The sequence below is a fragment of the Curtobacterium uvaldense genome (assembly GCF_028307415.1).
Lineage (GTDB): Bacteria > Actinomycetota > Actinomycetes > Actinomycetales > Microbacteriaceae > Curtobacterium.
On sequence record NZ_JAQMHU010000024.1, the window covers coordinates 1 to 49,365 of the forward strand.

General features: G+C 67.2%; 46 protein-coding genes. 29 read left to right on the forward strand and 17 right to left on the reverse strand.

Translation table 11 applies throughout. From position 1 onward, the window contains the following. Positions 1-165: 165 nt before the first annotated feature. On the reverse strand, positions 166-519 hold the full coding sequence (locus tag PIJ49_RS13005; RefSeq protein ID WP_251160591.1) for a hypothetical protein: 354 nt from the start codon (positions 517-519) through the stop codon (positions 166-168). 85 nt (positions 520-604) lie between these two features. On the opposite strand from PIJ49_RS13005, the gene PIJ49_RS13010 reads away from it, so the two are divergent. The 5 genes from PIJ49_RS13010 to PIJ49_RS13030 all read left to right on the forward strand — a co-directional run bounded on the left by PIJ49_RS13010 (position 605) and on the right by PIJ49_RS13030 (position 5,070). Then, positions 605-1,564: an AraC family transcriptional regulator gene (locus PIJ49_RS13010; protein WP_271826780.1), complete on the forward strand. Its 960-nt coding sequence runs from the start codon at positions 605-607 to the stop codon at positions 1,562-1,564. 594 nt (positions 1,565-2,158) lie between these two features. Then, a complete protein-coding gene (locus PIJ49_RS13015; protein WP_251160589.1) occupies positions 2,159-3,010 on the forward strand; it encodes an alpha/beta fold hydrolase in 852 nt (283 codons plus the stop codon). Between the two features lie 257 nt (positions 3,011-3,267). After that, positions 3,268-4,050 (forward strand): helix-turn-helix transcriptional regulator, encoded by a 783-nt coding sequence (locus PIJ49_RS13020; RefSeq protein WP_251160588.1) that lies wholly within the window; start codon positions 3,268-3,270, stop codon positions 4,048-4,050. A gap of 97 nt (positions 4,051-4,147) precedes the next feature. Next, entirely contained in the window at positions 4,148-4,486 is a 339-nt protein-coding gene (locus PIJ49_RS13025) for an ASCH domain-containing protein (RefSeq protein ID WP_251160587.1), read from the forward strand. 176 nt (positions 4,487-4,662) lie between these two features. Further along, entirely contained in the window at positions 4,663-5,070 is a 408-nt protein-coding gene (locus tag PIJ49_RS13030; protein ID WP_251160586.1) for a hypothetical protein, read from the forward strand. 81 nt (positions 5,071-5,151) lie between these two features. On the opposite strand, the gene PIJ49_RS13035 is transcribed toward PIJ49_RS13030, so the two are convergent. The 3 genes from PIJ49_RS13035 to PIJ49_RS13045 form a co-directional block, all read right to left on the reverse strand. Beyond that, entirely contained in the window at positions 5,152-6,114 is a 963-nt protein-coding gene (locus PIJ49_RS13035; protein WP_251160585.1) for a helix-turn-helix transcriptional regulator, read from the reverse strand. A gap of 530 nt (positions 6,115-6,644) precedes the next feature. Next, positions 6,645-6,806, reverse strand: a complete 162-nt coding sequence (locus PIJ49_RS13040) for a hypothetical protein (RefSeq protein ID WP_251160584.1) — start codon at positions 6,804-6,806, stop codon at positions 6,645-6,647. Next, the gene (locus PIJ49_RS13045; RefSeq protein WP_251160583.1) at positions 6,803-6,952 is read right to left on the reverse strand and encodes a hypothetical protein; all 150 of its coding nucleotides are present in this window, start codon (positions 6,950-6,952) and stop codon (positions 6,803-6,805) included. Before PIJ49_RS13045 ends, PIJ49_RS13040 begins: the two co-directional genes overlap by 4 nt. Positions 6,953-7,119: 167 nt before the next feature. On the opposite strand from PIJ49_RS13045, the gene PIJ49_RS13050 reads away from it, so the two are divergent. Further along, positions 7,120-7,899, forward strand: coding sequence for an alpha/beta fold hydrolase (locus PIJ49_RS13050; protein ID WP_271826781.1), 780 nt, complete (start codon positions 7,120-7,122; stop codon positions 7,897-7,899). 78 nt (positions 7,900-7,977) lie between these two features. Here the strand turns inward: PIJ49_RS13050 and PIJ49_RS13055 are convergent, their stop codons facing one another. Then, a complete protein-coding gene (locus tag PIJ49_RS13055; protein WP_251160581.1) occupies positions 7,978-8,454 on the reverse strand; it encodes a GNAT family N-acetyltransferase in 477 nt (158 codons plus the stop codon). 233 nt (positions 8,455-8,687) lie between these two features. Between PIJ49_RS13055 and PIJ49_RS13060 the strand changes: the two genes are divergently transcribed. Then, complete coding sequence (locus tag PIJ49_RS13060) at positions 8,688-9,032, forward strand: P-loop NTPase family protein (protein WP_251160580.1); 345 nt, start codon at positions 8,688-8,690, stop codon at positions 9,030-9,032. A 60-nt stretch (positions 9,033-9,092) separates the two neighbouring features. Beyond that, positions 9,093-9,560: a GNAT family N-acetyltransferase gene (locus tag PIJ49_RS13065; RefSeq protein ID WP_251160579.1), complete on the forward strand. Its 468-nt coding sequence runs from the start codon at positions 9,093-9,095 to the stop codon at positions 9,558-9,560. 627 nt (positions 9,561-10,187) lie between these two features. Here PIJ49_RS13065 and PIJ49_RS13070 read toward each other — a convergent pair. Next, positions 10,188-11,411 carry an ROK family transcriptional regulator gene (locus tag PIJ49_RS13070; protein ID WP_271826782.1) on the reverse strand — a complete coding sequence of 408 codons (1,224 nt, stop codon included), beginning with the start codon at positions 11,409-11,411 and terminating at the stop codon, positions 10,188-10,190. A 99-nt stretch (positions 11,412-11,510) separates the two neighbouring features. On the opposite strand from PIJ49_RS13070, the gene PIJ49_RS13075 reads away from it, so the two are divergent. The 8 genes from PIJ49_RS13075 to PIJ49_RS13110 all read left to right on the forward strand — a co-directional run bounded on the left by PIJ49_RS13075 (position 11,511) and on the right by PIJ49_RS13110 (position 23,191). Then, positions 11,511-12,383, forward strand: coding sequence for a LacI family DNA-binding transcriptional regulator (locus PIJ49_RS13075; protein WP_271826783.1), 873 nt, complete (start codon positions 11,511-11,513; stop codon positions 12,381-12,383). Positions 12,384-12,567: 184 nt separating this feature from the next. After that, positions 12,568-13,866 (forward strand): ABC transporter substrate-binding protein, encoded by a 1,299-nt coding sequence (locus PIJ49_RS13080; protein ID WP_271826784.1) that lies wholly within the window; start codon positions 12,568-12,570, stop codon positions 13,864-13,866. Further along, entirely contained in the window at positions 13,863-14,822 is a 960-nt protein-coding gene (locus tag PIJ49_RS13085; RefSeq protein ID WP_442874640.1) for a carbohydrate ABC transporter permease, read from the forward strand. Before PIJ49_RS13080 ends, PIJ49_RS13085 begins: the two co-directional genes overlap by 4 nt. Beyond that, on the forward strand, positions 14,819-15,673 hold the full coding sequence (locus PIJ49_RS13090; RefSeq protein WP_251160575.1) for a carbohydrate ABC transporter permease: 855 nt from the start codon (positions 14,819-14,821) through the stop codon (positions 15,671-15,673). Before PIJ49_RS13085 ends, PIJ49_RS13090 begins: the two co-directional genes overlap by 4 nt. Next, positions 15,670-18,156 (forward strand): glycoside hydrolase family 2 protein, encoded by a 2,487-nt coding sequence (locus PIJ49_RS13095; protein ID WP_271826785.1) that lies wholly within the window; start codon positions 15,670-15,672, stop codon positions 18,154-18,156. The genes PIJ49_RS13090 and PIJ49_RS13095 overlap by 4 nt, the downstream gene beginning before the upstream one ends. Before the next feature lie 2 nt (positions 18,157-18,158). After that, positions 18,159-19,127: an ROK family protein gene (locus PIJ49_RS13100; protein ID WP_271826786.1), complete on the forward strand. Its 969-nt coding sequence runs from the start codon at positions 18,159-18,161 to the stop codon at positions 19,125-19,127. 60 nt (positions 19,128-19,187) lie between these two features. Then, positions 19,188-22,061, forward strand: coding sequence for a CIA30 family protein (locus PIJ49_RS13105; protein ID WP_271826787.1), 2,874 nt, complete (start codon positions 19,188-19,190; stop codon positions 22,059-22,061). A 122-nt stretch (positions 22,062-22,183) separates the two neighbouring features. Next, on the forward strand, positions 22,184-23,191 hold the full coding sequence (locus PIJ49_RS13110) for a glycosyl hydrolase (RefSeq protein ID WP_271826788.1): 1,008 nt from the start codon (positions 22,184-22,186) through the stop codon (positions 23,189-23,191). Positions 23,192-23,654: 463 nt separating this feature from the next. Here PIJ49_RS13110 and PIJ49_RS13115 read toward each other — a convergent pair whose 3' ends face one another. The 6 genes from PIJ49_RS13115 to PIJ49_RS13140 are packed head-to-tail and all read right to left on the reverse strand — an operon-like array spanning position 23,655 to position 27,769. Beyond that, entirely contained in the window at positions 23,655-24,662 is a 1,008-nt protein-coding gene (locus PIJ49_RS13115; protein ID WP_271826789.1) for a hypothetical protein, read from the reverse strand. A gap of 20 nt (positions 24,663-24,682) precedes the next feature. Beyond that, positions 24,683-24,928 carry a hypothetical protein gene (locus PIJ49_RS13120; protein ID WP_271826790.1) on the reverse strand — a complete coding sequence of 82 codons (246 nt, stop codon included), beginning with the start codon at positions 24,926-24,928 and terminating at the stop codon, positions 24,683-24,685. Further along, on the reverse strand, positions 24,925-25,776 hold the full coding sequence (locus PIJ49_RS13125) for an antitoxin VbhA family protein (RefSeq protein ID WP_271826791.1): 852 nt from the start codon (positions 25,774-25,776) through the stop codon (positions 24,925-24,927). The genes PIJ49_RS13120 and PIJ49_RS13125 overlap by 4 nt, the downstream gene beginning before the upstream one ends. A gap of 51 nt (positions 25,777-25,827) precedes the next feature. After that, a complete protein-coding gene (locus PIJ49_RS13130; protein WP_248704773.1) occupies positions 25,828-26,103 on the reverse strand; it encodes a hypothetical protein in 276 nt (91 codons plus the stop codon). Further along, positions 26,103-27,137 carry a hypothetical protein gene (locus PIJ49_RS13135; RefSeq protein ID WP_271826792.1) on the reverse strand — a complete coding sequence of 345 codons (1,035 nt, stop codon included), beginning with the start codon at positions 27,135-27,137 and terminating at the stop codon, positions 26,103-26,105. The genes PIJ49_RS13130 and PIJ49_RS13135 overlap by 1 nt, the downstream gene beginning before the upstream one ends. A 38-nt stretch (positions 27,138-27,175) precedes the next feature. Beyond that, complete coding sequence (locus tag PIJ49_RS13140) at positions 27,176-27,769, reverse strand: hypothetical protein (RefSeq protein WP_271826793.1); 594 nt, start codon at positions 27,767-27,769, stop codon at positions 27,176-27,178. Positions 27,770-28,177: 408 nt separating this feature from the next. On the opposite strand from PIJ49_RS13140, the gene PIJ49_RS13145 reads away from it, so the two are divergent. Both PIJ49_RS13145 and PIJ49_RS13150 read left to right on the forward strand, forming a co-directional pair. Beyond that, positions 28,178-28,978 (forward strand): hypothetical protein, encoded by an 801-nt coding sequence (locus PIJ49_RS13145; RefSeq protein WP_271826794.1) that lies wholly within the window; start codon positions 28,178-28,180, stop codon positions 28,976-28,978. 296 nt (positions 28,979-29,274) lie between these two features. Next, the gene (locus PIJ49_RS13150) at positions 29,275-29,595 is read left to right on the forward strand and encodes a hypothetical protein (protein WP_271826795.1); all 321 of its coding nucleotides are present in this window, start codon (positions 29,275-29,277) and stop codon (positions 29,593-29,595) included. Between the two features lie 182 nt (positions 29,596-29,777). On the opposite strand, the gene PIJ49_RS13155 is transcribed toward PIJ49_RS13150, so the two are convergent. Continuing rightward, positions 29,778-33,308, reverse strand: a complete 3,531-nt coding sequence (locus PIJ49_RS13155; protein WP_271826796.1) for an NACHT domain-containing protein — start codon at positions 33,306-33,308, stop codon at positions 29,778-29,780. A 232-nt stretch (positions 33,309-33,540) separates the two neighbouring features. Between PIJ49_RS13155 and PIJ49_RS13160 the strand changes: the two genes are divergently transcribed. From PIJ49_RS13160 to PIJ49_RS13175, 4 genes are all read left to right on the forward strand, one after another. After that, entirely contained in the window at positions 33,541-35,319 is a 1,779-nt protein-coding gene (locus PIJ49_RS13160) for a hypothetical protein (protein WP_271826797.1), read from the forward strand. Between the two features lie 601 nt (positions 35,320-35,920). Further along, a complete protein-coding gene (locus PIJ49_RS13165) occupies positions 35,921-36,964 on the forward strand; it encodes an SHOCT domain-containing protein (protein ID WP_271826798.1) in 1,044 nt (347 codons plus the stop codon). Between the two features lie 69 nt (positions 36,965-37,033). After that, positions 37,034-37,765, forward strand: a complete 732-nt coding sequence (locus PIJ49_RS13170; RefSeq protein WP_271826799.1) for a hypothetical protein — start codon at positions 37,034-37,036, stop codon at positions 37,763-37,765. Positions 37,766-37,776: 11 nt separating this feature from the next. Continuing rightward, positions 37,777-38,358, forward strand: coding sequence for a hypothetical protein (locus PIJ49_RS13175; RefSeq protein WP_271826800.1), 582 nt, complete (start codon positions 37,777-37,779; stop codon positions 38,356-38,358). A 216-nt stretch (positions 38,359-38,574) separates the two neighbouring features. On the opposite strand, the gene PIJ49_RS13180 is transcribed toward PIJ49_RS13175, so the two are convergent. Further along, entirely contained in the window at positions 38,575-40,053 is a 1,479-nt protein-coding gene (locus PIJ49_RS13180; protein ID WP_271826801.1) for an MFS transporter, read from the reverse strand. Between the two features lie 109 nt (positions 40,054-40,162). Here PIJ49_RS13180 and PIJ49_RS13185 point away from each other — a divergent pair, with 109 nt between their 5' ends. Both PIJ49_RS13185 and PIJ49_RS13190 read left to right on the forward strand, forming a co-directional pair. Then, the gene (locus tag PIJ49_RS13185) at positions 40,163-40,726 is read left to right on the forward strand and encodes a TetR/AcrR family transcriptional regulator (protein ID WP_271826802.1); all 564 of its coding nucleotides are present in this window, start codon (positions 40,163-40,165) and stop codon (positions 40,724-40,726) included. Between the two features lie 187 nt (positions 40,727-40,913). After that, the gene (locus PIJ49_RS13190; RefSeq protein WP_271826803.1) at positions 40,914-41,297 is read left to right on the forward strand and encodes a hypothetical protein; all 384 of its coding nucleotides are present in this window, start codon (positions 40,914-40,916) and stop codon (positions 41,295-41,297) included. A 175-nt stretch (positions 41,298-41,472) separates the two neighbouring features. Here PIJ49_RS13190 and PIJ49_RS13195 read toward each other — a convergent pair whose 3' ends face one another. After that, complete coding sequence (locus PIJ49_RS13195; RefSeq protein ID WP_271826804.1) at positions 41,473-41,688, reverse strand: hypothetical protein; 216 nt, start codon at positions 41,686-41,688, stop codon at positions 41,473-41,475. Between the two features lie 24 nt (positions 41,689-41,712). Beyond that, entirely contained in the window at positions 41,713-43,149 is a 1,437-nt protein-coding gene (locus tag PIJ49_RS13200) for a cation:dicarboxylate symporter family transporter (RefSeq protein WP_066652321.1), read from the reverse strand. 190 nt (positions 43,150-43,339) lie between these two features. Between PIJ49_RS13200 and PIJ49_RS13205 the strand changes: the two genes are divergently transcribed. Then, positions 43,340-45,001 carry a sensor histidine kinase gene (locus PIJ49_RS13205; protein WP_271826806.1) on the forward strand — a complete coding sequence of 554 codons (1,662 nt, stop codon included), beginning with the start codon at positions 43,340-43,342 and terminating at the stop codon, positions 44,999-45,001. After that, on the forward strand, positions 44,998-45,678 hold the full coding sequence (locus tag PIJ49_RS13210) for a response regulator (protein WP_271826807.1): 681 nt from the start codon (positions 44,998-45,000) through the stop codon (positions 45,676-45,678). Before PIJ49_RS13205 ends, PIJ49_RS13210 begins: the two co-directional genes overlap by 4 nt. Before the next feature lie 96 nt (positions 45,679-45,774). On the opposite strand, the gene PIJ49_RS13215 is transcribed toward PIJ49_RS13210, so the two are convergent. Beyond that, positions 45,775-46,284, reverse strand: coding sequence for a BLUF domain-containing protein (locus PIJ49_RS13215; protein WP_251155317.1), 510 nt, complete (start codon positions 46,282-46,284; stop codon positions 45,775-45,777). Between the two features lie 103 nt (positions 46,285-46,387). On the opposite strand from PIJ49_RS13215, the gene PIJ49_RS13220 reads away from it, so the two are divergent. From PIJ49_RS13220 to PIJ49_RS13230, 3 genes are all read left to right on the forward strand, one after another. Further along, on the forward strand, positions 46,388-46,690 hold the full coding sequence (locus tag PIJ49_RS13220; RefSeq protein ID WP_066652329.1) for a hypothetical protein: 303 nt from the start codon (positions 46,388-46,390) through the stop codon (positions 46,688-46,690). Positions 46,691-46,801: 111 nt separating this feature from the next. Next, entirely contained in the window at positions 46,802-47,863 is a 1,062-nt protein-coding gene (locus tag PIJ49_RS13225) for a LacI family DNA-binding transcriptional regulator (RefSeq protein WP_066652330.1), read from the forward strand. An 89-nt stretch (positions 47,864-47,952) separates the two neighbouring features. Continuing rightward, positions 47,953-49,272 carry an ABC transporter substrate-binding protein gene (locus tag PIJ49_RS13230; protein ID WP_066652332.1) on the forward strand — a complete coding sequence of 440 codons (1,320 nt, stop codon included), beginning with the start codon at positions 47,953-47,955 and terminating at the stop codon, positions 49,270-49,272. Positions 49,273-49,365: the final 93 nt, after the last annotated feature.

Here is a 49,365-nt window from a genome sequence, read left to right on the forward strand (position 1 = left end):
GCTGGCCTGCTGAACAAGACCTTCAGCACCGACGCCGTCAAGCGCGGCATGCTCGTCGGCACCGCCACGATCACCGCACAGATCAAGTAACACCGGCACACGACACGGAAGGCGCCGCCCCCGACCACGGGGACGGCGCCTTCCGCCGTTTCATGGGACTGCGGCTTAAGTGGTAGGCGGATCCGTCCGGAGCCGCTTGGCCGCGGGTTCCTGCGAGTGCGCGGATGCTGCATCGAGGAAGCGGCCACGACCGACGGCGCCGGTGCGCCGGGTGAGCTCGTTGACGAGGTCGTCGTCTTCCGGCTCGAGCTCGTCGTCAGGAGCGACCTCGATCAACACTTGCGATGCCGGCCCAAGCAGCAGCTCCGTCGTCGTTGCGTAGCCTGCCTCGTCGAAGGTGGGGACTTCGACGATGTCCGTTGTTCCGTTCTCGCCGAGTGCTGCCGCGTAAGCCAGCACCGCTTCGGCGATCGCGTCGCCGGTCGTGATCTTGGTCTCGCCGTACACAACGCTCTTCATCTGACCAGCCAATGCTTGGCAGGCTGAGTCCGCTCCCACTGCGCTTGATGTCGGTGGCGCATGTGACCATCAGACTCGTATGTCTATGGACGAGCCCATCCCAGTACGGCGCGATCATCATGGCACCAATGTTGATGAAGCGATCGCCTTCTACGAGCAGGTCCACTCCAGCCAGGATCTGCACGTCGGCCGTGCCACCCGGGACGGGTTCTCCTGGCGGTACCGGCTTGTCGGGGATAACGACCTGCTCGTTGGCACCTCAGCAGTAGCCGCGACACGGTGGGGAACAATCGGGCAGGGCCAGCACTACGTCCTGGCATGGGCAACGTCTCCAGGGATCACCCTCGACCCGGACTCCCGGGACGCTATCGAGATGGCGCCGCACATGCCCGTGCTGTACCCAGCACGGGACTTCTCCGTTGCGGCACTGCCATCGACACAGCACTTCATCCGCTTCGACACCACGTTTCTCGAGTCAGTCGCCGCGGCAACACACGGCTCCATCCCCGCGGCGCTACAGTTCCGCAGCACGACGACCAATGAGGCGGTCGCGCAACTCCGGGCAGTCATCGCCTCGGCTGCACCGGAGCTACTACAGATTGGGGTGAGCGCCGACGAGCGCCGACGATTGAACATGCTGGTCGCCGACGCCACCATCGAGGCGTTCCGTATCGTGCCGGCGTCCGAGGTGACGGTTGCCGCTGGCCCACGCTCGCTCCGGTTCGCGCAGGAGTGGATGATCGCCCACGCGCGAGAGCCGATCACCTCGATCGACGTCAGCCGCGCAACCGGTATCGCTGCCCGCAGCCTGCAAGCCGCGTTCCAACGCCACACCAACGCGACGCCGATGGAGTTTCTGCGACAGGTGCGGTTGCACCGCAGTCGAGCAGACCTCGTCCGCAGCACCCGGTCCGACTCCACCGTCGCTGCCATCGCGCAGGCCTGGGGCTTCCAACATCTCGGTCGGTTCTCGAAGTACTACGCGGACGCGTTCGGTGAACTTCCGTCCGAAACGCTGCGCGCTCCCACGACTAGGCGTCGTTGATCCCGGGCGCAGACCGACCCCGTGCTGCATCAGCGCGTGCGCCCGCGGTGGCTGTGACAGCGGGGCGCGCCGTTGCGTCCCGCTGCCACGGTCCGGACAGTAGAACCTGCCTGCTGCGTTCCGACTCAGCAGCGAACGGACGGGCTGCAACCCGAATGTAGACCGTCCGCTCTCAACCTAGAGCTAAGGAAGTCCTGATACCTCGGCTCTGCCGGAATGTCGTGCACGCGCGCGAGCACGATGGCTTCAAGTTCATCAGGCGGCGTCAGTCCTCGTCGACGCCACTCGACCCGATCCTGACGCGCCTCCGCCCACGACCGCTGTTGGCCCCCGTTCATCGCAGCGATCCCGGCCGCGACGGGGCGCGCTTGTCCGATCCGAGGACACCACCGACCAGGTGCGACATGTCGATCGGCCGTGTCGGCGGCAGATGCACGTCAGCGGGGTCGACGCGGTGGAGAGTCGGCGAATGCGGCACGGGGCGCGTCCTTCCGATGAGGTGTCAGTGATGTATGAACGGTCACTGTTTTACTCGGGCGGACGCAGCGGTAGAACTGGTGCTGCCTGGTTCGTGGTCAGTGCCATGCTGACGCCATGGATCACGGCATCGTCACCGAGCACGTCGCGTCTCGGGACGGCACCTCGATCGGCTACCTCCGCCAGGGCGCCGGACCGGGCATCGTCCTCGTGCAGGGTGCCATGGCTGACGTCCACGCGTACCGAGAACTCGCCCTCGCCCTGTCCGCCTCATTCACGGTCATCACCGCGGAACGACGCGGCCGCGGTATCAGCCCGCGCCCGTACACCGCCGACCACACCATCGCCCGCGACGTCGAGGACCTCGACGCGATCATGGCTGCAACCGGCGCAACGAAGCTGTTCGGACTCAGCTCCGGCGCGGTGATCGCCCTGGAAGCCACGCGCACCCTGCCCAACGTGGAACAGCTCGCCGTCTACGAGTCCCCGTTCTACCGGGACGGCATCGACCGCGACGGCATCGGCCGGCTCAACGCCGAGATCGAGCGCGGACAGTCGGGGGCTGTACTCATCGACGCGCTCGTCGTTGCAGGGACCGCACCTGCGCTCATGGCGCGAGCCCCGCGGCTCGTCGCCCGAGCCCTGGGCCGTGTCGTCCTCGCGGTCCAGTCCCGGCGGCGGGGGCCGGCGTCATCGCTCCGCGACCTCCTCCCGGGCGTGCGTTACGACTTCCGCGCCGTTGCCGAACGCGACGGTCGCATCCAGGAGTACGCGAGCATCGACCGTCCGGTGCTGCTGCTCAGCGGAACCGCGAGCCCGGCGTTCCTCCGCACCGCAATCCGCGACCTTGACGGGATCATCCCCGACGCGCGACACGTTGAGTTCGACGGGCTCGGCCACGACGGCCCATGGAACAGTGGCGGGCCCGCGCAGATCAGTGCCGCGCTCCACGCCTTCTTCACGCCCTGAACCAGACGTAGCAGCGTCTCGATAGCCAATCGGCTGACGGACGATAGCGCGATAGCGTGCGCTGATGCAGACCGTCGATGGCCTGTGGGTCTGGGGGCCTGACGAGGACGCTTTTCCGCGTCCTCGATGTGGCGATCATCTGACCACTGACCCTTCTCGCCGCAGGAGTGCGGGTTGACCGCTTGTCGGGTGGCTGTCGCCTCGGTGTCGGGTTGCTGTCGTGGGCAGCGGGCGGCGCTTCTCCTACTGTGGCAAACATGAGCCAGACACGAATCCTCGAGCTCCGTACGCAACGAGGATGGACCCAGGAGCGACTCGCGGAAGCCAGCGGCGTCACCGTCCGCACGCTCCAGCGGCTCGAAGCGGGCAACGACGTCAGTCTCGACACGCTCTCTCGTCTGGGCCGGGCGCTCGGAGTGCCGGTGCGGGATCTGTTCGTTCAGATACCGGACACCGACTTCGGCAACGCCGCTTCCGCGCTGGATCAGGATGAGGCCCGCAGATTCTCAGAGGCAGCGCGGGAGGCATGGCACGCAACAGCTCTCGGGGTGGCCTTGTTCGTCGCGTCCCCCGTCCCAGTCGTGCTGCTCATCGCCGGAGCGGACCAGGGAGTCATCCCGACGAGCGTGGAGATCGCCATCGCCCTTGGCCTCGGACTGCTCCTGCTCGTCACCGCGGTCGGAGCCGTTCAGTTGCTCCGGGCATCCGCAGCGTTGACGCCGTTCCGGTTCATCCGTGAGAAGCGGCTGGCTGCCGGGGACGATGCAGCGCACTGGGTGAAGCGCGTTGTGGGTGCACAAGGGCAGCGTCGAGCGGTGTCAGTCACGTTCGCGGTGACAGCCTGGATCCTGTCACCACTGCCACTCATCGTCGTTGCCCTGCTCGGCCCTTCGACGCTCTCCGGGCTGTGGATCGCTGCCGCGACGACGTTTCTTCTCGTCGTTGTTGCCGGTGGAGTCTTCGCGGTCCTTCGCTCCGCATGGCTGCCGTACGTTGCCGAAAAGCTGTCCATCGGGGTGGACCAGGAGGTCGTCCGATAGCCGGTCGTTCAACGGACGGTCCTGGCCTTGGTAGTCCGACCGCCGCGGGAACCGGGACGTCGGTCGCCGCCCTCTGCCGCTACGGCAGAGTGGGCACATGGTCAGTGCAGCACCCAACACGATCCACTTCCATCGCAAGCACCACGAAGCAGTGATGTCGGGCGAGAAGGTCACCACCGTGCGGTGGAACGAGGACGTCCCGGTGGGAGCAGCCGTGTTCGTCTTCGATGAACACCCGACGGCAGGACCGGTCCCCGGCACCGTGATCGCCGTGCACCAATACCGGCTTGACAGCCTCACCGCCGAACAAGCCCACCAGCCGCCGGAGACTGACATGCAGCTCTTCGCGCAGCAGCTGCGCGAGAACTACTACCCGGACATGCCTTCCGACGCTGTCGTCGAGGTCGCCCAGCTCGCGATCGAGACGTCCCGATAGCCGATCGGCTACCGAGACGAGCTTGCGCTGCCCGCCGTCACCTGGAACTGGCGCCGCCGAAACTCTCGGATACAGCTCCAAGTCCGCGGCACTCTCGAGCTCCCCGGGACAGAGTGCTTCGCAGGGCCCCCAGAGCGCGTTGTCTCGCTGAGCCCCTAACTCGCTAGGGTCGACGCATGCTCACCAGAGGCGGGAAGTTCGTGATCACGCTCGCTCTCGGCATCGTGGCGTCAGCCCTCGCAGGCTGCTCGATCACTCCGGATTCGGTCTGCCCTGACTACGACCAGCCAAATCCCGTCTCGATCCATGTCCCGGAGTCATTGGGCGAGGTGGACGCGGTCGCACTGTGTGCGGGCTCTGCATGCACTCCGAAGGTCGGTGACTCGACGAGGACGCGGAACGGCGGAGCTTGGGAGGTGAAACTCGACAGCACGCCCGATGGCCCTGGACGGATCGCGCTCTTCGATGCAGTCGGGACCCGCCTGCACGAAGAACCCATTGACCTGCAATGGACCGACGTCCGCTTCGGAGCAGATCTGCAGTGCCGGTCCGGCGGGCGTGCGGACGTGTGGGTGGAAGGCTGACCCCATCTGCGTCTTCGTCACATTCCGCGCCCGGTTCCGATGACCGATGCGTCACCGGCAGACGGCCAGGTCGTGCGAGTGTCAGCGCCGGAGCGTATTGCGGGGGTACTCGCCGAACCGCTGCAGGTACTCGCCGGAGAAGCGGCCCATGTGGGTGAACCCCCATCGGCTCGCGATGGCGGCGACCGCGTTGGTGGCGTACTCGGCGTGCAGGAGGTCTTCCTGCACCCGGCGTAGCCGGACTTCTCGGAGGTACGCCATCGGCGTGCGGTCGAGGCTTCGTTGGAAGGTCTCCTGGAGTCCACGAACACTGAGGCCAGCGGCTCGAGCGATGTCGGCGACGGTCACCGGCTCCGCGGCGTGTGCGTGGATGAAGTCGACCGCGGCGCGCAGCCGGGAGCTCCGGCGCTCCCCGTACCCGGCGGGCGCGTGCTCACCGCGGAAGCGGTACATCCCGAAGAGCGAGCGGACCACGTCCCGCTGCGCTTCGTGCCAGGCCAGCGACTCGACGCCATCGGCCCGGAGCGCGTTCACAGCAGCCGCCACCGACCCCCGCCACCCCAGGACGGCAGCAGCCGTCGGGGGTGTCGTCCGGTCGAACGCGAGGGTGCCGTCGACGAGGTACTGCTCGGCGGCGACGTCCAGCACGAGCGACCGGTCCAGGTGCACGAGTCGCTGATCCCAGTCCTCGTACTCCATTTCGAACCGCTGCTCGATGGGGAACAGGACGGGAACCCCGGGCTGCATGCGGACCTCGTCACGGCCGACGTCGACGCGGGCGCTCCCGGAGTCGATCCACTGGACCACGACCTGACCCTCGACCGCGACGTCGCCGCGGAGGTGGCCGTGCATCTGCGACCGGCGGATGCTCACCTGGTCGTCGCCCACTGCGACGTACTTGTACCAGTAGGTGGTGTCGACCGGGGACGAGTACCAGGCGCGGCCGGCGTACATGCCCGCGAGGTCTTGGATCGCGCCGCTCGTGTCGGAACCGGCGACCGCGACGATGGGGCGGACCGCCGTCCCGGGTTGGGTGAGCGTCATGACTGCACCGCCTCGACGGTTGCGCAGTGGTATGTGCGGCAGCCGCCGAACGTGAAGGGTCGCGGGCTGCGGGGGGTTCCCTCGTGCAGGAGTGCGGTGGGGAAGAAGAGACCTGTGGCGGTCATGAGCAGACCGGCCTTCCATGAAGCTGTGGACGCCTCGTCGCTACCGGACCGTCTCGCTGCGCCAGCGCTCCGCAGGCCGCGGAGACCGTCGTGACGGCGAGACCCCAATCTGGTCCGGCTTGTCCAAAGTACGTCGGGATCTGACCGAAACCAACCGTCATCCGCATCCCGCGGCCGCTGAACGCGGCTGACACCACCGGTGACGCTCCGGTCCGGCGACCCCGCACCGGCGTCGCACGACGGAAGAGGCATCGATGCGGGACGAGCCCGCTCGCTCCGAGTGCCCACGCCGGGGAAGCGGACTGCCCCCACCGGTTGCCCGGTGGGGGCCGCGTTGTGCGTCGACAGCCTGTGTCGGCGGAACGGGTCGGGATGCTCCGCATCCGGGCCCGGGTCTGTGGAAGGTCAGGTGGTGCGGAAGAAGTCGCCGTACGACGGCTCCGCCGGCACGTTTTCGAGCAGGCGGTGGTGCACCATCATCTCTATCTCGGTCGGGTGCCACATCCCTTGGCGGTGCCATTCGGCGGGCTGGCTGCGCAGCTCCGAAAGGCTCTGACGGGCGGTCATGCGGGCACCGCGATGACGAGGAGCGCAACGGCGAATGACGTGACGCCAGCGATGCCGGTGATGAGAGCGGTCGCAACGAGGACGCGTTGCGAGGCACGCTCCCGAACCTCGCTGAAGGGCGAGGTGAGCGCTCCTGTGGTCTGCATGGTCGGGCCGATCTCTGGACGCTGCTCCGGGCGAGCTGCTGCAGCCCCATTTTCGGTTTGCCTAACTAAATACGTAAGCGCGCGACAAGCGGACATCGGTGGTTCGGACTCGCTGCGTGTCGGATAGCCGATCGGCTACCGGTACGGGCTGCTCGTAGGCTTGCTGGGTGATCGCGCAAGTTCTTGGTTCTGGTCGTCCGCTCGTCGCTCTCCACGGCTTCGGGGTGGACCACCGGATCATGCTGCCGCTGGCGGATGCGGTGCAGGACCTGCCTTGGCGGATGGTGTTCCTCGACCTGCCGTGGGCCGAGGCCGCTGCGGTGACCGCGACCGCGGAGAGCGCGGTCGACGTGGCCGCCGGGGTACTCGCTGAGATCGACGACCACCTCGGGGACGAGCCGTTCGCCGTCATCGGGAACTCCTTCGGCGGCATGATCGCCCGACATGTTGCTCACGAACGCCGAGACCACGTCCTCGGCGTCGCGACCCTGGCGGGTGTGGTGCATGCGGCACACGCAGACAGGGCCGTCCCCGAGCGCACCGTGCTGCACATCGAACCGTCCGTCCTCGACTCCGCCGGCGACGCGCGAGAGGCGTTCGAGGAGGTCAGCGTCATCCAGGACGAGGCCGCATTCGCGGCGTTCGAGCGGTACGTGCTTCCGGGTCTCCGTGGCGCCGACCCTGCTGTGATGGACCGCATCTCAGCCGACTACGCGCTGGACGCGGTGCCAGAGGAGCGGCACCCGGAACCGTTCACCGCTCCGGCTCTGCATGTGTTCGGTCGGCAGGACGACGTCGTCGGGTACGAGGACGGACTCGCACTCCGGGACCACTACCCGCGCGGGAGCTTCGTCGTCCTCGACGGTGCTGGACACAACGTGCACCTCGAGCTCCCCGGGATCACCGCCGCCCTGATCCGCGACTGGCTCGCGCAGATCGACCGCTAGCCGATCGGCCGTCGAGACGCCGTCGGGCGCAGTTCATCGGGCCGGGAGGGCTGCGCTCGGTAGCCCTCCCGGCTCCGGTCAGAGAGTCCGGGCGTAATCGACGGTCAGGTACGGGATGAAGCCGAGGGACTCGTAGAGGGCTCGTGCCGGGGCGTGGAACTCGTCGCCGCCCGTTCCGATGTGCACCACGGTGACCCCAAGCTCTCCGAGCCTGGTCAGCGCCACCGAGCAGAGCGCTCGCGCGACTCCGCGCCGTCGAGCATCAGGGTGAACGGCAACCATCTCGAGTCGTCCGGAGGTCGCACCGGTGGTGTTCCAGCCGACGTAGCCGAGCGGTTCGCCGTGTTCTTCCGCCAGTGTGATGAAGCGACCCTCGTCGGGAGCCAGCAGGGAAGGGACTTCCTGGCGGTAGTCGTCCTCCCAGTGCCCATGGTCGTGCGCGGTGACCTCGGCCCGTAGCTGCGCGAGGGAGCCGGCGAGGAGCGGCCGGAAGGTCTCGATCGTGAGTGCGGTGAGCGCGGGCAGGTCAAGCGGCGTGCAGTCGCGGATGTGCATGGTAGTGCTTCTTTCGTGAGCAGTCCGAAGGCTCCACGCCCGGGGTTGGGGTGGAGGAGAGCGACGGCCTGAGCCGTCCCTTCAGATGCGCGTGCGCCAGCTCGCGAAGCAGTCCATGTGACCACGGTAACCAGGGGATCTCAGCGGGGGAAGAGATGCGTCTTCACTCGCACCGGTCGCCTACCGGAACGTGTGGTTGGTCTGAGGGGATCCGCCAGCGGGAGGACTCGACGATGCGACCACTGCTTCTCTCGGGCGGCCCGGCAGTCGGTGAGACGACCTGCGCTCGGGCTCTCGCAGCCGATCAGGAGCGCGCAGCCTACATCGATGGTGACGACGTTCGTCAGCTCGTCGTCGCGTGCTTCATCGTGCACTCGGCTGTCACCCTCGACGAGGCCCGCAAGCGAGCAACAACCCGTCCGGTCTCCATCACGGATGAGGAGTTCGAGCTGTTGCACCGAATCAGTGCCACTCCGCCGCCGGTAGACCTCGTCCTCGACGTCACGGGAATGACCGTTGACGACCAGATCCAGCGTATCCGTGACGCTTGGGTGAAGGCGGAGTCGGCTGTCCGGTAGTCGATCGGTCAGCGGACCGGGCTCTAGCCGTTGTGACCAATCGCGCAGATGATGTGCGACGTGCTCTCGATTCGACCGCGATCCAGTGATGACTGCAATCTGATCGTGTCGTGGGTGCCGGACGCCGAGGCGCTGTACCTCTTCGCCGGCCCCCGCCTGCAATGGCCACTGACTCTCGACCAGCTCACGATGGACGAACAGAGTCCTGAGCGAACGGCTTGGGTGGCCGTTGACGCGGGTCCGGAACCGATCGGCCAGTTCGAACTCACCTTGCACGACGACCATGCTCACCTCGGACGGGTTCTCCTCGATCCCACCGTGCGAGGCCGCGGCTTGGCCCATGACCTGGTGCGGCTTGCCGTCGCCCGAGCACGTGCACTCGGAGCGACCTCGATCGGCCTCAACGTCGTGACCGGCAACCGTCCGGCCGTACGGACGTACGAACGCGCGGGCTTCGTCGAGGCCAATCGGCAGGATGCTGTCGGGTCTCTCGCGATGACTCTGAACCTGGCGACCCATGTCCGATAGCCGGTCCTTCAACAGGCACGTCCGAGCGGCCTGCTCTCACCGCAACTACTTTTGTCTCAGATGGCTGGTCCGGTGATGTTCTCGCTGAGGGCCCCATGTGCGAACGTCGGTGCGGCCTTCTACTGTCGCGGTCATGGGTCGTCGTCGTTCGGACCGTTGGGTACCCGGCTCGCCGTTCTCGCTTGAGGAGGATGCTCGTGGAACGGAGGTGCGTGAGCTGTCGGAGCCGTTGCCGGTGCATGCGTGGTTTCAGCTGCCCGACCGTCTGATCCGTCGGAGTGACGCCCGGGCGTACCGCCTTACCCGAGACGCAGTTTGGGTGGAAGCGGGTCGAGGCGAGACCAAGCTCGCTGCTTGGGTTTGGCGCAGTTCGGTGAAGCATCGGCGGCAGGTTGGCGCGACTTCGACCTGATGGCTTGCTCGCTGTCAGTCGGGCAGGTCGTGGCGGAGGTCGTAGCCGGTGTCGGCGAGGAACTGCAGCCGGTCCCGTACTTCTTGCAGCGATGCTGCGTCGTCGGCGTTGCGGTAGTCGGCGCGGAGGAGTGTGTTGGCGGTGAGGAAGCGGTCCGTACGAACCCTGTCGTCGGTCCCGTTGTGAGGTGGAAGGTGCTCCCGCTGTGCGGTTGCCTAGGCAGAGAGCACCGGTCCGTGACCGGGAGCCACCGAACTCTGAAGTACGAGCGCGGCTGCTCCAATCGCTGCGGAGTCGCGCGGATTCGAGGCAATCTCGATGCGGACGCCGTGCGCTCGGCGAGCGAACGAGGCGCGCTCCATGCGTGTTCGAACGGCTTTGGCGTAGAGCGAACCGGCGATCGCGAAGCTGGGCCCCGCTAGTACGACGCTGTCTAGGTCGAACGCATTGCTGAAGGATACGACCGCGGCGGCGAGGCGATCGGCGGAGCGCCCGAGGAGTGCGTCGGCGGCCTCGTGGCCGCCGACTGCAGCACGCGCAAGCCTGTCGAAGTCTTGGCCCGTACTCTCTGCGGTGAATTCCAGATCCAGTCCGAGAAAATCGCACCTGGTGGCAGCAGCCTCGGCGAGGACGGCAGCAGGAGCCGCGTAGCGCTCGACACAGCCCGTGTTGCCGCAACTGCAGGCGACGCCTTCAGCATCAATGGACAGGTGACCGAGTTCAGCCGCGTTCGAGCTCGCTCCGCGGTACAGGGCGCCATCGATAACGACACCCGCACCGATCCCAGTGCCCATGTAGACAGTGGCGAACGTGTCGGTTCGCGGAACGCGACGCGTCCAGAACTCTCCGATGGCGGCGGCGGCGGCGTCGTTGTCGAGGACGACGGGCACCGGCAGGAGCTCGCCGAGCGTTGCGGCGAGCGGGAAGCCCTCCCATTGGCGGAGAGTCGGGGATCGGAACATCGTGCCGAGTGGTGGCGACAGCGGTCCCGGCACGACCACGGCCACGCCTGCGATGCTGTCGATCGGGATCCCGGCCGTGTCCACGAAGACTCGGAATTGCATGGCGAGACGCTCCACGACTTGCTGTGGATCGTCCAGTGCCGCACCGTCGACGAGTTGTCGCGCGACCGTGCCGCCACCGACGCCTGCGGCGACGAAGGTCATCGCCTCGAAACCGAGTTGCACGCCGACCGCGTAGAGCGCTGTGGGGTTGATCTCGAGGAGTGTGCGAGGTTTCCCGCCCGTGGAAGGTGTCCGTCCGCTTTCGCGGATCACCCCGGAGGCGAGGAGCTGGCGGACGATGTTCGAGATGGTCGGTTGCGTGAGACCTGTTGCTTGGACGAGTTCGACTCGGCTGACGGGGCCAGCTGACCGGATGATGTCGACGATGAGCGCGCGGCTGCCGGGTCCCGATGCGACTGTCTCGGATCGTGCCATCGGACGTCCTCTCTGCAGCTCGACTACCTGCGGTGCCGACGGGTCCGGCGATGTCACACTAGCTGTGCCGCGGACCCGTGCTGACTGGAGGACCACCAGATGCGAAGCGACGAAGGCCATCCGTCCAAGGGCGACCTCGGTCAGCCGATCGGGCTCACGCTCGTGCGTGCGAGTGAAATCTACGGCGCGGAGCCCTGGTTCCACGAGTTCACGGCAGGCGTCGACCAGGTTGTTCGACCGCTAGGACACTCGGTGCTCCTGCGAGTCCTCGGTTCCCGTGCTGACGAGCTTGAATGGCTGCGCGGATGGCAGGACAAGCGAGCCGTCGCCGGTGTGGTGCTCGTCGACCTGATTGAGGACGATCCTCGCGTGCAACTGGTTGCCGACGTCGGGATGCCCGCGGTCGCCGTGTCGTCCCCGCTCGTGTCAGGCGGACTGCCGACGGTGTGGACCAACGACGATGCGGCGATGCGGACCGCCGTGCGCGCCCTCGCCGGTCTCGGGCACAGCGCACTCGGGCTGGTGGGCGGGCCGCCGGAGCTTGCTCACACGATCACCCGTGCGGCAGCGTTCACCGGCGCATGCGCGGAGCTGCATCTGACGGCGCATCTCGCATCAGGGGACTACTCGTCCGAGTCGGGAGCCCGCGCCTTCGAAAGCTTGACAGGGGGAGATACGCCGCCTTCGGCTGTCGTGTTCGACAACGACCTGATGGCGCTTGGGGGTCTTGATGCGGCTAGACGATCTGGTCTGCGGGTCCCGGAAGACGTATCGATCGTCGCATGGGATGACTCGGCGCTGTGTCAACTCTCGGCTCCGCCTCTCGCATCGTTGAGCCACGACGTCCAGCGCATCGGGCGGCTGGTGGGCGAGACGCTGGCGTCCCTACTTCGCGGGCAGCAGCCGCCAGTCGTCGAGGCGCCGGCGATCCGCTTCGTGCAGCGCGAGAGCGTCGGGCGGCACGGGCGATGAGTCGCTGAGCGCTTCTGACCGGAGGCAGCACCGCTGCCTGCCCTCGTTCTCCTCGCTCGAAAACTTTCATCGATTACTAATCTAAGTCTTGACTTCGACGGCTCTGCCCTGCACGCTGGTGCAACCCGAAGCGCTCGAGCCAGCGACCAGCTCGTGCCGGCGCCAATGAACGAAGGAGTTCGCCATGAAGAAGTCCGTGCTCGCCGCGACCGGAGGCATCGTCGTCGCCGCGCTGGCGCTTTCAGGCTGTTCGGCTGGCTCGTCCAACGACGACGGGAAGCCATCAGGGACCATCACCGTCCTTACCAACCGCACCGATCTGGTCGACACCACGTTCAAGGACTACGCGGCGCAGTTCGAGAAGAAGTACCCGGGCACGAACGTGAAGTTCGAAGCCCTCACCGACTACGAGGGCGACGCGAAGATCCGGTTGAGCTCGAAGGACTACGGCGACGCGTTGCTGATCCCGAGCTCGACGGTGACGAAGGACAAGTACTCGTCCTACTTCGAGCCGCTCGGCAAGACCAGCGACCTGGAGAAGACCTACCGGTTTGCCGGAGACGGGTCCTACGACGGCGAGGTCTACGGCATCTCGACCTTCGGCTCCGCCATGGGCCTCGTCATCAACAAGACCGTGTGGAAGGACGCCGGGATCACGACCCCGCCGACCACGCAAGATGAATACCTCGCCGACCTGAAGGCGATCAAAGACAAGACCGACGCGGTGCCGTACTACACCAACTACAAGGACGGGTGGCCGCTCGCCGGCCTCGAGAACGCCCTCGGCACCACCCAGGGCGCTGACGCCCGCATGAAGCTCGCCGCGGATAAGAGCCCGTGGAAACCGGGTTCTGATCAGTACAACATCGACGACATGCTCTTCAAGACCGTGTCGGAAGGGTTGAGCGAGTCGGACCCGACGACGACGAACTGGGAGGAGTCGAAGGATCTCCTTGCGCAGGGAAAGATCGGCACGATGGCGCTCGGGTCCTGGGCCGTGTCGCAGATGCAGGACGCCGCGAAGAAGGCCGGGAAGTCGGCCGATGAGATCGGCTTCTGGCCGATGCCGTGGCAGACCGACGGCAAGTTCACCTCGGTCACCACAACGGACAAGCTCCTCGCGGTGAACAAGAACTCGAAGAACAAGGCCACCGCCAAGGCATGGGTGAACTGGTTCATCAACGACTCCGGCTACGCGAAGAGCCAGGGCGCGATCAGCCCGGTGAAGGCAGACCCGGCACCCTCGACCCTCAAGGACTTTGAGCAGATCGGCGTTCAGTACGTCGAGCTGAACGCGGACCCGAAGGGTAAGGAGTCGCTGCTGACCGATATCGCCAACACCAGCGAGGTCGACATCTTTGGCAACACGTACCGGCAGAAGCTCATCGACGTCGCCCGCGGCGCCGCCTCCGGGACCGAGGAGTCGTACTTCGCCACGCTGAACAAGCAGTGGGCTGCGGCGAAGACCCAGGTGGATCAGTGACCCGTCTCGAACCGGGTGCGGCAGCGCCGGGGCAGGCCGCCGGCCTCCCCGGCGCCACCGCACCCCTCATCCCAGGCAAGAAGCGTGCCTTCGGGGGATCGCGCGTCACACCGTGGCTGTTCCTCGCGATCCCGCTGGCGTTCTTGATTGTGCTCACCTACGTCCCCGTGGTGAACATGCTCTGGTACAGCGTCACCGACTGGGACGGCCTTTCCCCGGAGAAGGACTTCGTCGGTGTCAAGAACTTCGTTCAGATCTTCACTCAGCCGGCGATCTTCCAGGTCTTCTTCGTCAGCCTCTACTACCTGGTTGGTGCGATCGCGCAGCTCGTCCTCGCGCTCTACCTGGCGACGCTGCTGAGCTTCAAGACTCGGTTCTCAAACCTGTTCAAGGGCATCATCTTCTTCCCCTACCTGATCAACGGTGTCGCGATCGGCCTGGTGTTCCTGTACTTCTTTCGTCCAGGCGGCACCCTCGACGCGCTCCTGGCCGTCGTCGGCGTACAGGACACCCCGCAGTGGCTCGGCGACCCGAGCGTGGTCAACCTGTCCCTCGCCGCGTCCAGCGTGTGGCGGTACATGGGGTTGAACTTCGTGCTGTTCCTCGGCGCGATCCAGTCGGTTCCGGCCGAGCAGTACGAAGCAGCAGACCTCGACGGCGCAACGTCGTTCGACAAGTTCCGCTACATCATCGTGCCGAGCATCCGACGCATTCTCGGCCTGTCGTTCATCCTCGCGATCGCCGGTGCACTGTCCGCCTTCGAGATGCCGTACGTGATGACCGGCGGCGCCAACGGGTCCGAGACGTTCGTCATTCAGACCATGAACACCGCGTTCAAGTTCTCCAAGGTCGGACTCGCGTCGGCGATGGCCGTCGTCCTGCTCGTCATCGTGCTGGTGATCACCGGGATACAGCGGTGGCTGTTCCCCGACGAGAAGAAGGAAGTCGCATCGTGAGCGCACCGTCCGTGACCCGTGGCCGTCTTCTCGCCCGAGCAGGGACTACCGGGAAGTACGCCAGCCTCATCATCGCGAGCCTGTGTGCGCTCATCCCGCTCATCACGATCGTGATGCTCGCGTTCAAAACGGACCGCGAGTACCGATCGACGACACCGCTGACGCCGCCGTCGAACTGGCTGAACTTCAGCAACTTCGTCACCGCGTTCACCCAGGGCGGGATGGTGCAGGGCTTCATCAACACCGGCATCATCCTGCTGGTGTCGGTCACCGGCACGATCCTGATCGGGACGATGGCGGCGTATGCCATCGACCGGTTCCGGTTTCGCGGCAGGAAGCTCGTCTTCGGCGGGTTCCTCCTGGCGACTCTCGTGCCGTCCGTCACGACACAGGTCGCGACGTTCCAGGTCATCAACGCACTCGAGCTGTTCAACACCCGAGGCGCCGCGATTGTGCTGTTCATGGGCACTGACATCGTCGCGATCTACATCTTCCTGCAGTTCATGCAGTCGATCCCGGTCTCCCTCGACGAGGCAGCCATGCTCGACGGTGCCAACCGGTTCACCGTGTACTGGCGGATCATCCTGCCGCTGCTGCGGCCGGCGATCGCGACCGTGATCATCATCAAGGGCATCGCCGTCTACAACGAGTTCTACATCCCCTTCCTCTACATGCCGTCGCAGGACCTCGGCGTCATCTCGACGTCGCTCTTCCGGTTCATGGGGCCGTTCGGCGCCCAATGGGAAGTCATCGCCGCCGGCACGCTGCTGGTCATCATCCCCACGCTGATCGTCTTCCTCTTCCTCCAGCGACACATCTACAACGGCCTCACGGCAGGAGCAACCAAGTGAGCACCACCGCCCCCACCACCACCACCGAGACCCGGCGCACCCTCCACGACGGATGGACGCTCCGGGCCACTAGCGGTGACACCCCGGTCGACGTTGCGCTGCGATCCATCCCCGCAACCGTGCCCGGCCTCGTGCACACCGACCTGCTTGCCGCCGGGCTCATCCCCGACCCGTACCTGGACCGCAACGAGCAGAAGGTCACCTGGATCGGTGAGACGGATTGGGAGTACCGCACCACCTTCACGTGGGAGCCCGACGGGCACGACCACCACGACCTTGTCTTCGAGGGCCTCGACACCGTCGCCACGATCACCCTGAACGGCCGCGAGCTTGCCCGCACCTTCAACCAGCACCGCACCTACCGACTGGCAGCGGACGACGTCCTTGTCGCCGGCACCAACGAACTCGTCGTGCACTTCGCCTCCCCGGTCGCGTACGCCGACCAGGCGAGTCTCGACATCGGCTACCGGCCCCACACCTACTTCCACCCGTTCAACGCGATCCGGAAGGCCGCCTGCAACTTCGGTTGGGACTGGGGTCTCGATGCTGCATCCTCCGGCATCTTCAAGCCCGTGACGTTGCACGCCTGGTCAGGCGCCCGCATCGAGTCCGTCCGGCCCACCGTCACCACGGACGGAACCGCCGGCCACGTCGAGGTGGCGCTCGCGCTGCAGCACGCCGAGAACGCGGCTCCCGTGACCGCGACGGCCACCCTCACCGCCCCTGACGGCGCAGAACACACCGTCGACGCCGTTATCGACGGCGCCACCGGCACACTCATCCTTGATGTCGACGAGGTCGAGCTCTGGTGGCCGCGGGGCTACGGCGACGCCGTCCTCTACGGCCTGTCCGTGACCATCGCCGACGAGAGCGGCGTCCTCGCCACCTGGCAGAAGCGGATCGGCTTCCGGACCGCCGTCGTGGAGCTCCTGCCCGACAGCGACGGCACGAGCTTCCGCGTCGTCGTCAACGACGAGCCCGTATGGGTGCGGGGCGCGAACTGGATCCCTGACGACGCGTTCGTGACCCGTGTCACGCGAGACCGGGTCGCAGCACGCCTGGACCAGGCGGAGTTCGCGAACATGAACCTGTTGCGCGTCTGGGGCGGCGGGTACTACGAGTCGGACGACTTCTACGACCTCTGCGACGAGCGCGGCATCCTCACCTGGCAGGACTTCCTGTTCGCCTGCGCCTCCTACGCCGAGGAAGAGCCGCTGCGCGGCGAGGTCGAGGCCGAGGTGCGCGACAACGTCACCCGGATCATGTCCCACCCGAGCCTCGTGCTCTGGAACGGCAACAACGAGAACATCTGGGGCTTCGAGGAATGGGGCTGGGAGAAGCGCGTCCAGGGCCGCACCTGGGGCCTGGGGTACTACCTTGACCTGCTGCCGCGCTTGGTCGCCGAACTCGACCCGCAACGCTCCTACACGCCGGCGAGCCCCTGGTCCGGCGACGTCGACCGGCCGGCGAACGAGATCGACCACGGCTCGGTGCACCTCTGGGAGTTGTGGAACCGGGTCGACTACCCGCACTACCGCGACACCGTCCCGCGCTTTGTCGCGGAGTTCGGCTGGCAGGGCCCAGCGACCTGGTCCACGATCAACCAGTCGATTTCGGACTCGCCGCTCACCCCGGAATCGCCCGGCATGATTTGGCACCAGAAGGCGCAGGACGGCAACGACAAGCTCACAGACGGGCTCGTGGCGCACCTGCCGCTGCCGGACCACACCGAGGACTGGCACTGGGCGATGTCGCTAAACCAGGCCAACGCGGTGGCGTTCGCGATCGAGCACTGGCGGTCCTGGTCCCCGAAGAACATGGGCTCGATCGTCTGGCAGCTCAACGACTGCTGGCCCGTCACATCCTGGGCCGCAGTCGACGGGTACGGCCGCGCGAAGCCGCTGCTCTACGCCCTCAAGCACGTCTACGCCGACCGCCTCATCACCATCCAACCGCGCGGCGGCGACCTCGTGACAGCGGTCGTGAACGACTCGTCGGCAGCATGGGACGGCGACGTCGTCCTCCGCCGTCTCGGCTACGACGGCACCGAGCTCGCAGCCACGACCATCACAGTGTCGCTCGCTCCCCGCAGCACCCAGACGGTCGCTGTGCCGGCGGACCTCGCAGCGTTCACTGACCCGGCGAGCGAGGTGCTCGTCGCGATGCTCGGCGACGAGCGAGGCTTCTGGTTCCCGGTGGAGCAGCGCGATTCGGCGTTGCCTGCTGCGGACTTCCGGACGGAGGTATCCGCGACCGACGGCGGGTACGACGTCGCAGTGACCGCAACGTCGCTCGTCCGCGATCTCGCGCTTTTGGTCGACAAGGTCGATGTGGACGCAACGGTCGACGACATGATGGTGACGCTTCTGCCGGGCGAGACGGTCACGTTCCACGTGACGACGACGAAGACGCTCGCACCGGAGGAGCTCACCTCGAGCAGTGTCCTCCGCACGTCGAACCAGCTCGTCACCGACTGGTCGTAGCCGTGACGTCGCTCGCACTCGCTGTCGATCTCGGCGGCACCAAGATCGAGACTGCGCTCGTCGACGCGAGCGGCGCCATCATCGCCGGAAGCCGTCATCGCGCCCCGACTGGTCGCGCTGCACGGCGTGAGGACCTCGCCGCGACGGTGTCCCAGACGGTCCGGCAGACACTCGCAGCGGTCCCTGCCGACTCGACGCTCGCCGGTGCGGGCATCGGGTCGGCAGGGCCGATCACACTCGACACCGGACAAATCAGCCCGAAGAACCTGCCCGCGTTGGCGGACTTCGACCTCCGCGGGGCGGTCGCACGTGAACTGGGGGGCCTGCCAGTCCAGCTGCGACTGGACGGCACGTGCATCGCCCTCGCCGAGCACTGGTGCGGCGCCGCAGTCGGCGTCGAGAACTCGATGTCGATGGTTGTCTCCACCGGCGTCGGCGGCGGGCTGATCCTCGGCGGGACACTCGTGTCCGGCCGCAGCGGCAACGCCGGCCACATCGGCCAAATCCACGTCGCCGGCTTCGGCGGCGATCCAGCCGATGCCGACTCCACCACCCTCGAGGCAGTCGCTTCGGGAACCAGCGCCGTCGCCTGGGCGCAGCAGCAGGGATGGTCGGGGACCTCGGGGGAGGACCTCGCTGCGTCCTGCGCGGCCGGCGACACGGTCGCCTGGCGGGCGGTGCGCCGCTCCGCGGACGCTGTCGGCCAGGCGATTGCGAGCACGACGACGCTGCTTGACCTCGACGTCGTCGCGATCGGCGGCGGCTTCGCCTCCGTGGTACCCGACTACGTCGACCTCGTCCGTGCCGCAGCCCGGCGCGCGACGGTCTTCACCTACGCCACCGCGGTGCAGATCCGCCCCGCGCTCCTGGGATCAACTGCACCGCTCCTTGGCGCTGCAGCCCTCATCCACCGCCCCGACATGACCAGCCCCACCCGACCGCGAACCGATCACCTCGTCAGCACCCGCTGAACCCCGGACGGCCACTGCCGCCGCCCGAACCGTAGCCCAGCCGAAGGAGTCTGAGCACCGATGCAGCGCACCACGAACCCCGTCTCACGCCCAACGTCCCGCCTGGCGCACCACCCGCAACTCCGTGTAGTCCGACTCGGTGCAGCGATCCTCACAGCTGTCCTTTTCGGAACGATGCTCCCGCTCACCACTCACATGCCGGCCAGCGCCGTACCAAGCGAGTGGACGAACCAGAACACCGGCTTCGTCACGCGCGACGCCACACATCTCCAGGTCGACGGACAGCGGTTCCGCGCGAGCGGCGCGAACATCTACTGGCTCGGCCTCGACGAGAACGTCGGCGGTGTCGACTACCCGACGTACTTCCGCATCAAAGACACCCTCGACGCCGCACACCGCGCCGGCATCACCGTGGTTCGCTCCCACATGGGAACCTCAACCAGCCAGGACAACGCGAACACGCTCGCGCTGATGCCATCCCTCGGCGAATACAACGACCAGGCATTCGCCACCATGGACTTCGCCGTCGCATACGCCGGCACGCTCGGCATCCGACTGATCCTGCCCCTCACCGACGAATGGGAGTACTACCACGGCGGACACCGCGACTTCACCGCACCGCTCGGCCTGCAACCCGACGACTTCTACACGGACTCCCGCGCCATCGGCGCATACCAGGACTACGTCGACCACGTCATCGGCCACACCAACACCCTTACCGGCGTGCCGTACTCGCAGGACCCGACCATCATGGCGTGGGAACTCGGCAACGAGCTCGAGGGGATGACACTGCCCTGGATCAACGAACAAGTCGCCCACATCAAGCACGAAGCCCCCTCGCAGCTCGTCGCAGCAGGACGTCGATTCGACATAGACCCGGACACCCTCGCAGCAGCGAACCTCGACATAGTCGACGTGCACTACTACCCCCCGACCGCAGCCAAGATCTCCGCAGACGCCAAGACCGTCACCGCTGCCGGGAAGGTCTACATCGCCGGCGAATACGCCTCCACGGCCGCAACCGATGACCCACTGAACGCCGCCGCAGCCGACTCGAACGTCACGGGCATGTTCGTTTGGTCGCTGTTCGGCCACGACGACCGCAGCGGCCTCGTCGCCCACGACGACGGATTCACCCTCCACATCCCCGGCGGGACCGCTCTGGAGCAGACGCGTGCAGACGCGGTCGAACAGTACGCGCGCAGCATCGGCGTCACGATCCCGACCACGCCACTCGACGCGCCACTGATCACAGCCATCACCCGTACCAACGGCGTCTCAACCGTCACCTGGCGCGGCACTGCAGGAGCCACTGACTACGTCGTTGAGCGACAGATCCCCGGGAAAGCTTGGACCGCCGTTCATGACGGCACCCTCGGAGCATCCGCCGGCACCGTGACTGACTTCACATCTCCTGCCGGCGCCTCGTACCGCGTCCGAGCGATCAACGCATCAGGCGCTGCGCCGGCAACCAGCGACGTGGTCACGCCCGCCGGCGGCGACGTCCTGGTGGATCCGCTGCAGGACTGGCGTCTCATATCGAGCCACACCGACACCGCGGTGCAAGCCGACCCCGAGGGCGGCGTCGTCACCGCTGTAGGCGGTGGCTCCGGCACCGTGACCTGGAAGCAAAACGGACTCACCCTTGCTGCATTCCAGACGGACGACACAGCAGCCCTCCGAGTCGAGACAAGTACGGACGGTTCCACCTGGGCCGCCGCCGACACGACCATCGGCGCCGACGGCACGGTGACCGCCGACAGCCTCACCGGCGATTACGTGCGTGTCGTCGTGACGGGAACTGCGCACCTCACGCGAGCAACGCTCCGCTCAGCAGTGAATGACCCAACAACCGAGCCCGGGGCGTTCTCCTTGCAGTCTCCGACTGTCGGCACACATGACGTCACCGCAATACCCACCTTCTCCTGGACGCCCGCCGCTGACGCCGCCTACTACCGGTTCAGCATCACCGACGAGGACGGGACGACCATCGCGCACACCGATGGACTCACCGCCACAACCATCCGTCCCGACGTGGACCTGCAGCCTGGCGTGACCTACCGCTGGTCCGTCACCGCAGTCAATGGCGTCGGCAGCACCTCGTCGACACCCGCCAGCGCCTCGTTCAGCACTCGTGCCCTGCCTACGCAGCCGCTCGTCGTTGAAGACTTCGAGGAGTACGCCGACGACGCCGAGCTCAATGCCACCTACGTGCGGAACACCGGCGGCGGTGCCATCACCGCGACGCTCACGCCGAACCCCGACACCGAATCTCAGGCAGGTCGCTTCTCCTACGACCTCGCCGGCCCTGGATACGCCGGCGTCGTGCGAACGCTGACCACGCCGCAGGACTGGTGGGGTTACTCCGGGCTCGAGCTGTCACTCCAAGCACCTGCGGGTGACGACGTCACTCTGCAGATCGTTGCTGGCGGTTCGTATTTCGAGACGACGGTTCCTGTGCAGGGGACCGGGTGGCAGCGCGTCAGCGTGCCCTTCGACCAGTTCAAGCCGCCGGCATGGGCGGGAGACGCAACCCTCGACCCGTCGAACGTGACGCAGCTCGCGTTCTACCTGGGCGGTGTTGGTGCCGGGGAACTCACCGTCGACGACGTGTCGACCACTGTCGCTCCCGCAGGCACAGACCCAGGCGAACCCGGATCGCCGACACCGACCATTCCGCCTGCCGCCGGCACTCCGACCACGCCGGGCAGCCCCAACGGAGGGGCGTCCCCGTCCCCGTCGGCGGTGACGCCGAGTGCGACTGAGAACGCCGGAACCGACGACCCTTCAGGAGGACTGGCGTTCACGGGCGCGTCCTTCAGCGGGGCTCTTGTTCTTGCGGCCTTGGGGGCGGTGCTGCTCGGCGTAGTGATCCTTTTGATCACGCGACGTCGTAGAACGCGGACGGCTGCTGGACGAGTCCACCGGCGGTGATCGTTGCGTCCTCGTGCGTCCGGATACGCCGATGACCGATCTCACGCCCAGTTCTCGCTTCGGTTCCTGCTGAACACCGCAGGGTCGAGCGATGTCCATGAAAACAACACGAGGGGAAGACAATGAAGTCGACAACACGTGCACTGCTGACCACTGGTCTGGTAGTCGCACTCGGCGCCACGATGGCCGTCGGGACACCTGCAGCGCCGAAGGCGGAAGCCTTCAGCGCTGGAAGCAAAGCGACGGTCTTGAACTACCTGGCTTCGATCAAGGGTCAGAAGATCGTCAGCGGACAGCACAACAAGGAACCCGCCGCGCAGCCCAGCCAGTACACGCAGCGCGTAAAGGACATCACCGGCGTCTACCCAGGCCTCTGGGGAGGGGACTTCCACTTCGGCTCAGCGGACGTCGCCAACCGGCAGCGCGTCATCGACCAGGCCAAGACCGAGTGGAAGAACGGATCGCTCGTCAGCCTCACTTGGCACGTATGCCCGCCCACAGTCGGATCGTCGTGTACTTGGAGCGACGTGAACGCGAACCTCACCGACACGCAGTGGTCGCAGCTCGTCACCAACGGCACAGCCTTGAACTCGGCATGGAAAAAGCGACTCGACGAGATCGTTCCGTACCTACAACAGCTCAAGGATGCGGGCGTACCCGCCGTCTTCCGACCCCTGCACGAGATGAACGAACAGTGGGCGTGGTGGGGCGGACGCTCCGGCAGCAACGGGTCGGCGAAGCTGTACCAGATCACTCGTGACTACCTCGCCGGCACGAAGGGGATGACGAACCTCATCTGGGCGTGGAATGTTCAAGACAACCCCGCCGGCGGTTTCGCCAATTACTACCCCGGCAGCAGCTACGTCGACGTCGTCACGCTCGACGCCTGGTACAAGGCGTTCCCGAGCGCGGCCGAGTATCAATCCATCCGCTCGATAGCCGCAGGTAAGCCGATCGCGCTGGCCGAGGTCGGCACGATGCCCACCGCTGCGAACCTGTCGGCACAGCCCGAGTGGACCTGGTTCATGGAATGGTCCGAGCAGCTCGAGGGCAGCAACACCGCCCAGGCCATCAAGGACACCTACTACAACCCGCGCGTGTTGCATCAGGGAGACATCACCCTCCCCTGAGGAGAGAAGACCTCCGCACGATGACCGGGACGACGAGCGTCGTCCCGGTCATCGAAGCCCGTCTTACTGAGCGGCGCTATCCTCGGCGCCAGCTTTGACCGCGTCGATCAGTGGAGCCATGAAGTCTGTCGCAACAGCTACGAGAGCCGGATCAGCAGTTTCAGGCGAGCCGCTGTTGAAAGGCGGCTGCGGGTTGTACTCCATCGAGCAAGACGGAAACGACGCCGCTCCAAGACCTTGATGTCCAAAGTGGCGAAACCGAGGATCACGTCACTTGGTCGCGAACCATCACTACGCCCATGCGTTTGCAGCTCGCGTTCGACGTAACCGTTTAGGGCCCTGCTTCGAACGCGCTGCGACGCGGGATGCGGTCTGGGTTGAAGCGGGTCGTGGGGAAACAAAGCTTGCGGCATGGGTGTGGCGCAGCTCGGTGAAGCATCGAGCGGTGCGCTGACGGTCTTCGTCAGCTGGGCAGGTTGTGGCGGAGGTCGTAGCCGGTGTCGGCGAGGAACTGCAGCCGGTTCCGGACCTCTTCGAGCGAGGCCGTGTCGTCCGCGTTGCGGTAGTCGGCGCGGAGGAGCGTGTTCGCGGTGATGATGTCATCGGTGCGGTCCGTGTAGCCGGCGGCCGCCGCGGTGAGGAAGATTGTGGGGTCGGCGGGTCGGATGAGTTCGGTGCCGGCGAAGCCGATCGTGTCCGGTTCGAAGCCGAGCGCGACCATGTCGACCTCCTGCTCGGTGAATGCGACAACCCGGTAGGGCATCTCGCGTTTGCTGATGGCGGGGTAGCCGTGGCGGTCCGAGATCGCACGGCCGGAGATGCGGCAGCCAGCTGCGATGAGCCGTTCCGCTTGCTCGACGAGCGGCAGGTTGGACGTCCATCGGGTTCGAACGCCGCCAGGTCCCGGGTAGCAGGCAATGGCAAAGTCCACGAGGCCGCCAACCTGCCGTGACTCCCATCCGATGTCGGTGCGGTGCACGCGTTTCCCGAGGCGTGCGAGCCCGTCATCCACCTGCCCGGCAGTCAGCCCAGCCCGCACCAGCCCGTCGAAGGTGCAGCCGTTAACGGCGAGCATCCGCGCGACGGCGAACGTGACGTAGATGGGTGCGGCGTCCTTCCACCGCTCCTTCGTCCCGAGGGCCTGATCTCCGTCAATCCAGACCCGGCGCCGATCAACGTCGACCAGCAGCACCGACGCCGTCTGCTCCGCAAGCGCGATCTGCGTCGCAGTGACGGTGCGTGGGGCTAGAAGCAGCAGTTCCGCGTCGTTCCGGTCGTCGTCGCGGGGGCGTTGGGTGAGTGTTGGGAAGCGTGCGCGGCGGCCGTCGGCAAGGCGGATCGTGTCGTGCGACTCCACGCATGCGTGGAGCCCAGCGAGTTTCAGGACAGTGAGGGTGTTGGTGAGGTCGGTGGTGTCGCCGAGCCCATACGGCATCGTGATCTGCGGCCTACCGGCGTACGCGGCGGCCACCCATTCGAGCCTTGGCCCCATCAGCTGTGTTCTTCCGTGGTGTTGGGTCGGGTGAGGGCGACGAGCCAGCGGGTTTCTTCGAGGAAGGGTTCCCAGCCGGTGCGGGTGTCGCCGTGGGCTGGTTCGCAGATGTTGCCGGTGTCGGTGCTGCGGATGATGACCTGCCGCAGCGTGGTGCTGGGTGGGTCGCGGAAGAACACGTGCCCGTGCGCGCCGGTGGCGTCGTAGGCGACGTTGAGGAGGAACAGGTCGGGGCGTCTGCTCACTGCCGCCACCGTCGTCCGCGGAATAGGGCGATGATCGTCGTCAACGGCCGACCTTCCCGCATCCAGTCCAACGGCGCCAGGATCCGGTCGTCGACGGTGAGGAACTCGAGGGGCGTGGTCATGAACTCCGTCATCGCCGCCGCGTCGAGGAGCGGTTGGGGTGCTGCCGCGTAGAGGACGTCCAGGCCGGGCAGCAACGACGATGGGTCGCCGAACTCGGGGAGGGCGGGCTTGACGAGTTGCCAGTCGGGGATGCGTTCTTCGCCGTCGAGGTCGAAGCTCGTCAGCCGGTTCGCTTCAAACAGCTCCCCGACCTCGTCGATGCTGATCTGCAGGGCGGCGGCGACTTCCGGCTCGGTGAGGGTGGTGTTGAGAAGGTTCCGGCGGATCCGGGCTTGCGTGGTCTGCCACCAGTCCTCAGGAACGTCCGCCGGACCGACCGCGGAGTGCCCGGGTGCGCGGGGGATCTGTCGGCCTTCATCGACGTACGCGGAGAGCTGTTCGCGGGTGACTTCACCGCGGGCGTACATCCACAGCTGCGACTGCCATGGCATGTCGTCCGGGGATCCTTCCAAGTAGCCCGAGTGGATGACCGCCCGAACGGCTTTCTCCCGCTTCGCGATTTCGGAGGCGGGGATGAGGAGGGTCTGCACGATGCGGTTCGCTTCCCGCACCGCCGGCACCGAAAGGTCCGACAGGACCGTGTTGGTCCTGTCGTAGAGCTCGTACCCGGGCTCGACGTCGATGGGGCGGACGAGGATCTGCGCCAGGTGCGCATCCGGGTTCTCAGTGTCCTCGAGGAGCACATGCCCCCAGAGGATCCGGTCGTTCGACAGGTGCATGGACACCAGACGCATCATCAGCAACTACCTCCAAAGGTCAGGCGTGAGCAGGGCAGGTCAGGACTGCGGGAAGTCGAGAGTGGTGCGGCCGATGCGGTCGGGTGTGTAGCGGAGGAGGAACCGCATGATGCGGTCCGCTTCGACCATCGCCGGCGCCGTCGGGTACTGGCTGTCCGGGTCGACGTTGGTGAGGCGGAACCAGGGAGGTTTGTCGGCGTGGTCGATGAGGACCACAGCCGGCTTGTCGTCAGGGCGGCTCGGGTCGGTGAACATGAAGGAGCCGAAGAACCGGGTGTCGTCGTACGCCAGCGTCAGGGACAGCAGCTGCAGCATCAGCTCATACCGCCCTCACCGCTGCCGTTGTTGGGGTGCCAGCGGAGGTCGTGGGCGAGGTCAGATCGGAAGTGCAGCAGCTGCCGCAGCCCGTCCACTGCATCCGTGTTCGCGGCAACCCAGCTGTCTTCGTAAAGGACGTGCGCGGTGATGAAGTCATCCGTGCAGCACCCTTCCGCGCCGGTCAGGACGGTGGTGTCCTGCGGGATGACGACCGACACCGTCGCCTCATCGACTGTCGCGGGCTCGTAGCCGAGCGCGGCCATGTCGGGGTGCTGCGCGAAGAACGCCGTCAGCCGGTCCGGCGGGACGATGACGCCGGACTGCTGCGCCGCCCATCGATCCGACATCACCCCACCCAGCACAATCAGCTGGTCCGCCTGCGCGTCGATGGTGGTGTCGCGGCGCCAGCAGGTCCGGATCCCGCCGTAACCCGGATACGCCGCTAACGCCCAGTCGCACAGGGCGGCCTGGTCGGCTGCTTCCCATCCAATCGGAGTGTGAAAGACGTTCGTCCCGAGAGCGGGCATCGCGGCGCGCACCTCGTCGAGTGAGATGCCGATGCGGTCCGCGATAGCGCGTGTGCCGCCGCCGTGGAGGGCGATGGTGCGGGCGATGGCGAACACGGTCCGCCACCCCGGTGTTGCGTCCCGCTCCATCGACGACCCGTACACCTGCCGACCGTCGGCCCAAACGCGTTGCCGTTTCCCGTTCACGAACACCAGGTCCGGGTAGCGGCGGGCGAGCGAGAGCACGCCGCCTTCCGACCCGCCAGGGATGACCATGAGGTCCTCGGTCCGTTCGGCCGGGGTGCCGTCGTCGTTGATCGTTGCGGTCGGGTTCGGGGTGGACAGGAACCCGGACCGGCCGTCCTCGAATCGGAGCCGGTCGAACGCCTCGACATGAGCGGGCATCCCCGCTGCCGCGAGCGCGACCAGCGTCTGCGTGATGTCGATCGTCCACCCGAGCCCGAACGGCAACGACAGGATCGTCTGCTGGTTCCGGATGTCCTGCACCCACTGCCGGTCACCCATCAGTAGGCCCCAGCGCTGTGGCGAAGGGATGCCAGCGCTCAGCCACGGTGCGTCACCCGCGGGTCGTCCTCGGAGAGCCGCTCGAGCCCGAGCCCGGACGCGGCGAGGATCGCGTCTTCTGACTCCTCGGTGGCGACGAACGACCCGATCTGCGCGTTGACCGCGACAAGCGTCCCGATCCGACTCCGCGCATCCAACACGACCGCGGCAACCTCCTCAGCCGTGCAGTCGGACGTCAGCTCCGGCTTCGACGGGTGCAGAGCGGGGAACTCGAGCTGCTGCACCGGCGGATGCCACTTCACCCCGACACGCAACACTCGGCCATCAGCGACGTTGCGGTAGAACATCGACCCGAACGGGTGACCCATGTCGAGGGTGAGCTCCGCGCCATAGAGCGTCCAACCCTTGGCCGCATAGGCGGGATCCCAACGCTGGACGGTGAGAGCACCGAGCCCCATCTTCAAGCCCGGGATCAGCGCCTGGCCGTCCTGCAGTTCGGCGTAGAGGGCCTGGAGGTTCGGGGGACTCTGGTCGCGCAGGTCCGATAACGGGATGCGCGCCATGCCACGAATCGCGGCGAGCTGCTGACGCTGCTTCGCGGTCAGCGCCGTCTCGTCGGGGCCGCCACTCACGACGCAGACCCGTCACCGGTCTCGGCAGTCCTCTCGGGACGCCCGGTCGGACTGGTGATGGCACTCCTGGTGTGACTCGCGATGCGACGCATGTTGCGCACGCTACGAGGCCCGCGCCACTCATGGGGCCGTTCGAGCGGCGCCGAGTCCACCAGCAGGAAAACCCGTCGCCGCCATGCGCTTCAGCGACTCCTGAGTCCCGGTCCGAACTCCCGGCCCGGACTCCCCACTCCGGGGGTCAGAAAACGCCGAACAGGCAACATTCTGGCCCACGAACGAGGGGCAAAACGGCTCTTAAAGTCCCAAATCAGGTCCGCGAACAGTGTCGGCGCCCCGCTCGCAAGCACGAGCTCGCATAGGGGTGGCGCAAGCGAGCAACCGCCTCGCTCCGACCTGAAGGACACCACCGTGGACCGCAACCTCACCATCAGCAACACCCCCATCACGACCTGCACGCAGACGACGCACCACATCCACAGCGTCGAGGAGCTGCAGCAGCTGCGCATCGCCCTCCGCCGAGCCGGCCGCCGAGGCCGGCAGGAGTTCACCTGCCCGATGATCCGTGCCTGGCGCCGTCAGTTCGTCGACACCTACGCGGTGGACGCCACGTTCACCCCGACCGATGCGTCGCAGCCGGACAAGACGGAGCTGCACCGCAGCCGCGTGCTGGAGGCCGACATCCAGGTCAGCAACGTCCTGGTGCGCTGGCACTGCGACGGATGGCCCGTCGCCACGCCCCGCACCGCGGGGGAGACCAACCTGGACGGAGATGCGCTCCAGCCGGCCCCGACGCCCGCGCCGAACGACACGAACTGCTTCGGGTACGCGCACCGTGTCCCCGCCGCGACGCTTCCGCCCACCCGCAAGGACGACCACCTCGAGGGTGCGCAGCGGCGCTCCACGCCGAACCTCATCGCGCAGCAGAACGCCGACCAGCAGAGCGTTGACCACTGGGCCACGGACGCGTCCACGCCGAGTCCGTGGAACTACCTGCCGGGTGACAGCCAGCGCGTCGAGCTCGACGCGACCCCGTCGCACGCCGCGGACAACTCGGCCGACTCCGCCGAGTCGAACTCCAAGCCCGGCTGGTACGACAAGCGACCGTCGACGGCGTTCCGACACGCGCCCTGGGTCATCAAGCTGATCATCATGAAGCGCGACGCGTCCGAGTCTGAGCCGAGCCTCCTCGACCCTGACCTCCTCGACTGAGCCTGTCGGCAGCGACATCCGCCTGCGGCAACGGTGTGGCCGCTGTCGGACAGCCGCGCCGGGGCCTTCGAAGCGCCGCTCACCGTCGGTGAGCGGCGCTTCGTCATACCGGCGAAGCGTGACGGGCCGGTCCTTGTGCGCCCAGCTGAGAGGGCAAGATTGGCGGGAGGAGACGCCCGGTCTCGTGATGATCTGCCGACTGCTGCACCGACCTCGGTCCCAAGGCCGGCGAGCCCAACCAGGGATTGGCAGCTCGCGGCATCCCCGCGACAAGCGCACTTAGTTGAAGGATGAGGATGACCGACACCACGACTTCGCCCGCGGACGGCAGGTCGCTGCCCATCACCCTGACGCAGCATCTCGCTGACATGCTGTGGCACACCGGCACCACGAGCACCCAGATCCTCCGGGAGCAGCGAGACCGCTTCGAGAGCGACCCCGCCCTACCCGACCCAGACGACCCCATCTTCGCCCAGTCGTATATGCGCTGGTGCCGCACCGCCGCCGACGCGGTCCTCCTCCTCGCCTACGAGCAAGCCGCAGGTCATACCGCGACCATGCTCTGGGATCTCGACCAAGACGAGCGCGTCGTCCTCAGCACCCGCGTCGACGACTAGCCGCCAACCACGCACCGGGAAAAAGTCTGCGCCTCGAACCGTCACTCGCGCTCGATGAACCCGATCGCCTGTGTAGGCCCGCTGCACCCTGTGCATGCGGCCACTCTCCGGTTGACCGAATGAGCGTTGTCGGCGCCGACTGCTGATGAAGTGCGTTTGCGGCGGCGAAGTCTCGTTCAAGATCACTGGTGCCGCGCGCGGATGTTGGGCCGACGATGTGTGAGGCAGGCGGAGCAAGGCAAAGCGCTCACACCGTCGTTCCGGTGCTCGCAGTTCGGACAAGACCACCACTTTGCTCCTTCCGCTGTCTCGAGGTCGGCGCCCGCGGCAACGCGAATCGACCAGTCGTCGTCCTGAAAGCATCTTTCGAGCAGCTCGTGACCGTTCGGGCTCCCCGTCAAGACGAAAGCCGCATGCGCAGCCGCGAGACGCACCGCTGGGCGTTGCCGGGCAAGCACGTCGACAGCTGTGCGCGCTTCGTCTGTTGAAGTTCCAATGACGGACAGAGCGACGTTGTGAGCAGCGTTGGCGCTCAGATCGGCGTCTTCCATGTCATCTGCGATGGCCAGCCCGTGCTCACCGCGGAGGACGTACTTGAGGGCCGCGTTACTGAAGTGCGGGATAGGTGATCGCAGCAGTTTTTCTACGCGCCGCCAGTCGTCGTCGGTGAACCGGCCTGGGTCAGCTGTTGGTGATTTCGTTCCGCGGCAGAGCAAGAATAAGGCTCGAGTTAGGTCGTCCCATTCAAGGTTCAGCGCGTAGCAAGCGTCGGATCTGATCGCGGACCAGTCGGCCCCCGTTGCGGTGACCGCGAGGTCCAGCCAATCCTGCAGTTCGACAGGGTCCGCGTCGACAAGTTGCAAGCTCTCGGGGAGGCCGAGTTCACCGACCGATGTCGATTGTAGGAGAGCGGCCAATGCACTAAGACGCCATCGCTCCGAGGTGATCGGGCTTGCATTGGGTGCCGCGATCGGGAGAAGTAGCCACTCGAATGATAGGTATGCATCATGTGACCGCAGCCCGCTCAAGTCGAACCCATTCGTATGACGTTCTGGCTCCGGGTCGACGTACCCGCGCGCTTCGAGCGCGGCTGTGCCGCGTTCGTAATCGCCGGACGCACTGCGCCACAACGCATCGAATACCCAGGATACTTGCGCTGGACTTAGCGCAATGTTCGACTGAGCAATCCGCGTGGCAAGCACATCGATACCGGCTTCGAGAGGAGTGGACCCATCGATCATGAGCGCTCCGGTTCGCGTGTCGTATTGTGCTGGACCGGAGGGCGTGCGAGCGACCGCGGTAGCGTTCATAGTTTGCAAGACACCGTCAGGCAACTCCGTCTCAGCGTCAGCGTCAGCATCTGCGACACCGGCGATGGCTGCGAGGACTCGACGATGTTGCTTTGCCGGCACGAGGGCATCGAGCGCTGCATCTCGCTGCTCTCGTCTTGACGGGTCGACGGGAAGCGCGGCGGCCGATTCGATGATGTCATCCCTGAGCATCCCGGCCCGTCGAAGCTGGTCCGACAAAGTTCCGCCTCCGATATGGGACGGCATGGACGGTGCCGCGGTGAGGAGGTCCTCCTGGAGCGCCGCGACATCAAACATCCCGACACCGTTGTCTCTGATCCATGTAACGAGTACCCGCGTCGCTTCAACGGTTGTGTCTGTCGAGCTTCGGAGACGTTCCTGGATGGCGTCGAGGAGTCCGGGTACCAGTGCTGCGGCGAGAAGGACCGCTTCGCGTCGTCCTTCTACTTGCAGGGCCGTGTCCAACCAGTCACCGAAGCGGTCAGGCGCGCACCTGTTCAGCCAGAGTGCATCGGTGACGTCAGCCCAGCGTCGCGATCGAGCGCGGAGGTCGTCGCCTTCGCGGGTCAGGACGGCGGCTCGTTCGTCCCAGAACCAGATGAGCTGTCGAGCGATCGCAGACCGGATGGGCTGCGGCAGCTCCCATCGCTCAAGCGCGCTGACAGCGATCTCCTCGGCGGTGGCGACGGGGAGCCTCTCGTCTGTAGCGAGCGCATGCCCCAAAGCAACGATGACGTCCAAGGCCATCTCGTCCCGGACTGCTGCATCCCAGCCGCCGGGGGGAGCGCCGGCGGTCCGCACGTCCCGTTGCAGGTGTGCGCGTTCTTGGATGACGACGGGGAGTAGGTCGCTGATTGAGGCTTCTGTAATGCCGTGGCGCGCGACGTGGGAAGCCAGCAGGGACACATGCATGGGGGTGTCGAGCAGTGCATTGGAGCCGCGGCCAGCGCGAGCCCCCTTCACATACCACTCGGACCGCTTCGCAATCCATGCACCGCGCTCACTATCGGAGACGTTCTGCCTTCGGGCCTCATAGGACAAGATCGCGTTGACCGCCCGTCGCGCTCCACCGCTGAAAACGAGGGTCGTGCGTTCGAAGCCGAGTTCCTCGGCGTCAAAAACTGCCGCCGCTCCTGGCCGCGAGGTGACGACCCAGCCGACCTGGTCTGGTATCTGCTCTACCAGACGGCGCAGATCCGAAAGCACGCGCCCGAGCATTGCGAATGTTTCGTCCAAGCCGTCGATGAGGAATACCGCGTGACCACGGCGTATCGCCTCGACGATCGCGTCGACGACATCAGAGTGGTGTTCCGAGTTGGCAGCGGCCGCGGCAAGAGAAGCCAAGAGCTCAAGCGACAACCCTTCCCCTGTCTCAATCCGGTGAGCGACCGCCGCGAACCGGACCAAGACGGGCAGAGGTGCTGAGGAATCGGATGACCAGCGCGCCGCCAGCTGCTCAAGCATCGTGCTCTTACCCATCCCTGGGAGCCCACTGACCAGGAGTCGGCGTACCCGACGGGCGACCAGCGAAGCATCCTGCGGCGACATTCGGTCCTTCACCTGGGGCCGATCGAGGTCCCAATCCGAAAGTAGGTCGTCCACAGGAACCGTGGGCATACCTGGAACGAGCATGGCCAAGTCGAGCAAGTCGGTACGGGCTGACAAGGCTGCTCGATAGCTTTTCTCGCACCGAAGTCGTAGCGCTTCTCGGCGGCCAGGTGGGCCGTTGCGGTCGGCGACGACTTCGAAGCCAGCGTCCTCCAGTGCGGTGACCCAGTCCTCTAGCGTGGTCCGTTCTTGCCGACGCGCTGCGACCGCGAACCTGCGTGCCAGTACCTCGAAGGCCGCCGCACCGCGTCCGTGCCCGACAAGCTCTTTGAGACGCTCTTCGGCGACCGTCCGTTGCAGGCCGTCGTCACCTGTGTCGCATGTGAAGAAGCGAGCCTGGCGGCGAAGCCGTTCACGCAGGGACGTGTCCACGAGTTCAGCTACATGAAGCACTTTCTCCGCGTTGGCCTGCGCTGCCTGGTTTGGGCGCTGTCCTCGGGAGCTCCGGTCGTAGGTGAAGACTGCTTGCGCATCGACGATCGGACGGCTGAAGTGCGCCGACGCCATTACAATCTCGTCGCCGTCGTCAAGGACCTGTCGGGCCCACTGGGTCGCGGTCTTCTTGAAGGGCTCAGCGAGAGTCCCGCGAACCTTCGCCTGGATGAACCAGGTCGTCCCGTCCGACATCTCGCACCGGATGTCGTCTGTCGCGTCGGTCGTTTCCAGGTCGATCGCCGTCGGTACCGCTTCTCGGTCCGGGGCAACTTTCTCGGCGTACATCCCTGCGACAGCGAGATACGCGGCGACGCCCGCGCGGTGGTCGCTACCGAGTTCGTTGCTCGCGCCCCCGCTCATGCCCTGCCGTGCAGGCACTTGCGCAGTCGGCTCACGCGACACCCGAACCCCGGTCGTCACTACTCACCTTAAGACGCGGCTAAGCATTCCCACCACCTGCGCGTGCGAGCGGCGCACGACTCGTTGGTCCGCCCGGGAGGCGCTGACCAACCGATCGCCCCAGGATGACAGTGGCCGCGAATACTCTCAGCGGTATCAACATAAGTCGGAAGTTTCGAAAGGCGGCAATCTGATGGGCTACACGTACAGCAAAGGCGACGAACGAGCCCTGATTGCTGGTCTTGGGTCGTTGTTTGAGGCACACGTAGATCCGCTCGATGTTCAAATTGCGGCGCATGAGAAGGGGGCGTGGCGCTGCTTGGTGAGGCCGGACCTTCAAGCTGCCGGGAATCGGCTGCTTCGCCTTGAGTTGGACGAGGACGGGCGATCAGCATCCAATGTGATACTTACCGAGCCCGGCGGCTCGGAGGACGTTGGACTGCCTCGCCCGACTGCCGATGAGGAGATGCTGTGGAAGTCGATTCTTCTAGCACCGGACGTTCCCGTGGCTCTCGAGGTCCTAGCGCGTGACCTTCTTCTCACCACTCGTTTGGACGCGACTCCGGCGAACGCGCGGACGGTTGTCGCGCTCTATCGCACTGTCGCGCAAGTCGACGACGATTCGCTGCACGTGACTCTTGCCATACTGAGAGCGAATACCATTGTGCGTCAACGGAAGATGGCCGAGGAAGGGGTCATTCGCGACGAGCTGCTGAGCTTCGCGGAACGTGCGCTCACGACGCAGGTCTTCCCTGGGATCACATTGCGATATGTGGGCGCAATAGTCGATGCGCCGCGAGTCGCAGTTCGTCGAGTTGATGAACTGAGCAGACTACGCGCGGTCCTCGAGGCGGTTGAGTCGCAACATCGGGACCTCTCGACCCTTGGTTGGGTAGCGAGGTACCGCGTTGCTGTCGCAGTGGATGATGAGGAGCGTGAGAAAGCGAGGCGTCGTCATGTGCAGACTATTCTCGATCTCTCAATTGGCGACGACAGCAGTTTGCGAGCGATGATTTGGGCCGAAATGGCTGCCGGACTTGCGGTGGAATACGGCATCCAGGAGCTTCATGACGCGGCCGTCGTCCGCATGCAGCAGCTGTCTAGGACCGATCTTGGTTGGAACCGCAAGTCATTCAGTTTCAGCTTGCCTTCTGCCGTTCTTCGGCAGCGCGTAAGGTGGACCCTGCGCTTGAGTAGTTGGGAACAGGCACTGGCCGCGTTCCTAGCTGGGGGCTCGCCGACCGGCGATGCTGAGCGCAATCGGCGGCTGGCTTCGCTACGGCGGACGGGCATCCTCGACTTGATCGGAGGGCGCAGCTTTGGCGGACACCAGCTTCCGGAGCGAACGCATGGTCCGGCGATCGGAGAGCACCTGAGGAGACTGGAGCAAGGGATTCTGGGCGCCGCCGCTTCTCAGCTACAGCTCGACCTCACTGCTCTCGCCGAGCGCTTTGGCAGGCCTGACGAGAAGCAGGTAGTGGCGTTCCTTACAACCGTTTATGGGGCCAGTGACACGCTGGTGCAGCCATACGCCGAGGCTCTCGACCTCTTCTGGCGCGGTGACGCTAGCAGTGCGGCGCGACTCGCGATTCCACTGATCGAAGCGTCCAGTCGCGAGCTGCTCCTCCTTATGGATGAGCCGCTCTATCGGATGGAGCGTGGCGCTTCTCCTGGTCGTTTCCCGGCGATGGACTTCTACATCGATAAACTTGAAGAGTTGGGCATGGATCCTGATTGGGTGATAGCGCTGAGGAGCAGCCTGTTGAGTGGTGGGCTGAATCTACGGAATCGACTGGCGCACGGGTTCCAACTTCAGTTTTCGCTCAATGAGGCTGCCCTGGTGCTCCGCCTCGCGGGATTGTTTGTTGCGATGCCTGTTGGTTCGACCGCAATAGACGACGAACGTATCGGGACACCGCTCCAGCTGCCTCGATGCCAGGTTCGGCGCCGGCTTGGGTGGGTGTGGAGGTGACCGCCGCACGGCACGGTGCGAAAAGAATGTGGCCAGCGTGATTCTGAGGTCGCCAGGACGCGAAGAGGTGGGGTGACCCGATTTTGATGCTCGCGTTCAAGTTCGACGCCGCGGAGGCTCGGACTTGGTGTTGCTCGTTGGGAGAATGCCCTCGGCATCGAGTTTGACCGACGGAGGCGAGGTTCTGGCAGAAGCCTGAGCTGGACTACATACCTTTGGTCCCGCGAATCTTCGTCGGACTGCCGTGGCCCGCGCAAGCTGCGTGAAGGTCCAGGAGGGCTAGTCAACAGCGTCATTACCGGAGGTGGTTGCACACGAAGCGGCGGGGGCGCGGTCGCAAGAGTTGGTGCGAGTCTGGCGCGTCCGCCTCTCAAGGGCGGGGCTGCTGCAGGTGCTGAGGACAGAGGATCGGCTCCATTCGGCTCGCCCTCAATCATGCGCGGTCGTGGGGCGGTGGCTGAAGCTGCACACTGTGTGCGGCCTCTTCTGGGGCATCTGATGCCCTTGGTGCGGCGGCACCTTCATGGGATGCTCATGTTCGGCCTTGGATGCTACTGCTTCCCGCCTGGCCGAAGCCGACCCGAGGGCAGAGGACCACCTGATGACCGAGTACACGACCAAGTGGAAGCCCGCCAAGGCGGAGAAGAAGGCCGCCACCGCACGGGAAGCGCTCCTGCCCGGTGAGGACGTCTGGTTCCTCGGCGTTTGCAACAACCTCCGACCATTCATCTCTGAAATCGCGCTGACTTCGCTCCGCTTGGTCGGCCTGCAGGACCGCTCGATCAACTTCGAGCTGCGGTACGCCGACATCGCGAACGTCGTGTTCGAACCCAAGAAGGAAACCGTCGAGGTCACCTCGCGAGCGGGAGTTCGCACGGTTCTGAAGATGGTGCCCAAGGCCGATCACGATGTGATGTCGCGGTATGTGGACGAGGGGCGGTCATCGACACCGCCCGAAGAGCTGCTCCAGGCAGCTGATGCGGCTGCAGACGAAGTCGCTGCGTCAACTGCTCGCCTCGAGGCAGCGAAGGGGGCGGAATGGCCCAACTCGATCGTCAGAGGAAAGCTCGGACGGAAGGCGAGCGAAGCGATCCTGCGCCAGTGCCACGAGGATGAGCAGCCCTGGTTCATCCTCACCTCCTCAGGTGGGGCTGGCACGCTCGCGGCGTTCGATGACAGAGCGGTCATCATCAAGACTGGTGCCCTGACCAGCTTCATGGCTGGCTCGCTCGGTGGGGAACGCACGGCGACTTTCCATTTCACCGACATCACGGGCGTCGAGTACAACTCAGGCTTTGTGAACGGTGTGCTGGAGGTACTCACGCCGAGCTACAGCGGCACGGCGAACCACGACTTCTGGAGCGGTGCTGGCAAGTCGCGCAACTCTGCAGCGTCTGACCCGTACACGCTGAGCAACGCCTTGCCCTTGTCGAAGCCGGAGTACAACGCCTGCCTCGCAGAGATCAACGAGCTGAAAGCTCGCATCAGCCGAGCGAAGGCACCCACCGTGCTCGTCGCACCGGCCCCAGCGCCGGTTGCAGACGGGCTGGCCGAGCAGATCCAAAAACTCGCTGACCTTCGGGCCGCCGGAGTGCTTTCTGACGATGAGTTCGCCAGCGCGAAGGCTCGTCTGATCGGCCAGTGAAGAGCAGCCGCTGGCGCGTTGCGTCGCGAGCGGAAGATGAACAGTCGGTCGTGAGCAAGGAGACAGTCGTTGAACGACGAGCACGTGCGGTACGAAACGAAGACCGTGCACGCCATTCGCGGTCGTGAGGGTAAGACGCGGGCGAAGATGGCACAGGACGGGTGGGAACTCGTCCAGCAGAGCCCGGGAGCGCTCCGGTCCAGTCTCGTCTTCCGCCGGCCGAAGAAGCCGCTTCCAAAGAAGGCACTGGTCATCGGCGGTTCCGTGGCTGCTGTAGCTGTCATCGGGATCATCATCGGAGCGATTACCGAGGGTGATCCTGCGCCTGTCGAGACGGTAACCGCGGTCGCGAGGCCGGAAGCCTCCGCAAGAGCAGCCACCCCTGCTGTGCCGACACCTTCGGCCGCTGCGACTACAGGGGCTGCAGCCGCCTCCGCCTCGGCTGATGCCCCAGCTGTAACTGACGCCGAGGTGCTTCAAGTTTTCAACGACTACTTCGCCGAGCGTTCTTCCAAGGGCGTCGTCCTCGCCAACGCCGTCTCTGAAGTGCGCTTCGAAGGCGGCGTTGTGCAGGTGACCTTCGACCCTGCCAAGGCCGGGATCACGAGGGACCAGTTCGACTACATCAACCCATTCCCGAACCTCGCGAGCTTCGTCGCCAGCCCAATCGCCTTCAACGATGAAGTCGGCAATCGAATCAGGCCGTCCGTGCAGTCGATCACCACAATGGCTTCAGACGGAGCACCTCTCGGGTCCTTCACCCACGACCAGATCCTCGCGCTCAACGAGCTCGACCGCTGAGGCTACGAGCGTTGACAGGGCTCGCGGCGGCTGCACAACTTGCAGCGCTCCTCTCCATCGTCGTCACAGTCGGACTCTTCACGTACACGCAAGTGACGACGATGCGCGCTGGCCGGTCGCAGGCGCGAGAGGCGGCCGTGCTCGAAATACTCGACGCACTCGACCGAATCACAAGGCGCCGCACGTGGCCGACTGTGGCGAGGCTCCGGCACCAGCCAGAGTTGGACTACGCACTCCTTGTCCCACGACTCCTCGTTGGTCTGCCCAAACGCGACAGGGCGATCGCCACATGGCTTGCCACCCAGGTGAACCTGATGAACGCCGCGTCCACACAGAACCAGGTCTTCAAGGTCGCCCTCGAGGCGAGCAGCCGCATCGCGAACTGGCACATCGGCGAAGTGCCAACGTCGTGGTTCGAAAGCGCGGTTCGCGCGCACTCACCGCGCAAGCCACGCGGGAATCTCAGAGTGCTCATGACCAGCATCGCGGCCGCGGCCGGGCTGGTAGCGGCTGGCCTGACTGCCAGCGCGGTCGCGGGAGTCGGCGCCGGTGTGGCGCAGCTCCGCGTTCGAAAGGTGGCCGACAACGGCTGACGTCGCGGTGCCGTGGAACAGAATCCCGATACCCGTGGAACGCCCGTCGGCACTGGGATCCGCGATCCGCGCCACCAGTGGCATCCGCGAATAGACCGAACACCTCGCGGTTCCGCTCCGACCGTGGGCACGACCGGCTCGTGGTCCAGGAGCGACGGACGGGAGGGGCGGTGCCAGCCGGCACCGCGCCTCCCGTCCGTCCTTCTGCGGGAGCCGCTACCGTGCGTCCTCCAGGAGGTCCGTGACGCCGCCGCGTTCCGCCGCTGCGCGGCGGGCGCGCACCGTGGGGGCGACGAGCGCGCCGATCAGGGCGAGCACGCCGACACCGGCGCAGGCCCAGAAGCCGATGGTGAAGGCGTCGTCGGTCGGCAGGCCCTGCGGTGTGCTGTGCGAGGTGATCAGCGCCGCGATGACGGCGGTGCCGACGCTCGAGCCGATGGTGCGGACGACGGTGTTGGCGCTGATGGCCTCGCCGGTCTGGTTCGCGGGGACGCTCTCGATGATCGCGTTCGAGCACGCGGCCAGGGCCAGGCCGATCGCGACGCCGGTCAGGATGCCGGACAGCACGACCTGCCAGATCTCGGCGTGCGAGACGGCGGGGACGACGAACGCGGCGACGATGGCGATGCCGCCGAGGACGAGTGGGACCTTCGGGCCGACCTTGCGGACGAGGACGCCCGCGATGGGGCCGGCGATCACCATCATGACGACGGTGGGCAGGAGGAAGAGCCCGGCCTGCGTGACGTCCTTCCCGAAGCCGTAGCCGACGGCGGTCGGCAGCTGCAACAGCGTCGGGACGAGCACGAACGTGCCGAACATCGCGAAGCCGAAGACGAGCGCCACCACGTGCGCGGTCCAGACGCCCCGGACGGCGAACAGTCGGACGTCGATGAGCGGCTCCGCGACCCTGAGCTCCACGAACACGAACGCGATCAGTGCGATGCCGCCGAGCACGAGCAGCCCGATGGTCTTCGGGTCGCTCCAGCCCCAAGTCTGTCCGTCACTGACGGCGAGCAGGATCGCGACGAGGGCGACGCCGAGGACGAGGGTGCCGGCCACGTCGAGACGGCCGGGCTTGCGGACGGGGGACTCGGGCATGCCGAAGACGGCGCCGAGCAGGGCGATCACGACGAGCACGGCGGGCAGCCAGAACAGCCAGTGCCACGACAGGTGCTCGACGATCGGGCCGGCGGCGACGATGCCGACACCGGCGCCGATGCCGAAGATCGCCGAGAGCAGGCCGATGGTCACGCTGACCTTCTCCTTCGGCAGTTCGTCGCGGACGATGCCGATCGACAGCGGCATGACCGCTCCGGCCGCGCCCTGCAGCGCGCGACCGACGATCAGCACACCGAGGTTCGGGGCGAGGGCGGCGAGGACGGCTCCGACGAGCAGCACCGACAGCACGATGACGAGCACCTTGCGCTTGCCGATCATGTCGCCGAGGCGGCCGAGGATCGGGGTGAGGACCGAGGCGGACAGCAGGTAGGCGGTGAGCACCCAGCTCGTCGCACTGGTGGACGCGCCGAGGTCCCGTCCGATCGTCGACAGCGCCGGGGCGACGAGCGACTGCAGCACGGCGAAGGACAGGCCGCCGAGCGACAGGTAGATGATGATCGCCGTGCTGTTCGGTCGGCGGCCCTCGGTGGTGGTGGGGCGGGTCCCGGTCCGCGGGCTCTCCCTGGTCTCGGTCATCGTGCTCCGGTCGATTGATGTAAACAATTGCTGACTTGATGAGGGTACGTGGTGTCCGGCGGATGTCAACACGTGCTTACACGGCTGCTGGCGCCGATACGATGCGCTCATGAGCAAGGACGCCGCCGCCACCCGACTGCTCCTGGTCCGAGCCGCTCGACGTCGCTTCGCCGTCGACGGGTATCGTGCGACGACCGTGCGGGACATCGCTGCCGACGCCGGCGTGAACGTGGCGCTCATCAACCGGTACTTCGTCTCGAAGGAAGGGCTCTTCCGAGCCTGCCTCGACCGGGCGGCGCGTGATCTCCAGCCCGACAGCCGGGACCTCGACCGGGTGCTCGACGAGCTGGTCGACCACGTCCTCAGCTCGCCGACGGACGAGGACTCGATGCAGCTGCTGCTCCTGGTGCGGAGCACGGGGGACGACCGCGTGGACGTCATCCGACGGGAGACCCTGCGGCACCACGCTGAGCGCCTCGCGGCCGTGGCGGTGCCGGACCGGGGCGGGGCGCTGGACGATGCGCTGCTCGTGCGGGCGGAGATCGCGCTCTCGGTCGTGCTCGGCATGACGATGATGCGGACGGCGACCCGGGTCGAGCCGCTCGCGTCAGCAGACGGGTCGCTGTTGCGTGAGCCGCTGCGGGCCGCGCTCCGCGCGCTGCTCGTGGGCTGATCCGGGACCCGTGCGTGACCCGGGCGAGGCGGACCTCGGTCACCGACGACGGCATCGCACCGGACCTCGTCGAGCGCTTCGACAGTCGTCACGGCCTGACCGCCCGCACGATCCAGCACGGGACGCGCCACCACCGGCCGGGCCGAGCTCGACGGAGGACCACGGCACGGCGCGCTAGGGTCGGCGCATGGGGCTTCGGGGGCGGGACCGGTCGCGGCAGGTCAACGTCCGGGCACTCGTCGCGATCGCCCTGATCGTCCTGTGGGGCATCGTGCTCGTGGCGACCGGAGTCTTCGACCCCGCACACCAGACCCCGCCGTCCCAGTTCGACCACGACGACGGAATGCTCCCGCCCACAGCAGACGACCGTCGGACCTCTGCCGTCCAGGCTGCCGCGTTGATCGGGTCCTTGCCCGTCGCCGTCCTCGCCCTCTGCATCGCGGCGAGCTCGCTCCGCGTCTGGCGTGAACAGGTGTCGGCGGTCATCGCGACCGGTCTCGCCAGCCTCGCCGCGCTGGCCGCCATCGGCCTCGCCTGGATCGGCGTCGGCACCGTCGTCTTCTTCACCTAGCCGGTGCAGGTGACGGCACCGACGTCGGGGGAGACGGCACCGCCGTCGCGTCCCGAGCGGTCGACGTGGCACGGCGATCGTGCCGGTCGTCCGCAGGCCGGCTGACGGACCGGCACCGCGACGACGGCCTGGAGGCGCGGGTCACCGCCGCCGGTCCGCGTCCGGTGGTCCGCGCCTACCGTCGGCGTTCCGGGTCGAGGGCGATCAGCTTGCCCTCGTCGACGAGCTGCTGCGTCAGGCGGGCGGTCTCGTCGGCTGACCCGTCGCACCAGACGACCTGGTCCGGGCAGGTGAGGGACGCGATCCGGGCGACCCACGCCTCCAGGGCGACGCGGGGCGAGCCGGGCACGGTGTGCGGTGCGGGGCTCGTGTGGTTGGGGTTCGTGATCATCGTCGATCTCCTCGTGACGGGGGACTACCGGCGGGTGGCGGTCGAGCCCTCGGGCTCGACGATGGTGCGGACGGCCTCGGTCGAGATCCGCTCGTCGGTGGCGGGAGCGGAGCCGGGACCGTCTGCGCGAGCCGACGCGCCGTGGTCGTCGGCGGACATCGTCCGCTCGTCGAACGGCGCCGCACCGGACAGCACCCGCTCGACCTGCTGCTTGTCGATCTGCTTCGTCCACGTCCCGACCAGCACCGTGGCCACGGCGTTCCCGGTGAAGTTCGTCAGCGCGCGGGCCTCGGACATGAACCGGTCGATGCCGACGATCAGGCCGACGCCGTCGACCAGGTCCGGGCGGTGCGCCTGCAGGCCGCCGGCGAGGGTGGCGAGTCCGGCACCGGTCACCCCGGCAGCACCCTTCGACGCGATGATCATGAAGACCAGGAGCGAGATCTGCTCGGGGATGTTCAGCGGCGTGCCGAGGGCGTTCGCGATGAACAGCGAGGACATCGTCAGGTAGATCGCGGTGCCGTCGAGGTTGAACGAGTACCCGGTCGGCACCGTGACGCCGACGACGGGCTTCGAGACGCCGAGGTGCTCCATCTTCGCGATGAGCCGCGGGAGGCTGACCTCGCTGGAGGACGTCGACACGATGAGCAGGTACTCGCGGCCGAGGTACTTCATGAGCCGGAAGATGTTGACGCCGGTCACGACGCGGAGCAGGACACCGAGGACGCCGACGACGAACACGATGCAGGTGATGTAGAACGCGACCATGAGGGTCCCGAGCGCGACGAGCGCCGCGACGCCGGTGGCACCGACCACCGCTGCGATGGCCCCGAAGGCGCCGATCGGGGCGGCCCACATGACCATCGCGAGGATGCGGAACACCAGGGCCTGCAGGTGTCGGATGCCGGTGAGGATCGGCGCACCCTTCTCGCCCATCGCCTGCAGCGCGAAGCCGACGAGCAGCGCGACGAACAGGGTCTGCAGGATGCTGCCGCTCGTCAGGGACGACACGAGCGTCGCGGGGATGATCCCGAGCAGGAACCCGGACGTCGAGGACGCGCTCTCCTCGGTGCCGGCGGGCAGCTCGTACGTCGCCTTCGACATGTCGAGCTGGTCGCCGGGGTGGATGAGGTTGCCGACGACGAGGCCGATCGCCAGGGCGAACGTCGACATCGCGACGAAGTAACCGAGCGCCAACCCGCCGACCTTGCCGACCGTCGCCGCCTTCGCGATGGAGCCGACGCCGAGCACGATCGTGCAGAAGATGACCGGCGCGATCATCATCTTGATCAGCGCGATGAAGCCGTCGCCGATCGGCTTGAGTCCGACGGCGAAGTCGGGGGCCGTCAGGCCGACCACGATGCCGGCGAGCACGGCCACGATGACCGCGATGTAGAGCCAGTGCGAGCGATCCAGACCGCGTCGCCGTGGGCGGGCGGTGGTCGAGTGCGTCGATGCCATGCGACTTCCTTGTCGTCAGGACCGGGAGCGGCGTCGCTCCGGTCGGTTCGTCCTCGGGGGAACGGACACACCCTCGCGCGGAGCGACCCGCGGCGGCGACTTGTGTTCACAACGTTCACGGGGAGGCTGCGCGGACGGGCCCCCGTGCGCGAGGATGGGTCGTCCCGCAACGGAGCGAGGAGGCAGCTCAGTGGTACCCCGTCGGTGGAGCATCGCCGCGCGACTCTTCGCGCTGCAGCTGCTGTTCGTCGTGGTCGGGGTGGCGGTCGGTGGCGTCTGGAGCTGGACCTCGGCGCGAGCCGACCTCGAGGCGGACGCGGCCGAGAAGTCCACCGCCGTCGCGGTGTCGATCGCCCGGAACCCGTTCGTGGTCCAGCAGGCGACCACCGCGGACCCGTCCGAGCGCCTCGAGCCGTACGCGCTCGACCTGATGCGCCGCACCCACACGGACTTCATCACGATCATGGCGCCCGATCGGACCCGGTGGACGCACCCCGACCGGTCGGAGCTCGGCCGGCCGTTCCGCGGTACGGTCCAGCCGGCGCTCGACGGCCGGACCTTCACCGAGACCTCCACCGGGACGCTCGGCCCCTCGGTGCGGGCCGTCACGCCGATCACCGACGACGACGGCCGGATCGTCGGACTGGTCGCCGCCGGGGTCACCGTGGCGAACATCTCGAGTGCCCTCGTGCCGCGGCTCACGTCGGTCGTCCTGCTCGGCCTGGCGGTGGTCGCGGTGTCCGCGTTGTTCTCGTGGTTGCTCAGCCGGTACCTCGGTCGGGTCACCGCGGGACGGGGCCCGGAGGAGCTCGCGCGGGTCTTCGCGTCCTACGAGGGCGTGCTCCACTCGGTGCACGAGGGGCTCGTGGTCGTCGACCGGTCGGGGGCGGTCGTCCTGCACAACGACCGTGCGGCGGAGCTGCTGCACCTGCCGGCGCCGGCCGAACGCCAGGATCCGGTGCCGCTGGCGGCGCTCGACGTGCCGGACGCCCTGCGGACCCTGCTCGCATCGGGTGACCGTGCCGTGGACGAGACGTACGCCACGAGCGACCGGGTGCTCGTGGTGAACCAGGAGATGGCGTTCCCGCGGGGGGCGACCCGGCCGGTCGGCACCGTCGCGACCATCCGCGACCAGACCGACCTGCTGCACCTGTCCGGCGAGCTCGCCGCCACCAGGACGCTCACCGATGCGCTGCGCTCGCAGACGCACGAGTTCGCCAACCGCCTGCACACCGTCGTCGCACTGATGGAGCTCGGTCGGGTCGACGAGGCGATCCGGTTCGCCGCACACGAGATCGACCGCCACAGCGAGGTCGAGCGGCACGGCGAGACCGACCGGCGCACCGGGACCGACGCGTCCGGCGAGAGCGACCCGTGCGCCGACCCGGCGCACACCGAGCCCGAGGTGCTCGACGCCCTCCTCGCCGCCAAGCGGGCACAGGCGGGCGAGCGCGGCGTCGACCTGGTCGCCGACACGAGCGGACTGCTCGACCCCGTCCCGGCCGCACCCGCCGACGTGGTCACCGTGCTCGGCAACCTCGTGGACAACGCCGTCGACGCCGTCGCCGGCTCCCCGCAGGGCCCGGACCGCGGCCGCGTCGACGTCGTCGTCGCCGCAGCCGGCGGGACCGTCCGGCTCGTCGTCCGCGACGACGGACCGGGCATCGCCGACGTCGACGCCGTCTACGAGCGCGGGTGGTCGACGAAGCAGTCCGGTCCCGAGGGACGCGGCATCGGCCTCGACCTCGTCCGCGCCACCCTGGCCCGAATCGGCGGTGACGTCGCCGTGACCACGGGACCGGACGGCAGCACGTTCACCGTCGAGATCACCACCGGGCCGGTGCCCTCGTGACCGCGCCCATCCGGGTCCTCATCGTCGAGGACGAGCCGCTGACCGCCGAGGCGCACACGGCCTACGTGTCGCGCCTCGAGGGCTTCGCCGTGGTCGACACCGTGGGGACCGGTCGGGCGATGCTCGCCGCGGTCGCTGCGGAGCGACCGGACCTCGTGCTGCTCGACCTGAACCTGCCGGACGCCCACGGCCTGCAGCTCGTCCGCACGCTGCGGGCCGCCGGTTCCGCCGTCGACGTCGTCGCGGTGACCGCGGCACACGACGTCCAGGCGGTGCGGAACGCGATCGCCCTCGGGGTCGTGCAGTACCTCGTCAAGCCCTTCAGCTTCCGGTCGTTCGCCGACCGGATGACGTCGTACCGCGAGTTCCGGCGCGGGTTCGAGGACCGTCGTGCCCTCACGCAGGCCGACATCGACGAGCGGCTCGGGACGCTCCGTCCGGTCGCGCCCGCCGACCACGAGAAGGGCATCGCCCCGGAGACGCTCGAGGTGGTGCGCGACGCACTGCTGCAGCGGTCCGACGGTGGTTCGGCCTCCGAGGTCGCCGAGGCGACCGGGCTGTCGCGGGTCACCGTCCGGCGGTACCTCGAGCACCTCGCCGCCGCCGGGCAGGTCGGCAAGGACGTCCGCCACCGCGGGCAGGGACGGCCGGAGTACGAGTACCGCTGGTTGCGCTGATCGGCCCGCTGCGGGCGTGAGGCGTACCGGACGGGAGGCACGGTGCGGGCCGGCACCGCGCCTCCCGTCCGTGGCCGGGTCGCCCCGGCAGCGGGGTCAGCGTGCGCGGGCCGTGCCCACGTCCGCACCTGCTCCGGTCCGGTCCTGCCGGAACCACTGCAGGAGCTCCCGCACCGCGGCGAGGTCCGGTGCCCCGCCGTGGTCGTCGGGCAGGAAGTCGAGGTCGTCGAAGGTGGTGCGGTGACCGGGCACCGCGGCGCGCTGCAGGGTGGTCTCGGCCGCGTAGCCCATCGACCAGTCCGGGAACTGCCGTGCGGGCACCTGTTCCTCGAGCAGCACGGTGACCTGGTCGTGGCGCGGGTCCTCGGCGATGTACGCCATCTTCTCGCGGACCGCCGTGGCGGGCCCCTCGAGCAGCTGCAGGAACCGGTGGTCGCGGAACAGCAGCAGGCCGGTCACGCCGGCGCGGGCGTTCGCGCTGCGGGCGTGCGCCAGCAGGTCGTCGAGGTCGTCGAGTCCGAAGCCGACGACCGCGCGGCTGGCGTAGACGAGCGACAGCAGCGCGCCGTCACCCGGGGTCTGCGTCGGTTCCGATGAGGGCTGCACGGGTCCACTCAACCCGCGCGAGCCGAGAGCCGACCCGGTGACCGGGCGGTGACGTCCCCCGGTTCCCTGTGACCGACGTCGTGCCGCTCTCTACGGTGGAGCGATGCGAGAAGAGCTCGAGGCGGTCCTGCAGGCACACCGCGTCACGCCACTGCCCGACGGCGTGGACCGTGCCAGTGCCTGCGACCCGGAGCTGCCGAGCGCGGAGATCGTCGGGTGGGCGACCCTCGTCGTGGCCGGGGTGCCGCTGTCGGCGTCCGAGCAGGACCGGCTCGCGGACACCGCCGCGAACGCGTTCGCCCTGATCGCGGTGCTCCCCGTGGGCGCCCGACCGTACTTCGCCCGGCTCGGGCTGATCGCGACCCTGGCGTCGGCGCTCGCCGTGGGAGCGCCCGCTCCGCGCTAGTCCCTCGCCGCGCCCGCGTCCGCCGAGTGCGTGACTAGGCTCAGCACGTGCGGTCCGCGGGTGGTTCCCGGAAGGGCCGTCGGGCCGGACGGGCAGAGAGCAGGAGACCACGTGGCGCGAGCGACGAGCATCCGCGACGTGGCGGCCGAGGCCGGGGTGTCGATCACGACGGTGTCGCACGCGCTGAGCGGCAAGGGCACCGTGAGTGCCCGGACGCGCCTCCGGGTCGAGGAAGCGGTCGAACGGCTCGGGTACGCGCCGAACCCGATCGCCCGTGCCATGCGGACCGACCGACGGGCGGTCCTGGGGTTCGTGTCCGAGGAGATCGCGTCGACCCCGTACGCGGGCAAGATCATCGTCGGGGCGCAGGCCGAGGCCGCCGCGCACGACCACGTCCTGATGATCGTCGACATCGCAGCCGGGGAGTTCGACGACCCGCGCATCGACGCCCTGATCCAGCGGCAGGTCGACGCGGTGGTGTTCGCCTCGGCGTCGAACCGGGTCATCCGGCTGCCGCGGTCGCTCGACCCGGCCCGGACGGTACTGCTCGACGCGTTCGACCCCGCTGCTCCGGTGCCGTCGGTGGTGCCCGACGAGCAGGACATCGCCGCGACGGCGGTCCGCGCGTTGCTCGCGGCGGGGCACCGGCGCATCGCGCACCTGACGGTCGAGGGCGCCGGTCCCGCCGTGACCGGCCGGGTCGAGGGGTACGAGCGGACCCTGGTGGAGGCCGGCGGCACCCCCGTGGTGGTCCGCGCGGTCGGCGAGGTCGCGGATGCCGCAGCGGGCTTCCGGGCGGCGACGGAGCTGTTCGGACCGGTACCGGAGGCAGCCGGCGACCGCGCCGCCGAGCGCCCGACCGCGGTGTTCGCCTTCAACGACCAGATGGCGATGGGGGTCTACCAGGTCGCGGAGGAGCGGGGCATGCGGATCGGCCGTGACCTGTCGGTCGTCGGCATCGACGACCTGCAGCTCGTGGCCGCCGCCCTGCGTCCGGGCCTGACGACCGTCGCGCTCCCGCACGAGCAGATGGGTCGTGCGGCGGTCCGCCGTGCGCTCGAGCAGACGGGAGCGCTGACCGCACCGCCGACGCCGCGTGCCGGGGTCGAGCGGCTCCGCGGAGAGCTCGTCGTCCGCGACTCGATCGGACCGGTAACCGTTACTCGTTCGTGACCCGCGCCCGTGGCGAGCGGTCGGCCCCTGTGTGATGCTCTTCCTCAACACAAAACGATTTGGGTTTGTGCGAGTGAAAGGTCGAAGTAATGAGGCTTCGTAAGGGCATCGCCGTCGCCGCCGCGCTCGCGGTCGGGACCGGCTTGACGCTGACCGGCTGCAGCGCCGGAGGATCCGCATCGTCCGACGGCACGGTCACGATCTCCGGTGGCTTCACCGGTGCGCAGGCCACGGCGTTCCAGAAGGACCTGGACACGTGGGCCGAGGGCCAGGGCATCACGGTCAAGTACTCGGGCAGCGACAGCTTCCAGACGTCGATCGTCACGCAGGTGAAGGGCGGCCAGGCCCCCGACGTCGCGATCTTCCCCCAGCCCGGCGTGCTCAAGTCCCTCATCAGCCAGGGCATCCAGCCGCTCGACGACCTCGTGGACGTCAAGAGCGTCACCGCGGACGAGGCGAACGGCCTCGCCGACATCGCGAAGGTCAACGGCAAGACGTACGGCCTGCCCTACAACATCAACGTGAAGTCGCTCGTCTGGTACGACCCGGCCGCGTTCGAGGCCAAGGGGTACGAGGTCCCGAAGACCGACGCCGAGCTCACCGCGCTGCAGGAGAAGATCATCAAGGACGGCTCCGGCTACCCGTGGTGCGTCGGCATCGCGTCGCAGGGCTCGAACGGCTGGCCGATGACGGACTGGCTCGAGGAGTACGTGCTCCGCTACGGCGGCCTCGAGAAGTACGACGACTGGATCACCCACGAGGTGAAGTTCGACTCGCCCCTGGTCAAGCAGGCCGCGGGCAAGGTCGAGTCGATGATCTTCGCCGACGGCGCGGTCAACGGCGGCGGCAAGGCCATGGCGTCCACCGACTTCGGCGCGGCGGGCAACAACCTGTTCGTCGACGGCGGCAAGTCGGCGGGGCAGTGCTACATGATGCGCCAGGGCACCTTCATCACGGGCAACTTCCCGGCTGCGATCCAGGAGCAGATCGCGAAGGGCGACACGACGAACGTGAACGCCTTCCCGCTCCCGACGCCCGAGGGTGCCGCGACCTCCGGCACGCTCGGCGGTGGTGACCTGGTCGCCGCGTTCAAGACGGACGACGACACGAAGAAGGTCGTCGACTACCTGGTCGGCAAGGAGTTCGGCACGAACGGCTACGCCAAGAACTGGTCGGCCGCGCTCTCGCCGCACAACGACTTCCCGGCGTCCGAGTACACCAGCCCGTTCCAGAAGGTCGCGCAGCAGGCCGTGAAGGACTCGAAGGTGTTCGGCTTCGACGCCTCCGACCAGATGCCCGGAGCCGTCGGTGCCGGTACCGAGTGGACGAACCTGACGGCCTGGACCGCGGGTCAGCAGTCACTCGACCAGACGCTCAAGGCCATCGACGACTCCTGGCCGTCGCAGTAACACCCTCCACCTGCGCCGGGGGGGGGGGGGGGGGGGGGGGGGGGGGGGGGGGGGGGGGGGGGGGGGGGGGGGGGGGGGGGGGGGGGGGGGGGG

What these genes read in the sequence shown, in the direction of transcription:
- PIJ49_RS13005 (WP_251160591.1), bottom strand. Translation starts at nt 519, where the DNA reads ATGAAGAGCGTTGTGTACGGCGAGACCAAGATCACGACCGGCGACGCG.
- PIJ49_RS13010 (WP_271826780.1), top strand. Translation starts at nt 605, where the DNA reads ATGGACGAGCCCATCCCAGTACGGCGCGATCATCATGGCACCAATGTT.
- PIJ49_RS13015 (WP_251160589.1), top strand. Translation starts at nt 2,159, where the DNA reads ATGGATCACGGCATCGTCACCGAGCACGTCGCGTCTCGGGACGGCACC.
- PIJ49_RS13020 (WP_251160588.1), top strand. Translation starts at nt 3,268, where the DNA reads ATGAGCCAGACACGAATCCTCGAGCTCCGTACGCAACGAGGATGGACC.
- PIJ49_RS13025 (WP_251160587.1), top strand. Translation starts at nt 4,148, where the DNA reads ATGGTCAGTGCAGCACCCAACACGATCCACTTCCATCGCAAGCACCAC.
- PIJ49_RS13030 (WP_251160586.1), top strand. Translation starts at nt 4,663, where the DNA reads ATGCTCACCAGAGGCGGGAAGTTCGTGATCACGCTCGCTCTCGGCATC.
- PIJ49_RS13035 (WP_251160585.1), bottom strand. Translation starts at nt 6,114, where the DNA reads ATGACGCTCACCCAACCCGGGACGGCGGTCCGCCCCATCGTCGCGGTC.
- PIJ49_RS13040 (WP_251160584.1), bottom strand. Translation starts at nt 6,806, where the DNA reads ATGACCGCCCGTCAGAGCCTTTCGGAGCTGCGCAGCCAGCCCGCCGAA.
- PIJ49_RS13045 (WP_251160583.1), bottom strand. Translation starts at nt 6,952, where the DNA reads ATGCAGACCACAGGAGCGCTCACCTCGCCCTTCAGCGAGGTTCGGGAG.
- PIJ49_RS13055 (WP_251160581.1), bottom strand. Translation starts at nt 8,454, where the DNA reads ATGCACATCCGCGACTGCACGCCGCTTGACCTGCCCGCGCTCACCGCA.
- PIJ49_RS13060 (WP_251160580.1), top strand. Translation starts at nt 8,688, where the DNA reads ATGCGACCACTGCTTCTCTCGGGCGGCCCGGCAGTCGGTGAGACGACC.
- PIJ49_RS13070 (WP_271826782.1), bottom strand. Translation starts at nt 11,411, where the DNA reads ATGGCACGATCCGAGACAGTCGCATCGGGACCCGGCAGCCGCGCGCTC.
- PIJ49_RS13075 (WP_271826783.1), top strand. Translation starts at nt 11,511, where the DNA reads ATGCGAAGCGACGAAGGCCATCCGTCCAAGGGCGACCTCGGTCAGCCG.
- PIJ49_RS13080 (WP_271826784.1), top strand. Translation starts at nt 12,568, where the DNA reads ATGAAGAAGTCCGTGCTCGCCGCGACCGGAGGCATCGTCGTCGCCGCG.
- PIJ49_RS13105 (WP_271826787.1), top strand. Translation starts at nt 19,188, where the DNA reads ATGCAGCGCACCACGAACCCCGTCTCACGCCCAACGTCCCGCCTGGCG.
- PIJ49_RS13110 (WP_271826788.1), top strand. Translation starts at nt 22,184, where the DNA reads ATGAAGTCGACAACACGTGCACTGCTGACCACTGGTCTGGTAGTCGCA.
- PIJ49_RS13130 (WP_248704773.1), bottom strand. Translation starts at nt 26,103, where the DNA reads ATGCTGCAGCTGCTGTCCCTGACGCTGGCGTACGACGACACCCGGTTC.
- PIJ49_RS13135 (WP_271826792.1), bottom strand. Translation starts at nt 27,137, where the DNA reads ATGGGTGACCGGCAGTGGGTGCAGGACATCCGGAACCAGCAGACGATC.
- PIJ49_RS13150 (WP_271826795.1), top strand. Translation starts at nt 29,275, where the DNA reads ATGACCGACACCACGACTTCGCCCGCGGACGGCAGGTCGCTGCCCATC.
- PIJ49_RS13155 (WP_271826796.1), bottom strand. Translation starts at nt 33,308, where the DNA reads ATGAGCGGGGGCGCGAGCAACGAACTCGGTAGCGACCACCGCGCGGGC.
- PIJ49_RS13160 (WP_271826797.1), top strand. Translation starts at nt 33,541, where the DNA reads ATGGGCTACACGTACAGCAAAGGCGACGAACGAGCCCTGATTGCTGGT.
- PIJ49_RS13165 (WP_271826798.1), top strand. Translation starts at nt 35,921, where the DNA reads ATGACCGAGTACACGACCAAGTGGAAGCCCGCCAAGGCGGAGAAGAAG.
- PIJ49_RS13180 (WP_271826801.1), bottom strand. Translation starts at nt 40,053, where the DNA reads ATGACCGAGACCAGGGAGAGCCCGCGGACCGGGACCCGCCCCACCACC.
- PIJ49_RS13185 (WP_271826802.1), top strand. Translation starts at nt 40,163, where the DNA reads ATGAGCAAGGACGCCGCCGCCACCCGACTGCTCCTGGTCCGAGCCGCT.
- PIJ49_RS13190 (WP_271826803.1), top strand. Translation starts at nt 40,914, where the DNA reads ATGGGGCTTCGGGGGCGGGACCGGTCGCGGCAGGTCAACGTCCGGGCA.
- PIJ49_RS13195 (WP_271826804.1), bottom strand. Translation starts at nt 41,688, where the DNA reads ATGATCACGAACCCCAACCACACGAGCCCCGCACCGCACACCGTGCCC.
- PIJ49_RS13200 (WP_066652321.1), bottom strand. Translation starts at nt 43,149, where the DNA reads ATGGCATCGACGCACTCGACCACCGCCCGCCCACGGCGACGCGGTCTG.
- PIJ49_RS13220 (WP_066652329.1), top strand. Translation starts at nt 46,388, where the DNA reads ATGCGAGAAGAGCTCGAGGCGGTCCTGCAGGCACACCGCGTCACGCCA.
- PIJ49_RS13230 (WP_066652332.1), top strand. Translation starts at nt 47,953, where the DNA reads ATGAGGCTTCGTAAGGGCATCGCCGTCGCCGCCGCGCTCGCGGTCGGG.